53 protein-coding genes and 3 pseudogenes (2 of these 56 cut by a window edge) are annotated in these 57,671 nt (G+C 65.1%); 32 read left to right on the top strand and 24 right to left on the bottom strand.

Going from position 1 to position 57,671, the window contains the following annotated elements; all coding sequences use genetic code 11:
• The 5 genes from IPK20_07045 to argH form a co-directional block, all read right to left on the bottom strand.
• On the bottom strand, positions 1–47 hold the 5' portion of the coding sequence (locus IPK20_07045; protein MBK8016496.1) for a branched-chain amino acid ABC transporter permease. It extends 892 nt beyond the left edge of the window; the window shows 47 of its 939 coding nt (coding positions 1–47); its start codon is at positions 45–47; the stop codon falls past the left edge of the window.
• The gene (locus IPK20_07040; GenBank protein MBK8016495.1) at positions 44–955 is read right to left on the bottom strand and encodes a branched-chain amino acid ABC transporter permease; all 912 of its coding nucleotides are present in this window, start codon (positions 953–955) and stop codon (positions 44–46) included. Before IPK20_07040 ends, IPK20_07045 begins: the two co-directional genes overlap by 4 nt.
• Before the next feature lie 9 nt (positions 956–964).
• Positions 965–2,254: an ABC transporter substrate-binding protein gene (locus IPK20_07035; protein MBK8016494.1), complete on the bottom strand. Its 1,290-nt coding sequence runs from the start codon at positions 2,252–2,254 to the stop codon at positions 965–967.
• A gap of 109 nt (positions 2,255–2,363) precedes the next feature.
• Positions 2,364–3,134 carry an SDR family oxidoreductase gene (locus IPK20_07030; protein MBK8016493.1) on the bottom strand — a complete coding sequence of 257 codons (771 nt, stop codon included), beginning with the start codon at positions 3,132–3,134 and terminating at the stop codon, positions 2,364–2,366.
• On the bottom strand, positions 3,131–4,567 hold the full coding sequence (gene argH, locus IPK20_07025) for an argininosuccinate lyase (protein ID MBK8016492.1): 1,437 nt from the start codon (positions 4,565–4,567) through the stop codon (positions 3,131–3,133). Before argH ends, IPK20_07030 begins: the two co-directional genes overlap by 4 nt.
• A gap of 23 nt (positions 4,568–4,590) precedes the next feature.
• Between argH and IPK20_07020 the strand changes: the two genes are divergently transcribed.
• Both IPK20_07020 and IPK20_07015 read left to right on the top strand, forming a co-directional pair.
• On the top strand, positions 4,591–5,625 hold the full coding sequence (locus tag IPK20_07020) for a histidine kinase (protein MBK8016491.1): 1,035 nt from the start codon (positions 4,591–4,593) through the stop codon (positions 5,623–5,625).
• A gap of 26 nt (positions 5,626–5,651) precedes the next feature.
• Positions 5,652–6,392: a response regulator transcription factor gene (locus IPK20_07015; GenBank protein ID MBK8016490.1), complete on the top strand. Its 741-nt coding sequence runs from the start codon at positions 5,652–5,654 to the stop codon at positions 6,390–6,392.
• A gap of 519 nt (positions 6,393–6,911) precedes the next feature.
• On the opposite strand, the pseudogene IPK20_07010 reads toward IPK20_07015, so the two are convergent.
• Positions 6,912–7,654: pseudogene (locus IPK20_07010) on the bottom strand (glutathione peroxidase).
• A gap of 197 nt (positions 7,655–7,851) precedes the next feature.
• Here IPK20_07010 and IPK20_07005 point away from each other — a divergent pair.
• The 7 genes from IPK20_07005 to IPK20_06975 all read left to right on the top strand — a co-directional run bounded on the left by IPK20_07005 (position 7,852) and on the right by IPK20_06975 (position 16,652).
• On the top strand, positions 7,852–8,760 hold the full coding sequence (locus IPK20_07005) for a hydrogen peroxide-inducible genes activator (GenBank protein MBK8016489.1): 909 nt from the start codon (positions 7,852–7,854) through the stop codon (positions 8,758–8,760).
• Between the two features lie 64 nt (positions 8,761–8,824).
• Positions 8,825–9,784: a hydroxymethylbilane synthase gene (gene hemC, locus IPK20_07000; protein ID MBK8016488.1), complete on the top strand. Its 960-nt coding sequence runs from the start codon at positions 8,825–8,827 to the stop codon at positions 9,782–9,784.
• Positions 9,781–10,584 carry a uroporphyrinogen-III synthase gene (locus IPK20_06995; protein MBK8016487.1) on the top strand — a complete coding sequence of 268 codons (804 nt, stop codon included), beginning with the start codon at positions 9,781–9,783 and terminating at the stop codon, positions 10,582–10,584. Before hemC ends, IPK20_06995 begins: the two co-directional genes overlap by 4 nt.
• A 98-nt stretch (positions 10,585–10,682) precedes the next feature.
• Positions 10,683–11,678 (top strand): uroporphyrinogen-III C-methyltransferase, encoded by a 996-nt coding sequence (locus IPK20_06990; protein MBK8016486.1) that lies wholly within the window; start codon positions 10,683–10,685, stop codon positions 11,676–11,678.
• Between the two features lie 275 nt (positions 11,679–11,953).
• Positions 11,954–12,895: a heme biosynthesis protein HemY gene (locus IPK20_06985; protein MBK8016485.1), complete on the top strand. Its 942-nt coding sequence runs from the start codon at positions 11,954–11,956 to the stop codon at positions 12,893–12,895.
• Positions 12,896–12,999: 104 nt separating this feature from the next.
• A complete protein-coding gene (gene ppc / locus IPK20_06980; GenBank protein MBK8016484.1) occupies positions 13,000–15,774 on the top strand; it encodes a phosphoenolpyruvate carboxylase in 2,775 nt (924 codons plus the stop codon).
• A 140-nt stretch (positions 15,775–15,914) separates the two neighbouring features.
• The gene (locus IPK20_06975) at positions 15,915–16,652 is read left to right on the top strand and encodes a hypothetical protein (GenBank protein MBK8016483.1); all 738 of its coding nucleotides are present in this window, start codon (positions 15,915–15,917) and stop codon (positions 16,650–16,652) included.
• A 102-nt stretch (positions 16,653–16,754) separates the two neighbouring features.
• Here the strand turns inward: IPK20_06975 and IPK20_06970 are convergent, their stop codons facing one another.
• The 14 genes from IPK20_06970 to gspG form a co-directional block, all read right to left on the bottom strand.
• The gene (locus tag IPK20_06970; protein ID MBK8016482.1) at positions 16,755–18,395 is read right to left on the bottom strand and encodes a hypothetical protein; all 1,641 of its coding nucleotides are present in this window, start codon (positions 18,393–18,395) and stop codon (positions 16,755–16,757) included.
• Between the two features lie 155 nt (positions 18,396–18,550).
• Positions 18,551–18,907, bottom strand: coding sequence for a cytochrome c (locus IPK20_06965; GenBank protein ID MBK8016481.1), 357 nt, complete (start codon positions 18,905–18,907; stop codon positions 18,551–18,553).
• Between the two features lie 273 nt (positions 18,908–19,180).
• Entirely contained in the window at positions 19,181–20,389 is a 1,209-nt protein-coding gene (gene gspF, locus IPK20_06960; protein MBK8016480.1) for a type II secretion system inner membrane protein GspF, read from the bottom strand.
• 8 nt (positions 20,390–20,397) lie between these two features.
• A complete protein-coding gene (gspE, locus tag IPK20_06955) occupies positions 20,398–21,822 on the bottom strand; it encodes a type II secretion system ATPase GspE (GenBank protein MBK8016479.1) in 1,425 nt (474 codons plus the stop codon).
• Between the two features lie 175 nt (positions 21,823–21,997).
• Positions 21,998–23,503: a type II secretion system secretin GspD gene (gene gspD, locus IPK20_06950; protein MBK8016478.1), complete on the bottom strand. Its 1,506-nt coding sequence runs from the start codon at positions 23,501–23,503 to the stop codon at positions 21,998–22,000.
• Positions 23,504–23,867: 364 nt separating this feature from the next.
• Entirely contained in the window at positions 23,868–24,593 is a 726-nt protein-coding gene (gene gspN / locus IPK20_06945) for a type II secretion system protein N (protein ID MBK8016477.1), read from the bottom strand.
• 33 nt (positions 24,594–24,626) lie between these two features.
• Entirely contained in the window at positions 24,627–25,106 is a 480-nt protein-coding gene (locus IPK20_06940; protein MBK8016476.1) for a type II secretion system protein M, read from the bottom strand.
• The gene (locus tag IPK20_06935; GenBank protein MBK8016475.1) at positions 25,103–25,468 is read right to left on the bottom strand and encodes a hypothetical protein; all 366 of its coding nucleotides are present in this window, start codon (positions 25,466–25,468) and stop codon (positions 25,103–25,105) included. Before IPK20_06935 ends, IPK20_06940 begins: the two co-directional genes overlap by 4 nt.
• Positions 25,429–26,253: a hypothetical protein gene (locus IPK20_06930; GenBank protein ID MBK8016474.1), complete on the bottom strand. Its 825-nt coding sequence runs from the start codon at positions 26,251–26,253 to the stop codon at positions 25,429–25,431. The genes IPK20_06935 and IPK20_06930 overlap by 40 nt, the downstream gene beginning before the upstream one ends.
• Complete coding sequence (gene gspK / locus IPK20_06925) at positions 26,250–27,209, bottom strand: type II secretion system minor pseudopilin GspK (GenBank protein ID MBK8016473.1); 960 nt, start codon at positions 27,207–27,209, stop codon at positions 26,250–26,252. Before gspK ends, IPK20_06930 begins: the two co-directional genes overlap by 4 nt.
• Positions 27,206–27,781, bottom strand: a complete 576-nt coding sequence (locus IPK20_06920; protein ID MBK8016472.1) for a prepilin-type N-terminal cleavage/methylation domain-containing protein — start codon at positions 27,779–27,781, stop codon at positions 27,206–27,208. Before IPK20_06920 ends, gspK begins: the two co-directional genes overlap by 4 nt.
• Positions 27,782–27,795: 14 nt before the next feature.
• Positions 27,796–28,200 (bottom strand): type II secretion system minor pseudopilin GspI, encoded by a 405-nt coding sequence (gene gspI, locus IPK20_06915; GenBank protein ID MBK8016471.1) that lies wholly within the window; start codon positions 28,198–28,200, stop codon positions 27,796–27,798.
• A 9-nt stretch (positions 28,201–28,209) separates the two neighbouring features.
• Positions 28,210–28,671 carry a prepilin-type N-terminal cleavage/methylation domain-containing protein gene (locus IPK20_06910; GenBank protein MBK8016470.1) on the bottom strand — a complete coding sequence of 154 codons (462 nt, stop codon included), beginning with the start codon at positions 28,669–28,671 and terminating at the stop codon, positions 28,210–28,212.
• Entirely contained in the window at positions 28,668–29,090 is a 423-nt protein-coding gene (gspG, locus tag IPK20_06905) for a type II secretion system major pseudopilin GspG (GenBank protein ID MBK8016469.1), read from the bottom strand. The genes IPK20_06910 and gspG overlap by 4 nt, the downstream gene beginning before the upstream one ends.
• Before the next feature lie 192 nt (positions 29,091–29,282).
• Between gspG and IPK20_06900 the strand changes: the two genes are divergently transcribed.
• Positions 29,283–29,735: a hypothetical protein gene (locus tag IPK20_06900; protein ID MBK8016468.1), complete on the top strand. Its 453-nt coding sequence runs from the start codon at positions 29,283–29,285 to the stop codon at positions 29,733–29,735.
• A 6-nt stretch (positions 29,736–29,741) separates the two neighbouring features.
• On the opposite strand, the gene IPK20_06895 is transcribed toward IPK20_06900, so the two are convergent.
• The 3 genes from IPK20_06895 to IPK20_06885 form a co-directional block, all read right to left on the bottom strand.
• Entirely contained in the window at positions 29,742–32,972 is a 3,231-nt protein-coding gene (locus IPK20_06895) for a hypothetical protein (GenBank protein ID MBK8016467.1), read from the bottom strand.
• Positions 32,973–33,057: 85 nt separating this feature from the next.
• On the bottom strand, positions 33,058–34,029 hold the full coding sequence (locus IPK20_06890; GenBank protein MBK8016466.1) for a hypothetical protein: 972 nt from the start codon (positions 34,027–34,029) through the stop codon (positions 33,058–33,060).
• Positions 34,030–34,163: 134 nt separating this feature from the next.
• Complete coding sequence (locus IPK20_06885) at positions 34,164–35,198, bottom strand: CDP-6-deoxy-delta-3,4-glucoseen reductase (GenBank protein MBK8016465.1); 1,035 nt, start codon at positions 35,196–35,198, stop codon at positions 34,164–34,166.
• 60 nt (positions 35,199–35,258) lie between these two features.
• Between IPK20_06885 and IPK20_06880 the strand changes: the two genes are divergently transcribed.
• The 22 genes and pseudogenes from IPK20_06880 (at position 35,259) to IPK20_06775 (ending at position 56,853) form a co-directional block, all read left to right on the top strand.
• Complete coding sequence (locus IPK20_06880) at positions 35,259–36,134, top strand: NAD-dependent epimerase/dehydratase family protein (GenBank protein MBK8016464.1); 876 nt, start codon at positions 35,259–35,261, stop codon at positions 36,132–36,134.
• Positions 36,135–36,147: 13 nt separating this feature from the next.
• Positions 36,148–36,477 (top strand): divalent-cation tolerance protein CutA, encoded by a 330-nt coding sequence (locus IPK20_06875; protein ID MBK8016463.1) that lies wholly within the window; start codon positions 36,148–36,150, stop codon positions 36,475–36,477.
• A complete protein-coding gene (locus IPK20_06870; GenBank protein MBK8016462.1) occupies positions 36,470–37,009 on the top strand; it encodes a protein-disulfide reductase DsbD N-terminal domain-containing protein in 540 nt (179 codons plus the stop codon). Before IPK20_06875 ends, IPK20_06870 begins: the two co-directional genes overlap by 8 nt.
• Positions 37,010–37,017: 8 nt before the next feature.
• A pseudogene (locus IPK20_06865) lies at positions 37,018–37,257 on the top strand (redoxin domain-containing protein).
• A gap of 40 nt (positions 37,258–37,297) precedes the next feature.
• Positions 37,298–37,543 carry a hypothetical protein gene (locus IPK20_06860; GenBank protein ID MBK8016461.1) on the top strand — a complete coding sequence of 82 codons (246 nt, stop codon included), beginning with the start codon at positions 37,298–37,300 and terminating at the stop codon, positions 37,541–37,543.
• 111 nt (positions 37,544–37,654) lie between these two features.
• The gene (gene aroQ, locus IPK20_06855; GenBank protein MBK8016460.1) at positions 37,655–38,092 is read left to right on the top strand and encodes a type II 3-dehydroquinate dehydratase; all 438 of its coding nucleotides are present in this window, start codon (positions 37,655–37,657) and stop codon (positions 38,090–38,092) included.
• 15 nt (positions 38,093–38,107) lie between these two features.
• Complete coding sequence (locus tag IPK20_06850; protein ID MBK8016459.1) at positions 38,108–38,596, top strand: acetyl-CoA carboxylase biotin carboxyl carrier protein; 489 nt, start codon at positions 38,108–38,110, stop codon at positions 38,594–38,596.
• A gap of 60 nt (positions 38,597–38,656) precedes the next feature.
• Entirely contained in the window at positions 38,657–40,012 is a 1,356-nt protein-coding gene (gene accC, locus IPK20_06845; GenBank protein ID MBK8016458.1) for an acetyl-CoA carboxylase biotin carboxylase subunit, read from the top strand.
• Between the two features lie 16 nt (positions 40,013–40,028).
• Positions 40,029–40,922: pseudogene (prmA, locus tag IPK20_06840) on the top strand (50S ribosomal protein L11 methyltransferase).
• Positions 40,923–40,957: 35 nt separating this feature from the next.
• Positions 40,958–42,010 carry a DUF3426 domain-containing protein gene (locus IPK20_06835; GenBank protein MBK8016457.1) on the top strand — a complete coding sequence of 351 codons (1,053 nt, stop codon included), beginning with the start codon at positions 40,958–40,960 and terminating at the stop codon, positions 42,008–42,010.
• Between the two features lie 254 nt (positions 42,011–42,264).
• Entirely contained in the window at positions 42,265–42,765 is a 501-nt protein-coding gene (gene tpx, locus IPK20_06830) for a thiol peroxidase (GenBank protein ID MBK8016456.1), read from the top strand.
• Between the two features lie 82 nt (positions 42,766–42,847).
• On the top strand, positions 42,848–43,138 hold the full coding sequence (locus IPK20_06825; GenBank protein MBK8016455.1) for a DUF1330 domain-containing protein: 291 nt from the start codon (positions 42,848–42,850) through the stop codon (positions 43,136–43,138).
• 176 nt (positions 43,139–43,314) lie between these two features.
• Positions 43,315–45,861, top strand: a complete 2,547-nt coding sequence (locus IPK20_06820) for a CHASE2 domain-containing protein (protein ID MBK8016454.1) — start codon at positions 43,315–43,317, stop codon at positions 45,859–45,861.
• A 4-nt stretch (positions 45,862–45,865) separates the two neighbouring features.
• Positions 45,866–46,690 (top strand): Stp1/IreP family PP2C-type Ser/Thr phosphatase, encoded by an 825-nt coding sequence (locus tag IPK20_06815; GenBank protein MBK8016453.1) that lies wholly within the window; start codon positions 45,866–45,868, stop codon positions 46,688–46,690.
• A 17-nt stretch (positions 46,691–46,707) separates the two neighbouring features.
• A complete protein-coding gene (locus IPK20_06810; GenBank protein ID MBK8016452.1) occupies positions 46,708–47,541 on the top strand; it encodes an FHA domain-containing protein in 834 nt (277 codons plus the stop codon).
• Positions 47,542–47,710: 169 nt separating this feature from the next.
• Complete coding sequence (locus tag IPK20_06805) at positions 47,711–49,882, top strand: adenylate/guanylate cyclase domain-containing protein (GenBank protein ID MBK8016451.1); 2,172 nt, start codon at positions 47,711–47,713, stop codon at positions 49,880–49,882.
• A gap of 11 nt (positions 49,883–49,893) precedes the next feature.
• Positions 49,894–50,658 carry a 3',5'-cyclic-nucleotide phosphodiesterase gene (locus tag IPK20_06800; protein ID MBK8016450.1) on the top strand — a complete coding sequence of 255 codons (765 nt, stop codon included), beginning with the start codon at positions 49,894–49,896 and terminating at the stop codon, positions 50,656–50,658.
• Between the two features lie 87 nt (positions 50,659–50,745).
• Positions 50,746–53,133 (top strand): Flp pilus assembly complex ATPase component TadA, encoded by a 2,388-nt coding sequence (gene tadA, locus IPK20_06795; GenBank protein MBK8016449.1) that lies wholly within the window; start codon positions 50,746–50,748, stop codon positions 53,131–53,133.
• A gap of 28 nt (positions 53,134–53,161) precedes the next feature.
• Positions 53,162–54,829 carry a GAF domain-containing protein gene (locus IPK20_06790; GenBank protein MBK8016448.1) on the top strand — a complete coding sequence of 556 codons (1,668 nt, stop codon included), beginning with the start codon at positions 53,162–53,164 and terminating at the stop codon, positions 54,827–54,829.
• 289 nt (positions 54,830–55,118) lie between these two features.
• Complete coding sequence (locus tag IPK20_06785) at positions 55,119–55,565, top strand: pilin (GenBank protein MBK8016447.1); 447 nt, start codon at positions 55,119–55,121, stop codon at positions 55,563–55,565.
• A gap of 88 nt (positions 55,566–55,653) precedes the next feature.
• Positions 55,654–56,175, top strand: coding sequence for a methyltransferase domain-containing protein (locus IPK20_06780; protein ID MBK8016446.1), 522 nt, complete (start codon positions 55,654–55,656; stop codon positions 56,173–56,175).
• Between the two features lie 228 nt (positions 56,176–56,403).
• Positions 56,404–56,853 carry a pilin gene (locus IPK20_06775; GenBank protein ID MBK8016445.1) on the top strand — a complete coding sequence of 150 codons (450 nt, stop codon included), beginning with the start codon at positions 56,404–56,406 and terminating at the stop codon, positions 56,851–56,853.
• Positions 56,854–56,932: 79 nt separating this feature from the next.
• Here the strand turns inward: IPK20_06775 and IPK20_06770 are convergent, their stop codons facing one another.
• Positions 56,933–57,671, bottom strand: the 3' end of a protein-coding gene (locus tag IPK20_06770; GenBank protein ID MBK8016444.1) for a tetratricopeptide repeat protein. Its footprint extends 1,973 nt past the window's final position; only the last 739 of its 2,712 coding nucleotides appear in the window; its start codon lies beyond the right edge, outside the window — the gene reads right to left on this strand; it ends in the stop codon at positions 56,933–56,935.

Genomic DNA, 57,671 nt, shown 5'->3' with positions numbered 1-57,671 from the left:
ACGGCTGCCAGGACGAAAAGGGCCAGAACGGTGCGATCGAACTTCATATCTTGCGCACCTCCGCGCCACTGAACAGTCCCTTGGGCCGCAGGATCAGCACGACGGCCATGACGAAATAGACGCTGAAGAGTTCGACTTCCGGCTGATAGTGAACCGCAGCCGCTCGGACAAGGCCCACGATGAGCGCTCCCAGAGCCGCGCCCTGCAGACTGCCCAGCCCTCCGATGACCACGACGGCGAATGCCATGACGATGACTTCGGCGCCCATGCCGGTGACCACGGAAACGGTGGGGGCGGTGAGCGCACCGCCCACAGCCGCCAGAAACGCGCCGATCGTGAACGTCACGAAATAAGTGCGGCTCACGTTGATGCCGAGCGCACCGCTCACTTCGCGATCGTGGATCACGGCCAGAAGGAGCTTGCCGGACCGCGTCTTGTTGAGCGCCCAAGCCAGCGAGAGGCCCGACACGACAGCCACACCCAGCAGCAGCAGGTTATAGACGGGATAGGTCAATCCGGCAATTTCGAAGTTGCCGAGCAGGCCATACGGGGTCTCGCCATTGGGGCCCTGGACGAACAGCGGGTCGACACCCCAGACGAGCTTGATGAAGTCCTCGAGGATGAGGAACAGCGCGTACGTCACCAGCACCAGCACGACTTCGTCCTTGCCGTACAGGAACTGCAGCAGGCCGCGCTCGATGACGGGGCCGGCGATCAATCCGACCGCCACGGCGGCCAGCGCGAGCATCGCGAAGCTCCCCATCGGCGCATAGCCGTGCGAGAACCATGCGCCGGCCATCGACACTGCCGCGAAGGCGCCCAGGGCATAAAGGCTCCCATGGGCGATGTTGAGGATCTTCATCACGCCATAGATCAACGTGAGGCCGACCGCGATGATGAAAAGCCACGAGGAATAGACGATCCCGTCGACCAGGACCGCGACGATCTGACTCATGCGGGAACGTTACTTGGTTTTCTTGAATCCGGACTTGATCCAGTCCAGCGAAGACACGCCTTCCGGGGGCTGCACCTGCTCGGCGGGGTAGTACTTGATGTTGCCGACCTTGACCACGCCGTTCTCCGTGCGGGTAGTCCCGTACGCGGTTCCCTGCACGGCCTGATGGCCCTTGCCCAGCGCCATGGAGACCTTGCCGAACGGCGAGTCGAAGGTGATGCCCTCGAGCGCGGCGATGATCTCGTCCTGCGAAGGAGCGCCTCCGCCCTTCTTCTGCTGGGCCTTTTCATAAGCGGCCTTCACCCCCAGGACCGCCTGCGCGACGCTGTAGGCGGGATAGTTGGGAATGATGCCGGCCTTGGCCTTGTAGATGTCCTTGAGCCACGTGTTGAGGGTCGAAGGCTGGGCGAACAGGCCATGCGGGCCGCGGGCGCCGACGATGGTCCCATCCGGCACGTTGCCCACCATGCGATGCAGGTTCGGTTCGCCCGCGACGAGAATGAGCTGCGACTTCTTGAAGAGATCCCGGGGGGTGGCCTGGAGCATGAACGCCTCCAGATCGCCGCCCCACAGGCTCGAGTGGATCACATCCGAGTTGGAGTTGATCAGCGCCGAGATCTCCGCGCCATACTGCCCGGCGCCGAACTTGGGCATCTGCGAGGTGCCGATCTGCACCTCGGGCTTCATGGTCTTGATCGTGTTCTCGAAGTCGTTCCAGGAATCCTGGCCCCAGGCATAGTTCTGGTTGATTCCGGAGAAACGCTTCGCGGCGGGACGGTTGTCGAACAGGTAGCGGGCGGCCGCCACGGCGTCCATCGTGGCGTGGGCGCGCGTGCGGAACACGTACTTGTAGCTGGCTTCCTCGAAGATACGCGGGGTGCCGCAGTCGAAAAGCACGGTGAGTTTCTTCAACTCCTCCGCCACAGGCGCGATGGCGAGACAGTCGCCGCTGCCGATGTAGCCGATGACCAGATCGACGTCCTGCCGCTGGACCAGGGTGCGGAACTCGCTCACCTGCTTGGTCGCACCGCCTGCCTCGTCGATGATCACCAACTCGAGCGGCGAACCGCCGTAGCCTTTCTGCTGGTAGGGCGCAGGCACCTTGCCGGCGTTGAGCGATTCGACGATCGCCTCGGCCGCCATCTTGGCCGGAACGCCGAACGGACCGGCCGCGGGGCCGGACAGGAACGTCACGAATCCGATCTTGATGGAATCCGTCTGTTGGGCATGAGCCCCGGACACTGCAAGCGCCGTCAGTGCGACGGCGCCGAGGACCGACCGGAAAACGGATGTCTTCATGATCGTGTTACCTCCCCTCGATTCAATGTGCCGCATCCAGGACGGCATGCCTCCGTGCCAGTGCCGGACGCATCGTAACCGCCGGAATCTAGCAGCTTGCCCTTGTTTGTCAACCGGCCGAGAAGCCCCCGTCCACGAACAGAACCTGGCCCGTGATGTAGTCCGAAGCACGAGATGCGAGGAAGACGGTCGCCCCGCGAAGATCCTCCAGTGCGCCGTTGCGGCCGATCATGGTCCGGGCCGCCATCGACTTCGCACGTTCCGGATCGCTGAAGACGGCGCGCGTGATCGGGGTGGGAAAGAACCCGGGCGCGATCGCGTTGCAGTTCACGCCCCGGGGCGACCACGCCTCGGCCAGGGTTCGCGTGAGATGGGCGATGCCCGCCTTGCTCACGCCGTAGGCGCCGCTGTTGTTGAAGGAGCGCACGGACTGCAGCGATGCCAGATTGATGATGCGCCCCCATCCGCGCTCCGCCATCGACGGGGCGAAGGCACGGGCCAGCAGAAAGGGCGCATCGAGGTTGATCCGCATGGTCCGGTCCCAGACGTCCGCATCGAGGACCGTCATGGAAGGCCTTTCGTTGATTCCGGCCGCGCAGACCAGGATGTCCGGGGCTCCCAGGCCCTTCGACACCGCCTCCACGACACGGGCGAGGTCGGCCCTGTCCGCCAGGTTGCCCGGAACGCATTGTGATCGTCGGCCATGACTGCGAACCTCCACCCCGGCCGCTTCGAGCCGCTCCGGGTCCCTGCCCACCAGCGCCACGTCCGCGCCGGCCTCGGCGAGCGCCAGCGCCATCGTCCGGCCGATCCCGGAGTTGCCTCCGGTGACACAGGCGACCCGTCCGTCCAGCCGGAAGAGATCCGAGATCGAAGTCATGGCCTTGCGCCCAGTTCTTCCCGCGCCCGCCTGACGGCAGCGCGAACCTGCGCCGGTGAAGTTCCGCCTCGGTGATCGCGGGCGGCGAGCGACCCTTCGAGGGTCAGCACGCCGTAGATGTCCTCGTCCACCACCGGAGCGAATTCCCGGAACTGCTCGAGCGTCAATCCACCCAGATCGACGCCCCGTTCGGCAGCGAGCCGCACCGCCCGGGCCACCGCTTCGTGCGCCTCCCGGAACGGCGTGCCCTTCCGTACGAGGTAGTCCGCCAGATCGGTCGCCGTCGCGAAACCCTCGGAGGCCGCCTGGCGCATCCGGTCGGGCTTCACGATGATGCCGCGCATCATCTCCGCGTAGATCACCAGCGTGTCGATCAATGTGTCGACGGTATCGAACAGTGGCTCCTTGTCTTCCTGATTGTCCTTGTTGTAGGCAAGCGGCTGGCCTTTCATCAGGGTGAGCAGCCCCACGAGATGCCCGTTGACCCGCCCCACCTTGCCCCGCACGAGTTCCGGCACGTCAGGGTTCTTCTTCTGCGGCAGCATGGAGGATCCCGTGCAGAAACGGTCGGGCAGGTCGATGAATCCGAAGCGGGGACTCATCCAGAGGATCAGTTCCTCCGAGAGTCTGGAGAGATGGGTCATCACGAGGGAGGCCGCCGCCGTGAACTCGATCGCGAAGTCGCGATCCGACACGGCGTCCAGGGAGTTCTCGCAGAGCCCCTCGAAACCCAGTTCCTTCGCCACCTGCTCCCGGTCGATGGGGAACGTCGTTCCGGCAAGCGCTCCCGATCCCAGGGGAAGCCTGTTGACGCGCCGGCGGCAGTCCTGCAGCCGGCCGGCGTCGCGCTTGAGCATCTCGTAATAGGCCATGAGATGGTGGCCAAACGTGACGGGCTGGGCCACCTGGAGATGCGTGAAGCCGGGCATCACGAGATCCGCGTGGATCTCGGCCAGGTCGATCAGCACCGTTTGCAGTCCCGCCAGGTGCTCCAAGATGCGATCGATGGCGTCCCGCAGATACAGCCGGATATCGGTGGCGACCTGGTCATTGCGCGACCGTCCGGTGTGCAGACGCTTGCCCGCATCCCCCACCAGCAGGGTCAGCCGCCGTTCGATGTTGAGGTGCACGTCCTCGAGATCCAGCGACCACTGGAACGTTCCTGCCTCCACCTCGCTGCGGATCTGCTGCATGCCGCGGCGAATGTCCGCGAGATCCTGCTGCGAGATCACCCCTGTGGCAGCCAGCATGGCCGCATGGGCCAGCGAACCCTGGATGTCGAACAATGCGAGGCGGTTGTCGAAGAAGACGGAGCCTGTGTAACGCTTGACCCGTTCGTCCACCGGCTCGCTGAAGCGGCCGGACCACGTGTGAGCGGACGATGCGGGGGTTGCCACGGCTTGCGCGGGCTGGGTGGGTTGTTCAGAATTCATGGACCGATGGGAGTCGAACTGCGATGCCGAGTATAAATCAGCAGCATCGGCCGCCCGACCGGTTGCCGGATTTCCTGAACATCGGCGTCTGGTTGCGCGCCGTGCTGCTGGTCACCGCCCTGGCACTTGGGGCCACCTTGCTGCTCACGCCGCGATGGAGCGATCTGCCGGAGGAATTCTCCATCCTCTCCCTTCACGTGCATCCGGCCGCGCTGCTCACGCTGGCGCTGTGCTCGCTTCTCGGCCGTTTTCTCTCGAGGCTGAGATATGCCGCCGGCGTGGCGGCAGTTCTGGCGCTTGCGGCCGCATCCGCATTGGCATCGGAAGCACTCCTGCACAGGTTCTTCGGCATCGATGCCACGCTTCCCGAGCGGCAGATCGTGTTCGCACTTCTGGCCGCGGGCACCGCGGTCTTGTACTTTCACCTGCGTGAACGCGCCCTTTCGCCCGCCCTCACGGAGGCTCGGCTGCAGGCGCTCCAGGCACGCATACGGCCGCACTTCCTGTTCAACAGCATCAATGCGGTCCTGTCCCTGGTCCGCAGCGAACCGCGCCGCGCGGAGGCGGCGCTGGAGGACATGGCCGATCTCTTCCGGGTGCTGATGGCGGACAACCGCGAGCTGGCTCCGCTCGAGAACGAGGTGGCACTGTGCAGGCAGTATCTCGATCTGGAGCAGCTGCGCCTGGGCGAGCGGCTCCGCATCGAGTGGCACGTGGACAGGATGCCCCGCGACGCGCTGGTTCCGCCCCTCGTTCTCCAGCCCCTGCTGGAGAACGCCGTCTACCACGGCATCGAGCCTTCTCCCGAACCCGGCACCGTCACGATCAACATCTTCCAGCTGCGTGGCGAAGTCCACATGGTCCTCAAGAATCCCTATCATCCCGACGCCCGGGGCACCGGAGGCAACCGCATGGCCCTCGCGAACATCCGCGAGCGGCTCGCGCTTCACTTCGACGAGGAAGGCCGGCTGGAGTCGCAGGTGCGCGACAACCTCTATCAGGTGCATATCCGGATTCCTTACCGCACCGAGTCGGCCGTCGGAGGAAAACCAGCGTGACCGCCGGATCGCGCGCCCTGAGGGTGATGATCGCCGACGACGAGGCCCCGGCCCGCAATCGCCTCAAGGATCTGCTGAACGACTGCGTGGCCCATGGTCCGCTCTCGCTGGTCGCCGAGGTCGCCAGCGGACCCGCGCTGCTCGAGGCGGTGCAGGAGATGGAAGCGGATCTCGTCTTTCTCGACATCCGCATGCCCGGCATGGACGGGCTCGAGACGGCACGGCATCTGCAGAAGCTCGCGAACCCGCCCCGGGTGGTATTCACGACGGCCTACGACCGCTACGCGGTGGAAGCCTTCGAACTGCACGCGATCGACTATCTGCTGAAGCCCGTGCGCGGACGCCGCCTGGAGGAATCGCTCGCGCGGGTCCGGGCCGCGATGCCTGCGGCCGAAGTGCTGGAGAACCTGGCGCGTGAACCGCGGACGCACTTTTCGATCCAGGAACGCGGGCGCGTCCACCTCGTGCCGGTCAAGGATGTCCTGTACCTCAGAGCGGAACTCAAGTACGTGACGGTACGGACGGCAGACCGGGAATTTCTCGTGGAAGAGTCGCTCACGCGCCTGGAAGAGGAATTCCACCGCGCATTCGTGCGCATCCATCGGGGCTGCCTCGTGGCCATCGCCCACCTCAAGGGATTCGAGAAGTCGGGCGATGCCAGCCCGGAAGCCCACTGGCTGGCGGTCATCGAAGGGCTCGAGGATCGATTGCCCGTCTCCAGGCGGCAGGCCCACGTGGTACGGGAATTCGGCAAGTCCGGAGCGTGACGGGGAGCCGCGAGGTCCCGCCGGGTTCACTACGGTGTCCTGCAACGTTCAGCTTGGACCGGGCATCTCGCAGGGCCGTCCTCAAGCCCTCTTCCACCCCCGGGTGGTGGAAGGGCATCTCCGGCATGCGCGCCACCGACATGCCCGACTGGACGCCTCACGCGATGAGATGCGCGAGATGTTCCTCGTCCGGTCCCCTCGGTTCCGCACCGAGGACCGTCCCGTCGATCGCATCGGCATGGAGCCGAAGAAGGCCGCGATCGCGGAGCATGACCCGCGATCGCCGCTGGTTCCCGAACGAGACTGCGCCCGTCACGGTCGCCCCGGGATCCCGTTCCGCATAGCGTCGGCCGACCGCTGCGAGCGGCGGCTCGGGGAACACGGCCGCCAATGGCGTTCTCCGCAGTCCGGGCTTCGCATCCGGACGACGAGACGACGTCGTGACGGCCTCGTATTCCTGTTTCGGGGGCGGCCGCCCGGGGGTACTCTCCCGGCGGCCCCCTTTCCATCGCATCCCGCTCAGGCGGCGCGCTGCTTGCGGCTCCACTGCTCCAGTTCCTCGGCACCGCCGACGTACTCGCCGTTCACGAAGATCTGAGGCACCGTCTGCTTGCCGGTCACCGCACCAATCACGCGGCTGCGATTCGTATGGGCCAGCGGAATCTCCACGTACTCGTAGCCGAGTTGGGCAAGGAGCGTCTTCGCGCGGGCGCAGTGCTGGCATCCCTCGCGCGTGAAGATGGCCACCTGGTCGGGTTTCCTCGCTTCCGGATTGATGTAGTCCAGCATCGTGTCGGCATCGGAAACCTCGAAGGGATCGCCCGCCTTCTCCGGCTCGATGAACTGCTTCACCACCACGCCGTCCTTCACCAGCATCGAGTACCGCCACGAGCGCTTGCCGAAACCGAGGTCGGCCTTGTCCACGAGCAGTCCCATGCCTTCGGTGAACTCGCCATTGCCGTCGGGAACCAGCGTCACGTTCTTCGACTCCTGGTCCTTCGCCTATTCGTTCATCACGAAGGTGTCGTTGACCGACACGCAAACGATGGCATCGACGCCGTTGGCGCGGAACGCCGGCGCGAGTTCGTTGTATCGGGGCAGATGAGAGGAGGAGCAGGTGGGCGGAACGCGCCTGGAAGCGAGAACACGACCACGGTCTTGCCGGCGAAGAGGTCGTCGGTCGTCACACTCTTCCACTCGTTGCCTTCACGGACACGGAAGGTGACCTGGGGAACGCGCTTGCCTTCGTGATTGGGAAACATGTGAACTCTCCTGAAAGTCGAGGGGTTGCAGATTCTTCCGGCCTTCGTCTCGTTGGCCTGTCTGATCAAAGTGTGCGCGGGCGCCGCCCGAGGCGGCCAATACCTTGTTACGATGCAGCCGATAGGTATTTCCTATCAAGCTGCCCGACCGCGACCCGGCGGGGTTGGCATGAGTGATCGGCAAGAGGAGAACCCGCATGACGCTGACCGAGCTCAAGTACATCGTGGCCGTGGCGGACGAACGCAACTTCCGGCGAGCGGCCGAACGCTGCTTCGTGAGCCAGCCCAGTCTCTCGGCATCGGTCAAGAAACTGGAGGAGGAACTCGGCGTTCCGCTGTTCGAGCGCGGCGGCGGGGAGATCCTGCTCACCGAAGCCGGCGAGCAGGTGATCGCCCAGGCCCGCCGGGTGCTGGAAGAGGCGGCCAGAGTGAAGATCGTCGCCAGGGAAAAGGGCAACCCGCTCGAAGGGGTCCTGCGGCTGGGCGTCATCCACACGGTCGCACCGTACCTGCTGCCCGGGCTGGTCCTCGGACTGCGTACGGTGGCACCGCGCATGCCCCTGGATATCGAGGAGAACCAGACGGCAGTCCTCGAGCAGATGCTGCGGGCGGGGCAGATCGACGTCGCGATCGTCGCCCTGCCGTTCGCGCCCCCGGGAGTCGACACGATGATCCTCTATGACGAGCAGTTCCAGGCGATCGTTCCCGCCAGGCATCCGTGGGCCAGGCGAAAGAGCGTCTCTGCCGACGAACTGCCCGGCGAGAACCTGCTCCTGCTCAGCATCGGGCATTGCTTTCGCGACCAGGTGCTGGATGCCTGCCACGAGTTCTCCCGCCCCGTGCCCCTGGGAAAGCAGGGCAATTCCCTCGAAACGCTGCGCAGCATGGTCGCGTCCGGCCTTGGTGTATCGGTGCTGCCGGCGACCGCGCTGACCGCCCGGAACGACAATCCGCTGGTACGTGCGGTGCCTTTCGCCCCGCCCGCGCCCACCCGCCGCATCGTCGCCGCGTGCCGCAGCGGCTTTCCCCGCATGGCGGCGCTGCGTGCCATCCGCAAGGTGATCTCGAGCCTGGATCTTCCCATCTCGCCGGCACCCGCATCCTGATCACCCGGATATGCCGGACGGGATGGCGGGCGACGCCCGCTGGTAGAATCCCCGCGACTCTCTGATGCCTTCCTCCCCCGTGCGTCTCTCGCCAGCAAGACTGATCATCGCCACGCGCGAAAGCGCCCTCGCTCTATGGCATGCAGAGCACGTTAAGGCCCGCCTGCAGCAGGCCCACCCGCGAACGGAGATTTCCTTGCTCGGCATGACGACCGAAGGCGACCGCAAGCTCGGGACGACGCTCGCCAAGATCGGCGGCAAGGGACTTTTCGTCAAGGAACTGGAGGAGGCATTGCTGGACGGCCGGGCCGACCTGGCCGTGCATTCCATGAAGGACGTCCCGGTCAATCTCCCGCCTGGATTCGTGATCGCTGCGATCGCACAGCGGGAAGACCCGCGGGATGCCTTCGTGTCGAACCGTTTTGCTTCCGTCGATGAGCTGCCCCGTGGGTCGCGCGTGGGCACCTCCAGCCTGCGCCGCGAATCGCAGCTGCGCGCGCGACGCCCGGATCTGGACGTGCAGCCGGTCCGGGGGAACGTGCAGACGAGGTTGCGCAAGCTGGACGAGGGCGGCTTTGACGCCATCCTGCTCGCCGCTGCCGGACTCAAGCGGCTGGGACTCGAGGCGCGCATCCGCAGCCTGCTCACGCCGGAAGAGAGTCTGCCTGCCGTAGGTCAGGGAGCACTCGGCATCGAATGCCGGAGCGACCGCTCCGACGTGATCGCGGCGGTCAGCGTGCTGAACGACCCGCAGACCGCCTGGTGCGTCCGGGCCGAACGCGCGATGAGCCGGACGCTGGCCGGCAGTTGCACCGTTCCGCTGGGTGGCTTCGCGGAGGTAGCGGAGGGGCGGGCAACGCTCTCGGGTTTTGTCTCGCTGCCGGACGGCACCCGTCTCGAAAGAGCCTCGGGGCAGGCCGATATGCACGATACGGACGCGGAGGCTCTGGGCCGGCGCGTGGCGGATGAGCTGATCGCCGCCGGAGCGCTCGAGATTCTCGGCGCGGCAGAGGGAAACCCGTGATGGCCCGGGCTGCGGGACCGCTGTCCGGCATGGCGATCCTGGTCACGCGCCCGGAAGAACAGGCAGGTGCTCTTTGCAGACTCATCCAGGATGAGGGAGGTGAAGCCGTGGAATTTCCTACGATCCTCATTCAGCCGCCACGCCACGAGCAGCCCCTGGCCGCAGCCGTCCTGGACCTCGCCACGGCCGATCTCGCCATCTTCGCGAGCGCCAACGCCGTCCGGTTCGCTATGGCGGCCGTAAGGTCCCGGAACGAATGGCCGGCGGAGCTGCCCGCGTTCGCCGTCGGCCCGGCCACGGCCGAGGCTCTCCGTGCGCAGGGAGTCGCGCGAGTGAGCGCGCCGGAGTCCGGCGCGGACAGCGAGTCCCTGCTTCGGCTACCCGCGTTCGATCGCGTGAACGGGATGCGGGTGCTCATCTTCGCCGGCGAAGGCGGGCGTACGCTGCTGCGCGACGAACTCGTGGCGCGGGGCGCGACGGTTGTCGTGATCCCGTGCTATCGCCGTCTGCCGGTCACGGCGGTACCGGATGCCGTCAGGCAAAGCATCGCCGACCGGCGGCTCGCCGCCGTGACCCTGACGAGCAGCGAAGGTGCACGCAATCTCTATGGCGCGCTGGCGGGGCAGCTTGGCGATGCTGTCCGGGTGCTCCCTCATTTCGTGGTCCACGAGAGGATCGCTGCGGAAGCACGGCTTCACGGGGCGACCGACATCGTTCTTGCGCCCGGAGGCGACGTGGCGCTGGCAGCCGCCCTGGTGAGGCGCCTTTCCGGAACCGGCGTGCGGGAGACGTTGCATTGATGACCGACGAATCCGCTTCCCCGCCCGCCGCCCCGACCGAGGCACCCAACGCGCCCCCGGCCGCGCCTGCCCCTGCGCCGGCGCCCGCCGCTGCTCCGATGTGGTCCAGGGTCGCCACGGGATTGAACCCTGCCATGGTCGTCGCCCTTGCGGCGCTCGCGCTGGCCATCTGGCAATGGACCACGACGCAACGGGATTCGGTGAAGCTGCAGACGGAACTTGCCCGCAGGCTCGCCGACATGGAGGCGTCCGGCAAGGAAGTGCGGCTCTCCAGCGATCGGGTGCGCAACGACGTCCGGGACATCGAGAGCCGGATCGGCGTGATGGAAGCGAAGCTCATCGAGTCCCAGAACCAGCGCATCGCGCTCGAGTCGCTCTATCAGGAGCTTGCCCGCAATCGGGACGAATGGGTGCTGGCCGAGATCGAACAGATGCTGATCGCGGCGAACCAGCAGTTGCAGCTGGCGGGCAACGTCAAGTCCGCCTTGCTTGCGCTGGAGGCGGCGGACAAGCGCCTGGCCCAGGCGGACCGCCCCGGTCTTCTGAGCCTGCGCCGCGTGATCGCCCGGGACGTGGAACGGTTGAAGACCGCTCCCATACTCGACGTGCCGGGACTCGCTCTGAAACTCGACAATCTCATCGCAGCGGTTGACGAGCTGCCGCTGGCGGCGGATCAGCGCCCGGCGACACCCGTGTCGCCGCGGCCCGTGGCCGACGACGCGTGGCAGCGCTTCCTGAAGGAAGTCTGGTTCGATCTGAAGGAGATGCTCCGCATCCGGGTGGCCGACTCCCGCGAAGTCCCGCTGATGTCCCCGGACCAGGCGTACTTCGTGAAGGAGAACCTCAAGCTCAAGCTGCTTTCCGCGCGCCTCGCCCTGCTCTCCCGCAACGAGCCCGGCTTCCGCGCCGACTCGCGCACGGCGGAGCAATGGCTCAGGCAGCACTTCGATCCGGGCGCGAAGTCGGTCGCGAATGCCCAGGCGTTGCTGCGGCAGTTCGGGGCATCGGACCTTTCCGTCCAGTTGCCCGACATCGGCGAGAGCCTGCAGGCCGTGCGTGCCCAGTCCGCGGGACACCGCAGTGGCCTGCGCTGACGGCGCCCCGGAATGAAGACATTCTTCTGGGTGCTGGGGCTGTTCGCGCTAGCCGTAGGGCTGGTGGTGGCGGCCCGCTACAACTCCGCCTACGTGCTCATCGTCCTGTCCCATCACCGCATCGAGCTCTCGCTCAATTTTGCCGTTGCGCTGCTCGGCGGCATCTTCATCGCCCTGTATCTGGCGGTGCGCCCATCGTCGCGGCGCTGCGCCTGCCTACCGAAGTCAAGCGGTTCCACGAACGGAAGCGGCACGAACGCGGGAGTGCCGCCTTCATGGAAGGGGTGCAGGCCTATCTCGAGGGGCGCTATGGACGAGCGGAGCGGGCAGCCGCGCAGGCCTTCGCGCTGGATCACGCCAAGGCCTTGTCCGCCGTCATCGCCGCGCGTTGCGCGCACGAGATGCGCGCTTTCGACGCCCGCGACCGCCACCTTGCCGGCATGGACGAAGAGGCTTCGACGGAGTACCTGCGCCGGATCACCCAGGCCGAATTGCTGCTCGACGAGCGTCGCTATCTCGACGCGCTTGCGGTACTGGAGCAGATCAAGGACAAGCACACTGCGGCGCTGCGGCTGGAACTCAAGGCTCACCAGCTCGCGCGGAACTGGGACCGCGTCGAGGCGCTGCTGCCTCAACTGGACCGGCGCAACGTCTATGACCCCGTGGCCTTGGCACAACTGCGGCGGACCGCCACGGCGGAAGTGCTGAAGCGCCGGGCGCTCGACATGCAGCAGCTGCGCGAGGCCTGGCAGAAGGTGCCGGCCGAGCTCAAGTCCGACGGGTTGGTGGCCCGGGCCGCTGCGGAAAGCTTCATTCAGCTGGGCGCCGGCGCGGAGGCGCACCGGATCATCGAGAACTCCCTGGAGTCCCACTGGGACTCCCAGCTTGTCCCCCTGTATGCCGAGGGACTCGACGAGAACACCGTGGAGCAGATCCAGAAGGCGGAGGCATGGCTGCCCTCCCATACCCGCGATGCGGCGCTCCTGCTGACCCTGGGCCGTCTGTGTGCTCACGAGTCGCTGTGGGGCAAGGCGAAAAGCTATTTCGAAGCGAGCCTGGCCGTCGAGTCCTCCCATTCGGCGCACCTGGAGCTTGCACGTCTCGCGCGGTCGACCGGCAAGGAAGACGACGCGGGACGCCACTCCGAGGCTGCGATGCATCTGGCGCTCGCGCAACTCGAGGAAGTCACTGGAGGTCGTCGGCGACGTCTGCTCTAGGAAGGCCTGACCGGATGCCTCACCAGGCATTCCGGCCGGACCTTCCTTGACGGACAGTGAATTTCCATCGCTGCAGGAGCGGTCCGAAGGGGCCGGCTACGACCATGAACGACACAACGCGGAACGGCACCGTCAACGACTCGGAGCGCGTGCTGCGCGAGGACATCCGGCTCTTGGGCCGGATTCTCGGCGACACGCTGCGCGAGCAGCAGGGCAGCCAGGATTTCGACCTCATCGAGCGGATCCGTCAGACCGCGATCCGCTTCCGCCGGGACCGCGACCCGCAGGCAAAGCAGGAACTGGAAGAGATGCTCGATCCGCTCGATGCGACCCGCTCGAGTGCGGTGGTACGGGCCTTCACCTTCTTCTCGCTGCTCGCCAATATCGCTGAGGATCAGCACAACACCCGCCAGGAGCGCAATCGGCGCTCGGCGCAGCTGCCCGCACCACGTGGATCCGTGGCCGCGGCGCTCGATGAAGCCGCCGCCGCAGGCTTGAGCGGCAGACAGGTGGCCGCATTCTTCGACACGGCGCTCGTCTCGCCGGTCCTGACGGCGCATCCCACCGAAGTCCAGCGCAAGAGCACGCTGGATTGCCAGCTCGAGATCGCCCGGCTGCTGTCCGATCGCGACCGCTCCCGTCTCACGCCGGACGAGGAATCGGCCATGGACGAGTCGCTTCGCAGAGTCGTGCTGACGCTGTGGCAGACGCGGATGCTGCGCGAGCTGAAGCTCACGGTCGCCGACGAGATCGAGAACGGTCTGTCCTACTACCGCAACACCTTCTTGCGCGAGATCCCGAAGCTCTACGCGCATGTCGAGGACGAGATCCGGCGCCGCTGGCCCGAAGCCTCGCCCGGCGCGCACGCCTACCTGCGCGTCGGCAGCTGGATCGGCGGCGACCGGGACGGCAATCCATTCGTCACCGCAGACGTCATGCGGATGGCGGTGGTCCGGCAGAGCGCCGTCGCGATGGACCACTACCTCGAGCAGGTGCACCTGCTGGGCAGCGAGCTTTCGCAGTCGATCCGGTTCGTGGGCGTAACCGACGCGCTGGCCGACCTCGCGGACCGCGTGTCGGATGTTTCCGGCCACCGCCGCGACGAGCCGTACCGGCGTGCACTGATCGGCGTCTACAGCCGCCTTGCCGCCACGGCGCTCCGGCTGGATCTCAATGCCCCCCAGCGGCGAGCCGTCACCTCCGGGGAACCGTACGCGGACGCCCAGGAGTTCCGCCACGAACTGCAGACCATCCACGATTCGCTGGTCGCCAACGGATCCGCGCGCGTCGCCGGCGGACGGCTTCGCATGCTGCGCATGGCGGCACGACTCTTCGGTTTCCATCTGAGTCCCCTGGACATGCGTCAGCACGGCACGGTCCACGAGCAGGTGGTCGCCGAACTGTTCCGCCTCGGCGCCCGCCGGGGCGGCTATGCGGCGCTGGACGAGGAGGAACGCCGCCGTTGGCTGCTGGCGGAACTGGAGATCCCGCGTCTGCTTCGCTCGCCCTACCTCCAGTACGGCGAGACCACGGCGAGCGAACTGGCATTGCTGGATGCCGCTTCAGGGATCCACGCCCGCTTCGGGCGGGACACGCTTCCCACGTACATCATCTCCGGCGCGAACGCCGTGAGCGATGTGCTGGAAGTGGCGCTGCTCGCCAAGGAAGCGGGAATGCTCGAGCCGGGCAATGCGGCGCGCCTGCACTTCAACATCGTGCCGCTGTTCGAGACCATCGCGGATCTCCGCGGCTGCGGCGAGATCATGGACGAGCTTTTTTCCGTGCCCTACTACCGCCGGCTGCTGCACAGCCGCGGCGACGTCCAGGAGGTGATGCTTGGGTATTCCGACAGCAACAAGGACGGCGGATTCCTGACCTCCAACTGGGAGCTCTACCGCGCCGAACTCGCCCTGGTGGAGGTATTCGCCCGCCATGGCATCCGGCTGCGCCTTTTCCATGGCCGCGGCGGTTCCGTGGGCCGCGGCGGCGGTCCGAGCTATCAGGCGATCCTGGCGCAGCCGCCCGGTTCGGTAGCTGGCCAGATCCGGATCACCGAGCAGGGCGAGGTGATCGCATCGAAGTACTCGGATCCGGAAACGGGAAGGCGCAATCTCGAGACTCTGCTGGCCGCGACGCTGGAGGCGACGGTGCTGGGCCCGCGCGAGCTGCCGGCCGCTCATGCAAGCTGGCACGAGGCTCTCGAGATCATGAGCGAGGCCGCGTTCGCTTCCTATCGCGCCCTCGTGTACGAAACGCCCGGATTCGTCCGGTTCTTCCGTCTGGCCACGCCGATCTCCGAGATCGCGGAAATGAACATCGGCAGCCGGCCGGCAGCGCGCAAGAAGTCCGACCGCATCGAGGATCTGCGCGCCATCCCCTGGGTCTTCTCCTGGTCCCTGTCCCGCATCATGCTGCCCGGCTGGTATGGATTCGGCGCGGGAGTTCGAGCACTGCAGGACCGACTGGGCGGACGTGGAATGGAATTGCTGCGGGAGATGAACCGCGACTGGCCCTTCTTCCGCGCGCTGCTCTCCAACATGGACATGGTGCTGGCGAAGAGCGACCTCGCCATTGGCTCGCGCTACGCGGAACTGGTGGAGGACGAGCCCCTCCGGACGGCGGTGTTCGAACGCATCCGCAGCGAATGGCACGACACCGTGGCGTGCCTGCTCGAGATCACCGGGCAGAGCGAACTGCTCGAATCGTCTCCGGCGCTGTCGCTCAGCGTGCGAAACCGCATTCCGTACATCGATCCGTTGAACCACCTCCAGGTGGAACTCCTGCGGCGCTGGCGCGAAGGCGAGACGGATGAACGTTCCAAGCGCGCCCTGCTGCTCTCGATCAATGGCATCGCCGCGGGACTGCGCAACAGCGGATGACCGCGCGAGAACCGCCGCCGTGCGTGAAAGAACGCCGATGGCATTGTGCTAGCATCGAACGACCCTGATGCCCCGGTGTGCAAGTCAGGCATCCGCTGACCGGCGACTCGAGCGCCAAGACAAGAATAGGGAAACGACCCATGAAACAATCCGGCGAACTTGACGATCCTCGGCGCCGCCTGCTGGTACAGGCCTTGTCGGCAGGTTTCTTCTCGGCCGGCTGGACCTCCCAGGCGATGGCCGACATCTTCGGCTCCACGCCCGCGCAGCTGCCTCCGGGACAGTCGGTCTACCGGGTCTCGGGTGTCGCCACGGTGAACGGCGCGCCGGCCACCCTCAAGACCCGGATCGGCCCGAAGGATACGGTGGAAACGGGCAGGGACGGCGAGATCGTCTTCGTCGTCGGCAGCAGCTCGTTCATCCTGCGCAACAGCAGCCGGCTCGTGCTCGATGGCCGCCAGGAAGGCGACAACGCGATCACCAGCGCGTTACGGCTCGTCACCGGCAAGCTCCTGTCCGTGTTCGGCAAGTCCGACCGCCAGATCCGCATGCAGTCGACGACCGCCACCATCGGCATCCGCGGGACGGGTGTCTACATGGAGTCCGAACCCGACCAGACCTACTTCTGCACGTGCTACGGCATCGCCGACATCAGCGCTGCCGACGACCCGGAGAGCAAGGACACGGTGGCGGCTTCGCATCACGACCGGCCCCTGTACATCATGAACGATGCCAAGGCAAAGGGCCGCAACATCCGCCGCGCACCCTTCAAGAATCACAGCGATCCCGAGCTGATGCTGATCGAGACGCTGGTGGGCCGATCAGCGCCTTTCGTGTTTCCAGGAAGCGAGTACGACGCGCCGCGCCGCGATTACTGAGGACTGGGAAAGGAGAAAGGATACGGCCGTCGCCGGCCGTATCCAGGTCTGCCGCAGGTGCCGCTCCGGGCAGACCCGGAGCGGGCAGCGGCGATGGGCGGCTTACTGCTTGGTGATTGCCCAGACGACACCCGACCTGGGCGTCACGTAGAACGGCGGCGACATCGTGAAGTCCGTGTACAGCTCGCCGTAGTCCACCACGTACATGGTCTTGCCGTCGTTGCTGAACACCACGTCGTTCGTCCGCTCCAGGCCCCCGCGGTTCTCCGCCTTCTGATAGGCATTGGGCCCCATGTCGACGTTGCGGGCGAAGTAGGACCACTTCACGCCCGCGGGCTCCATGAAATCGATCTTGACGATCGCCGGCCACGTCGGCACCAGGCTGTCCGGCCCATTGTCGATGATTCCGTAGATCGCAGCGAAGATCGTTTCCTTGCCGGCCCCGTACTGCGGGGGCGCCCAGGCGATGCCGTCCATGGGATTGTTCGTGTCCCATTCCATCACCGGATTGATGTAGCCGTTCGGATTCGGATTGGCGGCGATCAACGGCACTCCGCGAACCCCGTCGACGTGCACGGGGAAGTGGTACGGCGGCATCTTGGGAACGTAGGGCTGATCGCCGATGTACAGCTGGGGATACGGCCGCTCGATCTTCGATCCGGTCCAGCGGAAGAGGCTCGAGCGCTTGTTGGTGACGAAGCCGAAGCCATCCTTGTCGGGGTAGCCTGCGTCCTGCCCCTTCTCGGTGACGATCCACAGCCGCTCCGGGCTGTTCGCGATGCGGCGATGTCCCAGATCGTTCGCCCCGTTGTCGGAGACCGCCAGGGCATTCTCGAACCTCGTGCCCTTGGGACCGAACGCCACGCCCGACTGATTGCGGAAGCCCATGGCGTAGACCTCCATGCTGGAATGCGCATAGATGCCGTCGGAACCCTTCTGGTCGATCCTCACGCGCATGATCGAACCGCCGCAAGGTACCTGCGCCTTGATGATCTGCCCGGGTTTGGCGGGAACGCCCACGGGCAGATAGGCACCGGTCATCCGGCCATCCGCCGACTTGACGTTGAGACCCGTATGCACGATGTCACGGCAGGCAGGGTCGTGGGGCGTCGGAGGGAACCCGTCCGGATGCGCGACCCAGAAGGGATCGCGCGGAATGTCCGGCCAGCCGTGGTTGTCCGGATCGGCAAAACCGACGTTGCTGGGCAGTCCCAGGGCGAAGTACAGGTATCCGTCCTTGCAGGTGATGCCACCGTTGCGGTGGTCGCCGATGAACAGGTCCTTCACGATCAGCTTCAGTTCGCCATTGACCCCGTCCATCTCCCAGATCTTCTCGCCGTACTCGGGGATGTAGATCTTCTTGTTGTCGGGACAGTAGCCGATCTCGTTCATCACTGTGGTGAAGGTGCCCTTGCCGATTTCCTTGATCAGCTTGCCGTTCTTGTCGAACACCTTGATGTGCGCGGGCTCGGTCCCCTGCATGAACAGCGGGCCGGAAATGGCTACCCACACGTTGCCATCTCCATCGACCGTGGCGGCGGAGGGCGTGTCCAGTCCGGCCGCGAAGACACTCACCTTGTAGCCGTCGGGAACCAGGATCTTCGACGGATCGGGCTTCACCGGAATGCGTTTCTCCCAATTGCCTGCGCGACCCGTTCCTTGCTGATCCGCGAACACGGGGTTCGCCATCAGCGGCAGTGCCGCCGCGATTGCGGCGGTGGCCAACGATCTCGAAAGTTTCATCACCTGCTCCTCCTTATTGGACGTTCGGATCTGCGGACGTGGGAGACAGACAAGGCGCGCAGCCCGACGGCCTCCCGTCGGCGGACTGCGCTGGCACACTGGTTCTCGTTCGTGGTCCGGCCCGTGCGGATCGGTGCCGGAGAATCCGCCGAACGTCAGGGATTGCTGTGAAGGGGCAACGAGCGGACGTGGGCGATGATGTCCATGATCTGCTGGTCCGAAAGCGTCTCCCCCCAGGCCGGCATGTAGCTGCTCTTGCCGATGGCCAGTCCGCCCTTGGCGATGGCGATGTAGAGATAGCTGTCGGGCAACAGGTCGATGTAGCCCTTGCGCGTCAGGTTGTCGACGTGCGGCATGAAGACGAGTGCATCGCCTTGCCCGTCGGCGCCGTGACATCCGCGGCAGTAACGCAGGTAGTAGGTTTCACCGCGACTGCTGTCGCCCTTGGGAAGCGGATCTTCCGCGGCACCACTGGCGCCCCAGAGACTCCATCCCATTGCGAAAGCTGCCACGGCGAGTGGGATCCTCGGTAGGGTCATGCTCGCCTCGTCGTTTCGTCGTCTCCGTCGGAGACGTTGTTATGTTCTGCACCGATGTTTGCCCGGCGCTTCCGCCGCATCAATAGATGCCGCAGGGAACATGGAAACAAATGAGGATCTCCGTGTCTAGTACGGAGAAAATCCCAGTATTGTCCGGGCGACCTCCCGGGAAAGAGCCCTGTCAATCAGGACATGGGCATGATGCGCGGGCACTGCGCGTGAATGACCCGGCAATTCGGCCAGGGGTCAGCGCACCAGCTGGTTCACCTCGATGATGGGTAGCATCACGGCCACCACGATCGCAAGGACGAAGGCGCCCATCAGCAGGATGAGGATAGGCTCGAGGAGCGCAGCGGCACCGCTGGTGCGGCGTTCGACTTCGGCGGAGAGATTGCGCGCGGCGTGTCCCAGCATGTCGGGAAGCCGGCCCGTCGTTTCTCCCACTTCCACGAGACGCACCAGAACGGGCGGAAACATCCTGCTGCGCGCGAGCGCCCGCGCGAGAGACTGACCTTCGCTCACGCTGTCCATGGTGTCCCGAGCCGCTTCGCGCATGACGGAACTGGCCATGGTCGCCTCTGCCGCCGCCAACGCACGAAGCATGGGAACGCCCGCATCGGTCAGCATGGACAGCGTCGCCGCGTAGCGTGCGGTGTCCATTCCGCGCAAGAGCTTTCCGACCACCGGCAACTGGAGCAGCCAGATGTCCTGCGCCTTGCGCACCGCGGCATTGCGCAAGGCGGCACGCCAGAGCGCCACCGCCGCGGCCGCCAGGACGAGCATTGGCAGTCCGAAGAGCCGCAGCGCGTCCGAAAAGATCAGCAACGCCCGGGTGGGCAGCGGCAGATGCTGGTGGCTGTTCTCGAAGACCTGCACGACCTGGGGCACGACGTAGGTCATCAGGAACAGGACGATCGCGATGGCGATGACCGTGACGATCGCGGGGTACAGCGCTGCCGCGAACACCTTGCCCCGCAATGCCTCGCGATCCTCCAGGTACCCGGCCAATCGCTCGAGGACGAGACCGAAACGCCCTGCCTGTTCGCCTGCGCGCACCGTGGCGCAATACAGCCTGGAGAACGAGCCGGGGAACGTTTCCATTGCATCGGCCAATGTGCGGCCCGCGAGAACTTCGGCGCGCACGCCCCGCCAGAGTTCACGCTGACGCTCGTCGTCGCACTGCTCCACGAGCGTGGAAAGCGCGGCATCCAGCGGCAGCCCTGCCGACACGAGGCTCGCGAGCTGCCGTGTCGCGAGGGCGAGAGCCGCATTCGAGAACGAGCGTGCGAAGAAGCGGCCGGACCGGCCCGGGGCGCCGGTCGCCGGCTGCACGGTGAGAGCGACGAGACCCCTTTCGCGCAAGCGGGCGCGCACGTGACGAACGCCGTCGGCATCCATTTCTCCGCGTTCGATGGACCCGTCGTCGCGTGCGGCTTCGAACCGGAACGCGCCCATGCTGCCGTTCAGGCCTCGCGCGTGACGCGCAACAGCTCAGCGGCGCTCGTGACACCCCGGCTTGCGAGCCGCTGACCCGTCTCGGTCATCGACCGGAATCCTGAACGGTGCGCGAGAGCGCGCAGTTCGTGCTCTCCGCGCCGGTCGTGGATCGCTTCACGCAGGGCGTCGTCGATCACGAGCAGTTCGTGGATGCCCGTACGGCCTGCATACCCCGATCCCGAGCAGGACGGGCAACCCGGCGCCGTCCACTGACCGGCAGGATGCTCGATACTGCAATGGGGACACAGTTTGCGTACCAGACGCTGGGCAAGGATGCCCAGCAGCGATGAAGACAGCAGAAAGGGTTCTATGCCCATGTCCGTGAGCCGGGTCACCGAAGACGCCGCATCGTTCGTGTGCAGGGTCGCAAGCACCAGGTGGCCTGTGAGAGACGCCTGCACGGCGATCTGGGCGGTCTCGAGATCGCGGATCTCGCCGATCATGATGACATCGGGGTCCTGGCGCAGGATGGCCCGCAACGCGCGCGCGAAAGTCATGCCGATCCGCGCGTTCACCTGTGTCTGCCCGATGCCCGGAAGGTCGTACTCGATCGGATCCTCCACCGTCATGATGTTCATCGCGCCTGCATCGAGACAGGAGAGCATCGCGTACAGCGTCGTCGTCTTGCCGCTGCCGGTGGGCCCCGTGACGAGCACGATTCCATGACTCTGCTTCACCAGCGACTCCAGAGCCCCGAGCGTGTCGGGCTCCATTCCGAGCGCCTGCGGCGAGAGCCGGCCCTTCTCCTTGTCGAGCAGGCGCAGCACGACCCGCTCGCCGTGGCCGGCCGGCAACGTCGACACGCGGACATCGACGGGCCGCCCCCCGAGCTTCAGCATGATCCGGCCATCCTGGGGAAGCCGCTTCTCGGCGATGTCCAGATGGGCCATGATCTTGATCCGTGACACCAACGCCGCGTGCACGCCTCGCGCCGGATGCACGATATCCCGGAGTATCCCGTCCACGCGGTACCGCACGACCGAGCTGCTTTCGTACGGTTCGATGTGAATGTCGGAGGCCCCGTCCCGCAGCGCCTGGGAGAAGAGTGCATTCAGCATGCGGATGACCGGAGCGTCGTCTCTTGCCTCCAGGATGTCCTGGATCTCCGGGATGTCCTGCATGAGACGCTCCAGGTCCGCATCGCCTTCGAGCGCTCCCACGATCGCCGCTGCCTCGCCCTGTCCCTCGCGGTAGGCCGCCTGAAGCGCCTCGTCGAAACGCTCCCCCGGCACCAGCACGGGCAGCACCGACCTCTGGAGGGAGCGGCGGACTTCCGCGATCGCCGCAAGCGGAGTGGCTTCGGTCACCCATAGAACCAGCCTCCCCGCGTCTTCCCCGGCCGCGAGCACGCGTTGCGAGCGGGCGAAACCGAACGGGATCGCCATCGTCATCTCGGGGCCTCCGAGGGGGGTGCAGCCGGCCTGTCCGAAGGAGCCGAAGGCCTGGCCGCGGTCGGAGCAGGAAGGCCAGGCACGACCGGCCCCTCCAGCGTGGGCAGCGCGAAGTGCCGCGATGTCGGTGTCGTCGATTGCTGGGCCTTCTGCATGTAGTCGTAGCGGTCGACGGTCAACACGCGGGATCCGCTTTCGTCGCGGATGACATAGGGGCGCATGAAGAGCATGAGATTGGTCTTCTGCAACCGCCGCGTGTCGTAGCGGAAGAGCGCGCCCAGCCACGGTATGTCGCCCAGGCCCGGCACTTTCTGCACGGTGCTGTCGAGCTGATCGCGGACCAGTCCCCGAGTACCACGATGTTGCCGTCGTCCACGACCACGCTGGTGTCGAGCGAGCGCTTGTTCGTGATGATGCCGGCCGCGGACGTGGTGTCCTGCACGCTCGACACTTCCTGGTACAACGTGAGGCGCACGGTGCCCCCTTCGCTGATCTGGGGCTTCACCTTGAGCGTCAGCCCGACGTCCCGGCGCTCGATGGTCTGGAACGGATTCACGGTCGTCCCGGCCGAAGCCTGATTCAGGAACTGGCCCGTGATGAACGGTACGTTCTGCCCGACGACGATCTTCGCTTCCTCGTTGTCCAGCGTGAGGATGTTGGGAGTGGACAGGATGTTGGCCTTGCTGTTCGATTCGAGCGCACGGGCGAGCGCGGAGAGGTTCGTGACGGCACCCAGCCCCGGCACCGTGACCTGTCCCTTCACGATGCCGATATTGAGGCCGGGGCCGAGCGCGCCCAGGTTGCGGGCTCCGCTCACGATGTTCTGCGTCGCATTGCCGAAGTTGGTTCCGCCCGCGAGCGCGGCGCCCGTGCCGGAGATCCTGTCGAGCCCCCCCAGCCACTGGATGCCGAACTCGGCTGCCTGGTCGCTGGACACTTCCACGATGAGGCATTCGATGAAGACCTGCGCCCGCCTGACGTCGAGGCGGTCGATGACGCCTCGCAACGTGCGGTAGGCGTTCTCCGTGCCTGTGATGATGAGTGAATTCGAGGCATTGTCCGATACGACCGTCGTGCCGCCGCCGGAGTCGACGGCGGCAATCGGTCCGGCCGCGCCCGAAAGCCCCGCCTGAGGACCGCGCACGCCTCCGGCGCCCGGATCCGGCACGCGGATGCTGGACAGCGTCTTGGCGAGCACTGCCGCCTCGGCATTCCTGAGGGGCACCACGTAGACGCCGTTGCTCCGCATGGACGGCGTGTCGAATCCCGCGACCATGCTGCGCAGCTGGCGGGTACGCTCGGCACTGCCGGACTGAACGACGATGCTGTTGGTGAGAGGGTCTGCCAGGACGGTGACCTTGTGCAACGGATCCGTCGCCGGAGCGGTGACTTCGTTCAACCGGGACATGAGGGCCGCCACGTCCGTGGCAATGGCGTGCTTGAGCGGCACGACCTCCACGTTGGGGGCCGGCGGCACATCGATCGCGGCGATGACCTTCTCGATGCGGCGCAGATTCTCGGCGTAGTCCGTCACGACAAGCACGTTTCCGCCGGAGTGGGCGGTGACGGGATTGCCCGCAGGCACGAGCGGACGCACCACCGGCAGCACGTTGGCGGCTGTCTCGTACTGGAGCCTGAACACCTGGGTGATGAGCTGGTCACCGTCCGGTGTCGGCGGCACCTGCCCGGTTCCGACACGCCCCCCTGGAACTTCGCATCGGCCTCGGGGACGACCCGCATCACTCCTCCGGCCTCCACCAATGCAAAGCCCTGCAAGCGCAAGGCGGCCGTCAGGGCGGCCATCGCCTGCGCGCGAGACAGCGACCGTTCCGTGCTGAGCGTGAGCGTGCCTTTCACCCTGGGGTCGATCACGAAGGTCCGGCCCGTGTACTGGCCGACCGCCCGCACCACCGTGTCCAGATCCGCGTTGACGAACTTGAGCGCGACGCGGTCGCGTCCCCAAGCGGGGGACACGCACAGCGCAAGCGCCACGACACACGACCGCCAGCCGGGCCAGTGCGGTCCCATTCCGCTCTTCGCGTGCTTCACCGTCGCATCTCCCATTCGAGCAGCACGTCATCTCCTTTTCGCTTGCCGAGCACGCCCAGGAGGGCGCCGAGGCTTTCGTTGGCCGACTGGGCCGCGCGCGCGCGCCCCTCGAATCTCATGGAGCGCCGATCCATGGTGCCGCGGCCATCCAGCAGGAGGACACCCCCGACGGTGGTCAGCGTGGCATCTCCTCCGGCATCCGCGGCATGCGCGCTGAGAACGTAGTCGCCCAGGGGGGCGACCGGAGACAAGGCGGAACGGGCGTCATTCCACCGCACCTGCAGTTGACCACGCGGACCTTCGTTCGAGATTCGCACGTCGCTCCATCGAAGAACAAGATTGCCCCCCGGGCGTACCGTGTTGAACGGCGCACCCAGGGCCTCCAGGATCGAAGCCGGCACCCGTCCGGAACCGGCGGCAATGCGCAAGGCACCGGGCGCCACGAACACCCGCAACGCTCCGTCCACGCCCGCGTGTCGCAGTTCAAGCGCGATAGGCTCTCGCCAGTGGTCTCCTGCCGTGAAGCGCCAGTCGATCCGGCCGGGCAGCAGGTGCACCTCATACCCTTGCGCCAGTGCAAGCGCCGCGGATCCTTCCCACACCGTGCCCTGAACGAACAGCAGGCGGATCACCGACGACGCCGCGATGCAGTCGGCGACCCAGACCGCTGGCGCGAACGCGGCCACGCACGCGGTCGCCGTGAAGACCGTGAGGGTCATCATGAGCGCCACCTGTCGCCCCCGGGTCGTCACAGGTCAGGGAATCGAGAACTGCAGTTCCGCATCCACACGCCCTTCCGCCGCGGCTCGTGCGATCCGCGCACGCACCACGCGCAGGCGGGTCGTGCGCGTCGTGTCTTCGGCCCAGTGCCACCATTGACCGGCGGGCACATCCCGGGCTTTCACGGAGAGCACGCCCGGAGACGGGGCATCGACGGTCGCCTGCAATCCGGCGGCGGCGAGCGAGCGCTCGAGCGTTGCGCGAACCGCGGGTCCTGGTGATCCCGGACCGCCGGAGTCCCGCAGCGCCTTGGCCTCCGCCGCCAGCGCCTCCACCTCGACCAGCTGCGCGTACAACCGCGGCAGGTCCGCGCGGATGCGCGAGCGATCCTCCCACGCAGGCTCCACGAGCAGCGCATACAGGAGTGCCAGGGACACGACGGCCGTGCCCGTCACCACCGCGCGCCGCTCCCGCCGGTCGAGCCCCTGCCAACGATGATGCAAACCCGAGTTCATGGTTCTGCCTGCCGGCGTGCGATGCGCACGACGCCATCCTGGAGACGGGTGTCGAAGCCACGGTCCGCCGACGCTGCCGCTGCCTGCACGAAACTGGCATCCGCCTCTCTGGAACGTCCTCGTAGCGTCGCAGTGAGCACTCCGCCGGAGTACTGAAGATCCTGGATGGAATCGGTCGCGGAAAGTCGCGCCAGCTCGGCCGCCAAGGGGATGAGCGCGTCGGCGTTCCGGTCCGGCCGCATCTCCATCACCAGGGCACGCATCTGGGCCGGCGCATCCAGCACCACCGGCACCTGCGGGAACGCGGTCCGCACCAGCGAACTCATGCGCTCCCGCACGGACCGTTCTTCGGCGCGCAGCATCCAGGCATCCAGGCATAGCCCCCGATGACGATCGTCGTCAGGGCCAGGGAGAGCGCGGCGGTGATCCGCCAGCGTCCCGGTTCTTCCAGCCCTGGCGCAAACCGGTGCTGCAGCAGATTGAGGATCACATCCGGCGCGCGCGCCGGCGCGGCGACCCGTGCGACGGGAACGCCCAGCGCATCGGTCCATCCGTCTATCGCGCCCGTGCCTTCCACGTCGATGGAAGGGGGCGGCGGGCTCTGGGACAGCATCAGCCTCAGTTCAGGAGGCACCGATGAACCATCCGCTTCGAACGCGGTGGCCATCCCATGGCTTGCCCGCAAGGCGCACACCTGTCCGTCCCAACGGACATGCCATCCGAGCGGGGCCACCGGCAGAGCCAGAGGTCCGGGCACGGCCGCGCGCACGCGGTGCCCGGACCGCGCGAAAAGCTCGAGCGTTCGCGAAAGCAACGCCCGGTCGGTCGCTGCGGCGATGACCTTTCCCCGGGGGTCCCGGGGTGAACACGCCACATGCAGCTTCTCGATGTCGTCCAGCACGCGTTCTTCGATCATTCCCGGAAGTGCCTGAGCGAGCCGGGAAACGTTCAGGTCGGGCACGGTCAGTTCCCAGAGCACGGTATCGAGCGCATGCAGTGCCAGCTCCACAGGTCGGCCTGGAGGCAGATCGCTCAGCAGGCCCTCGGACCTGCGCTGGACGTCGCGGTCCGGCGCCAGCAGTTCATAGGCATACACCGTATCGGCCTGAAGCGATGCCATGCGGGGCAGCCACACTCGCACGGTCATGAAGGATTCCTTCCCGCCGCCCCTCCGGCAGAGGGCAGCGTCCAGGCTGCGTCGGGGGCGTCTTCCCGTACCCACAGCAGATCGATTCTCGACCCTTCGCGGCGCACGAGCGCCGTAGACCGGAGATCGGCCCCCTTGTACTGGATGCGGCCGCGTACGTGAAAGAAGCGCGAACCGACCGCGATGCGATCCGTGCCGCCGTGGGGACGAACGCCCGGCAGACGTCCTTCGAAGTCCGCGAGATCCCGGAAATGACGCAGGTTTCGGCTTTCGACGAGTTGCCGTGCCTGCGCCAGGGGAAGATCGTCGAAACGCGCGGAGAGCACCTCGGCCGCGGCGGTATTCACATTGAGAGGGCTGGCCACGGGAAGAATCGTGGTGAACGGGCGGATCCGGGTGAAGGCGGAACGTTCGCCAGGATCGTCGAATTGCAGTTCGTCCAAGCTCGAGAGGGCCACCCATGCGTTGCCCACGGCTCTCGGCTGAAGCTGATACTGAATACGCAGCGCGATGCTCGCCGCGTAACGCGAGTCCGCACCGACGTTGTCCATGAGTCGGGAAAGCGCGGCGACCTCCGCCGTCACAGGCCCTTCGGGCCCCACCACATTGCGAAGGTTGAACCGCGCCTGGGCGTCCTCCACGCGCCCCGAAAGCCAGGCGGGCACGTCGCTCGCGGACTCGATCCTGGTGGGTGCAAGCGGCACGGCCCACGGTTCGCCCGCGTGATCGGCTGCCGTGGTCCGGGCGTCTTCTGCGAGGACTGCCCGTACCCAGTCGACTGCTCCGAGAAGTACCCACCGTGCCTGCGAGCGATTGCGCGCATGTTCGACCTCCGCGGCAAGCACGCTCTGCCTGACGAAGGCGCCCATGACAAGGAGTGCGGCCAGTGTGGCGACCAGCATCGCCATCAGGACCGCACTGCCGCCTTCCCGGTTCGGACTCCCGCGGGTCTTCACAGGGGCATCACCCGCACGTAGCGCTCGCCGGGGCCCCGCTCGATGGAGACCTCCAGCGCCACCACCGGAACCGTGCGGCCGGCCGAGTGCTGCAGCACAGCCGTTTCTCTGTAGCCGTCGGCCGACAACAGTCGCACGCGAAAGTCCCGCACTTCGGTCAGCAGGAGCGTACGCCGTGACAATGGCGGCTGCGTGGCCGCCGAGTCGGTGCGTTCGAGCCGCCCGTCTTCCACGCCGTAGCGCACCCAGAGCGAGCCGGATCCGTCCGGGCGGCGGCGCAGGATGCGCAGGGCCGCACTTCCCGAGACGCTCCGTTCGATTTCGAAGGACAGAGGCAAAGCCGTCACCGGACCCACGCGTCCCATGTGCTGCACGTCCGCAACATGCTCTTCGACGTCTTTCGAGATCTGTTCCAGGCTGCGGACGATCCGTTCGGTTTCCTCGATCCCCTCCGCGATCCGCTGGCGTTCCCGCGTCAGGGCGTCCAGGCCGCGCCACGCGAGGAGCCCCAGCATCCCCAGCACCGCGACGGCCACAAGCATTTCGATCAGCGTGAAGCCGTCTTCGCGCACGAAAGTACGCATCCTCATGCACCCGGCCCCGGGAGCAGGGCGAAGATCTCCGCGAGTGCCCGTTCCGGCTCGTCCTGGCGGACGACGCGGATGTCGACACGCCGGAATGCGGCATTGGGCGTCGAACTGATCTCCTGACGGCAGACGAGACTCAGCGTGCCCTGCGAACACGCCTCGCTCGTCACCCCCGTCGGCGGAAACGCGTGAACCGCGCGCAGATAGGCAATGCGGTTTTCAGCCGACAGCTGTGCCAGGAGGCGCCAGCGCAGTTCGGCATCCGCGCGGGCCATGACGCCCATCGCGCGAACGCCCGCGAGCAGCGAGACCGCGACGATCACCAGGGCGACCAGCACCTCCACGAGCGTGAAGCCCCCCGGCGAACGAGCACCGGTCGCGGCACCACGATCACCGGCTCTCATGCCAATTCCTCATCGCGCCGGCGTCGAAGACGAAGCGGCCATCGGCACCGGGGTGACGGCGCCGAATGCATCCACTGCGACACGCACTGCGCGCGCGGGTGTCGTGACGGTGATCTCCACGGCATCGAGAAGGGGCTCGCGCCCGAAGTCGATCGCGGCGGGATGCACGGCAAGGACGGGGAAGGACCAGGGACGGCGGCGCAATGCATCGTCCAGATTCTCCTGTCCGGCGGGACCGGCCACGACGAATCCGTAGCCCGATGCATCGGCCTGCCAGCGCACCGGCCGGCCGGTTGCCCGCGCCGTGTCCTGGGCGAGCCTGAACAACGCTCCGAGGCGGGCGATCTCCTCGTCGGTGCGCCGATCGGTCACCGGTGCGACGGAAATCGCGATGGAAACGGCAACGAGTCCCGCAATGGCCAGCGCGACGAGCAGTTCGAGCAACGCGAACCCGCGCCGCCGGAGCTTCACAGGTCCCAGGAACCCACGTCTGCATCGGCACCCGTCCCGCCCGGCTGACCGTCGGCGCCCAGCGAGAACACATCGATCTCGCCACGAGCTCCGGGAATCAGATAGGCATACGGACGGCCCCAGGGATCCTTGGGAATCTTCTCGAGGTAGGACTTCCAGTTTGCCGGCACCGGCTCGGCCTGCGGCCGCGCCACCAACGCCTGCAACCCCTGTTCCGCCGTCGGATACCGGCTGTTGTCCAGGCGGTAGAGCTTGAGCGACTGAAGGATCGTGGCGATGTCCTGCCTTGCAGCAGTGGCCCGGGCATCATCCGTGCGGCCGACCACACGCGGCACGACCAGCGCCGCAAGAACGCCGAGAATCACGATGACCACCATCACCTCGATCAGCGTGAATCCTGCCGAAGAACGCTGTCGCATTCCGGCCCGGCAACGAGGTGACTTACACTGATACTGAACGCTGCCGCCGCGCACCGGCTGACCGTGGCCCATCGTCCCTTCGCCTTTGGCTTTCATCGACATGTTCTTGCCAAACGAACCTTTCGTTCCCTCACGGCTGCCACGGCCCGGACTCCCTCGCGACAAGGCGGCACATCGATCCCCGTCAGACCCGTGACCATGACATCTGCCTTTCACAGGATGCTCAATGCCGCCCTGCTTCTCTCCTGCGTCGGCGCCGCCACTTACTGGAGTTTACAGCTGTCGTCGGGTCGTGAGACGCCCAAGCAACTGGTGCCGCCGCCGTCGCCAGCCCCCGTTGCCCGTTCGGTGCCTGTCGATGCCCGACCTCTGGCGGCACTCTTCGGAACGAACGCTCGGCCCGGCACCGAGACGATCCGTCTCGTCGGAATCGTGGCGTCGGGCGGAGGCGGCATCGCGGCTCTGCACATCGGCAGCGGTCCGCCGCAGCTCATCCGGGTCGGCGACCGTCTCGACGATGGACGGATCGTGGCGTCCGTCGAACCGACGCAGGTGACCCTGGAAGGGCCGAAAGGCCGCGAGTTCCTGGTGCTTGCGCCCCCTCCTCCGGCCCCCGGCATCGAGACCCGGCCGGCGCGGCCCTGACCTCGGTCAGTTGTTCGGCGCGCCACCCACGATCCAGTTGAGGAACACGTTGTAGTTCGAGAAGTCGCCGGTGTGGAATCCGGGCTGGGGGGCCATGGATCCTGCATTGCAGCCGAGCGACGGGCACTCCAGCAGCCGGCTGCCGGACGGATTGGTCGTGTTCGCACTCGAGGGATCGCTCACGAGCGCTCTCAGCAGGACCCGGTTGTAGAGTGAAGTGCCATTCGTGTCCACCGCGCTGTCCCAGTAGGGTTGACCTGCCCCCAGCGCCACGGCCGGCACCGGGCTGGACCCCCAGATGTGGCAAGACCCGCATTGGGCTCCGTCCTGCAGGAGTGTACGCACCGCGGTGAACGTGGATCCTGCCGGAACGCCCACCGTGATGGTCCTCGATGCGACGTCCGGACCCAGCCCGTTGTCGACCGACAGCTGCACGACATAGGTGCCCGTGCGATGGACGGTCAGTGTCGTCGTCTGCGAACTGGCACTGGCGACGGAAGCGGCGAACGTGCCGGTCGCGTTGGTCGGCTGAGAGACGATCGACCACGAATACGTGAGCGTGCCGGGACCGGAGCTGCCGCTGCCGTCGAGCGTCACCGTTCCCGCCGGAACACCCGCGAGTGCGTTGCCCAGCGGATTGGCAAAGCTCACGGCGACCGAGCCCGAACTGCCGGCGTCGGCCGTCACGTTGGGGCCGGCACTGGCGATGGTGATGCTGTTGGTGGCCGCGTTCACGTTCGTTCCATCCACGCCTGTGACGGTCAGGCGGACCTGGATCGTCGAACCGATGGCCGCAGAGGACACCGTCAGACTGGTGGACGAGCACGACGTCGGACTGCCCAGAGTCGCCGTCCCGCTCATCACCTGCCAGGCGCAGCTCGCCGGATTTCCCGTCGCCGTGCTTGTGAGCGTCGACGACCCTGTGAGGGGCGTACCGCTGAAGGATATCGTCGCGGTGCTTCCGCTCGACGGCGTGAAGCTCGCGGACATCGCGGTTTCGTTGACGGTGATCTGGCGAGTCGCCGTGGAGGTCGTGGTGCCGTCCGTGGCCGAGAGTTCCACCACGTACACGCCGACGTTCTGCACTCTCAGCGTCGCCGTGCCGGTGGATGCGTTGGCGCCTACGACGGACGCCCCGCCGGGCCCGGAGACGATGGACCAGGAGAAGGAAGTGGCGCCGATGCTCTGGCTGCCGTCGAGCGCAATATCGGCCGACGCCGGCGAGCCGGTGAAGTTGACTGTGTGCGAACTGGCTGCACCGGCGTTGGCGGCGACGCCCCCCACGGGCGCACCGTTCAGGATCCAGTAATAGAGCTTCGAATAGTTCGCCAGGCCCGCTGCGGTACCCAAGTCGAGCACGGTACCGCCGTTGTGGTGCTGGCCGGAGGGTTTGCGAAGGAGCGGGCTGGCCGTGATCTCCGTGAAGTTGATCCGGCCCAGGAGTTCCTTGTGGAACCAGGTGTCGTCGGTGGCATTGGTGACGGCATCCTGGTCCCGGTCGATGCTGCCGTAGAAGATGGGCGGCGGTGGGGAGTTGCTGGAAACGTGGCAGCTTACGCAGGTCTGGCTGCCGGAGTGGATCTGATTGCGGAGGATGTCCTTGACCGTGGCGAAGCGGATGGAAGCCGGATCGGGGAAAGCACTGCTCACGGTCACGACGATGGATCGGGAATCCGACTGGCCTGCGGACCCCACCGTGAGCCTCACCGTGTAGTTGCCTGCGACCGTTGCATGGAATGTCGCCGTCGCGGAGCTTGCGTTCGCGAGGGTCGCATCGCCCCCACCCGGCGATGCCGTCACGGCCCAGGCGTAGGTGGATGCGAACAGGCTGTTCGTCCCCGACAACGTCGCGTCGAATCCCGACGCGACCATTCGGCTGGGCCCGGGGTCTGCGACCGGGCGCCCCGGACGCAGCGGATTGCCGCTGGCGTCCGTCGCGCTCTGCGCGCCCAGCACCGTGTCGATGTATGCGGCGAGTGTGGCCACTGCCGTGGAATCGTTCCAGAAATCCTCGTAGACGAGCAGGGCGAGCGGCATGTTGCCGCGGTCGAACACGTGGGTCTTGATGCGGTCCGCGTACCCCTGGAACTTCGCCAGGGTGGAAAGATCGATCTCATCCTGTGCCGCGGTGCCTCGCATGAGGTGGCATGTCCGGCAGTATGGAACCACCACCGAGCGGTACAGATTCGCATTGCCTGACCATCCCGCGGGCACGTACGTGTCGTCGAACGTCGCGCCGGGCATGCCGTTTCCGCCATACCAGTCCTTGACCATCTGCGCCGCCGTGCCCTGCCATTCCGACGATGTCGCGGCACGCCGGCACGTGTCCTCTGCTCCCGCGGCTGCGCCGGCCCGCGGATAGGTGCACAGGATCCACTGGTTGAAGTCCTTCAGTTTCGCTTCCTCTTCCGCCCTGGTCCATCCGGGCGCCGCGGAGAACTCGAACGTGTTGACCCGGAACGGCTGCATCTTGCCGTCCATGTCACCGCGCTTCTTGCTGGCGGAGTAAGGCGTAAAGGCAAAGCGTGGCTGGCTGGCGCCGTCGGGGGGCGTAAGCGGATCGGCGCGGCCACCATGGCAGGAGATGCAAGGCCCCGGCATGGCTTTCATGCCCTTGCCGTCGAGATCGACCGCAAGCTGCCGTTCTCCCGTCGTGGGCGAGTAGTTGTAGAACTTGGCGAACTTCACCGTCGGGTCGCAGGCTGCGGGATCCTTCGCCGCATCGCAAGCGGATGCACTGTACTCGATGGCCTTGACGCCGATGTGCCACCGCTGGTCCCTGGCCACCGCGGCATCCGTATTGAGGGCCCCGTAGTTGCCGGTGACGGAGCTCACGTCGTAGTTCTCCACGAGGAAGGCGATCGTGCCATCGCCGTTCATGCGCCCTGTCATGCGCCGCCCGTAGCCGAGATCCTTCACGTCCCGGAAGACGACTGTGTGCTCCTGTCCTCCCGTGCCGAAACCGTTCGCCGCGCGGAACTTGGCCAGGGTATCCCGCCCATCCGCCGGATCGATCGCCCGGTAGTACGCCTGGGCATAGCCGTTATCCGCCGTCTCGAAACTGCCGCTGCTTTCGATGGGATTGGGAAACAGCAGGAACCGGTCGATGCCGGTGGGGATGCTGCTCACCGAAGACGCCGGCTGGTCGCCGGAATTGCCCTGCGAGCATGCCCCAAGGACGGCAGGAACGATGCAGCACGCGGCGAGCCGGACGAGTCGAAGTACAGGGCGCATCATGAGGCGGAGTCCTGGAGTGGGGCCGATCCCGGCGGGGCAGGTCTGAGCGATGCCAACGTCACCGCGTGCATTGATGAGACCTTTCCTAGAACCTGGCGAGGTATGCGAGATTGATCTGGTTGGCCACGTAACGGATGCCCTGCGTGCCGTAGTACGCAGGGACGTTGCTCGGTTCGGAACGGATCCAGCGATACGACAGATCGAGCGAATGGGCCGTGCCGAAAGGGAAGTTGTAACCCACGGTCGCAATCACGGTGGCTGCATGAAACCGGTAGGCGAAGCGCGTGCGGTCCATGAACACGTCGTCCTGCACGAGCGCGTTCGCCAGATTGATCATGGGAAGAGACGGAACACCGACCGACACCACGTCTCCTCGCCGGTACTCGCCGCCAGCGTAGAGCGTGTGACGGCCGAACAGGGTGTAGTCCAGGTTGAGCCGGCCGGACCAGTCGTTTCCATCGAAGACGATGCTCTTGCCGTCCCTGTGCGAAAACTGCACGGCGGCCTGTGCCTGGATGCGGTCCGTCAACGGCTTGCGTACCGAGAGGCCGACGGCCAAGCGGTACCCATCGCGCAGCGTGGAATCGAACCAATCGCCGGACCACCGCACGTAGAAGGCGTAAGTCGGTGCGAGGAATGCGCCGGAAGGCCGAAATTGCAGGCTGCTGCCAACGTTGATGCTCGCCCGGTCCAGCCCCGGATAGTCCAAGAACTTCTCGCCGGTGACGCCGGCATTCAGGGCAAGGCGAATGCGCTGCGAGAGACTGAAGTTCCGGCCGGCCGAAGCAGTGACGGCAAAGCTCTGGTCGGAAACAACATCCGAACTGTTCTGGCGCGCGCGGGTGACGTTGTCGTCGTACTGATAGCCGGCTTCCAGCCGCAATCCCAGGCCCTGTCCGTGTGCGGCGCATGCCCAGCACAGCAGGAGGGCACCGGGAGAAAGCCGTTTCGCTCTACGAATTCCGGATGCGGCTCCGGAGGCCTCGAATTCTGATCCGGCGCCGGGCGCGCGAACGGCGCCCCGGAGCTCGCGTGTCTTGGGGTTGTTCTCGTCCACGCCCGCCTTCCAGGGAAAGGTGCTGGCGCGGATGGTACGGATAGTCGACCGTCATTTCCAGCACCGCGCCAAGTGAGTGCCGGAAAATCGAACGGTCGGACACGCGGCGTTCGACGCCCGATGGTCGTGGCGGGTCAGGAGGCCGGCTTGGCGGGATCGATGGAAGGCGTGAATGCGTCCGAATAGAACTCCTCGTCCGGAAGCCCGCAACGGGTGGTGAAATCGCGATGGGCAGATTCGACGACGACAGGCGCGCCGCAGGCGTAGACCTGGTGGCCGGACAGATCGGGATGATCCTCGATGACGGCCGTGTGCACGAATCCGGCGCGGCCGGTCCACTCGTCCGAAGGTTCGGCATCCGAGATCACAGGCACGAAGCGGAAGTTCGAATGAGCGCTTTCCCAGCGCCGCGCGAGGTCGCTCATGTAGAGATCGGACGGACGCCTCCCCCCCCGGTACAGTTCCATGGGACGGGTGATGCCTGCGTGGAAGGCGTGCTCGATGATCGCCTTGATCGGCGCGAACCCGGTCCCGCTCGCCACGAAGATCATCGGCTTGTCGGAGTCCTCCCGCAGGAAGAACGTGCCCAGGGGGCCCTCGAAGCGCAGGATGTCCTTTTCCTTGAGGGCGTTGAAGACGTACTCGGTGAAGGCCCCGCCCTTCATGTTGCGCACGTGCAATTCGATGTGATCGTCGTCGTGCGGCGGATTGGCCATGGAGTACGCCCGGCGCTTGCCGTCCCGCATGATGATCTCGAGATACTGCCCGGCGAGGAACTGGAGCCGCTCGTTCGCCGGCAGCTTGAGCTTGAGCACGACCACGTCCCCGGCGGGTTTTTCGACGGACTGGACGCGGCAGGGGAGCTTCTTGACGGGAATGTCGCCGACACCACCGATCTCGCGGGCGTCGATCACGACGTCACCTTGGGGCCGGGCACAGCACAGCAAGGTGTATCCCGCCTGCTTCTCCCCGTCCGTGAGCGTGTAAGGCTGGTGATTGCCATGATCGACCGAGCCGCCGACGATCTTGCACTTGCAGGATCCGCAGGCACCGTTACGGCAGCCGTAGGGCAGCGTCAGGCCTGCAGCGAGTGCGGCCGCAAGAATGGTTTCCCCCTCGGCGACGTCGAACGAGTGGCCGGACTTCTGGATCGTGACTCTGGACATGATGGCGGATCGAGTGAATCGAAACGGATCGGCAGCGACTCCGATCAACTAGAATGACCGTGTATGAGAAGACTTCTGATCGTCGGGTGCGGAGACGTCGGGCTGCGACTGCTCGGACTGGTTGCAAAGCGCTACAGGGTCTATGCACTCTCGCGATCCGACGCTCGAGATCGTCAGTTGCGCCTGCACGGCGCGATTCCCGTGCGCGGCGATCTCGACGATGCGTCCACACTGACTCGATTGTCGGGAATCGCCGAGGACGTCGTTCACCTCGCACCGCCGCCGGCGAGCGGCGCTCGCGATATGCGCACCTCACATCTGATTTGCTCGCTGGCAAGCGCGTCGAGTCTACCACAGCGTCTCATCTACATGAGTACGACGGGCGTATATGGCGATTGCCGGGATGCATGGGTGGACGAGACACGGCGTACGCATCCGCAAACGGATCGCGCCAGGCGCCGTTGCGATGCCGAACGGCAGCTTCGCGCCTGGACGGGGGTATCGGGCATACGTCTATCCATACTGAGAGTGCCCGGCATATATGCCGCCGACAGATTGCCGCTGGAACGGCTGAGATCGGGGACCCCCGTGCTGACGGCCGATGCCGACCCGTACACCAATCACGTGCATGCCGACGATCTCGCCCGCGCAGTGGTCGCGGCGCTCGCCCGCGGGAGATCGGGCCGCGTCTATAACGCAGTGGATTTCACGGAGATGCGGATGGGGGAGTACTTCGACATGGTGGCGCAGGCATTCGGGCTCCAGGTCCCTCCCCGGGTCACGCTTCCCGAAGCTCGCCGGCGGCTCCCGCCCATGCTGCTTTCCTTCATGACCGAATCGCGGCGGCTGCATAATCGCCGCCTGGTCGAAGAACTGCGCTTCGGCTTCCGCTATCCCACGGCCCGGGACGGTGTCCTGGCCGCGCTCTCGCAATACTGACGCCTTCCCCTCGATGAGTTCAGACGTGCTTCTTGTCCTGACGACCACCCCGGATGCGGAGGTGGCAGACCGTATCGCCAAGGCGTTGGTCGAACATCGGCTGGCTGCCTGCGTGAACGTCATGCCGGAATGCCGATCCATCTATCGTTGGAAAGGGGCCGTGGAGGAGTCCCGGGAACATCTCCTGGTGATCAAATCCACCCGGGCGAACTTCGCCGGGCTCTGCGCGGCGGTGCGGGACATTCACCCGTATGAGGTCCCCGAACTGCTGTCGTTTCCGGCCGAGAATGGCCTGCCTGCCTACATGGACTGGATACGGGAGGAGACACTGCAAGATGGCTGACCGGCATACCCCGAGAATTCTCGGTGCGTGCGCACTGGCTGCCTGCATCGGCGCCGTGACCGGGAGCGCCGCCGTCCATGGCGCGACGCCCGAGCTGCTCGAGTCCTCGAAGGCATTCGCCGCGTCCGCGAGCCTGGGGGATCGCGCCATCGTCGTGCGCTATGCGATCGCGGACGGTTACTACCTGTACCGGAACAAGTTCAAATTCCGCCTCGATCCGCCTGGCGCCCAGGCCGCAGGAGCGGCACTGCCCAAGGGGGAGATCAGGCAGGACGAGTTCTTCGGCCGTGTGGAGATCTACCGGGGAACGGTTTCGCTGCGGATCCCCCTGCAACCCGGCACCGCAGCAGGCGCATTGACGGTTCGGGCGATATCCCAGGGGTGTGCCGATGCGGGCGTGTGCTACCCACCCCGTGAAGACGTGCTGGTTCTGGACCGCCGCACGGGCGAGTCCGTTCCCGCACAGGCAAAACCCGGTTCCGGCCGGTCGCTCGTCGAAGAACTTTCCGGAGGCTCGCCCTCTTCTCGCTGATTTCATTCATGACCAAGACACAAAAGGCCTTCCTCTTCATGGGCGTGGCGTTGATCGCGCTGGTTTCGGGGCTGTACTTCCGCGAAATGGGTACCGGGTCGCGACCTGTCGCCGTCGCCCCGTCGGTGTTCGAGACATCCCTGGCGACCCTGGAGGGAGGGAAGGCCACCTTGCGGCAATGGCACGGCAAGGTTCTGGTGGTGAATTTCTGGGCCACGTGGTGCGCGCCGTGCCGGAAAGAGATTCCCGACTTCATCCGCATGCAGGACGCCCTGGGTCCGAAGGGGAGTGCAATTTGTCGGGATCGCCATCGACGAGGTCGAAGCGGTGAGAAAGTTCGTCAAGGAGGTGGGACTGAATCACCCGACCCTTGTCGGGGAAATCGACGGTCTCGAGCTTGGAAGGCAACTGGGCAACGAACTCGGCGCGCTGCCTTTCACGGTGGTTTTCGATCGGGAAGGCAACGCGGTGCGAAGCGAGCTCGGGGGCACCAACGAAGCACGACTCAAACCCCTGCTGGAAGAGCTGCTGTAGCGTATCCCGCGCCAACTTGCGGGGATTTCTGGACAAACGCTCCCGAACTGCGGCAAACTCCTGCGCCTGACGTTGCTGCCGATACGGCCGCGACCTTCGGAGAAGCCGCCGATGATCAGTCGCCTGCTGGTGCTACACGGACCCAACCTGAACCTGCTCGGTCGCCGCGAGCCAGAGAAGTACGGAACCACGACCCTGGAGCAGATCAACGCGAAAATCCGCGAAAAAGCGGCGAACGCGAAGATTGACGTCGATATTCTGCAAAGTAACCAAGAGGCCGAACTGATTGGCCGGGTGCAGCGCCTGCTCGACGACCCGGTCGATTTCCTCATCATCAACCCGGCTGCGTTCACCCATACGAGCGTGGCCTTGCGCGATGCCATCGCCGCCGTCCGGGTTCCATTCGTCGAAGTTCACCTGAGCAATGTGTTCGCACGGGAACCGTTCCGGCATCACTCCTATTTCACCGATATCGCGGTCGGCATGATCTGCGGCCTCGGCCCCAAGGGCTATGAGCTGGCCGTGGACTACGCCCTCTCGCGCAACTGAAAGGACACCCATTCCATGGACCTCCGCAAGGTCAAAGCCTTGATCGATCTCGTAGAGAAATCCGGGATTTCGGAGCTCGAGATCACGGAAGGCGAGGAGAAGGTTCGCATTTCGCGTTCGACGGTCGCCGTGCCGATCGCAATGGCCATGGCTCCCCAGGCTCCGGCAAGCTATGGGGTGATGCCGGCAAGCGCCGCACCTTTGGCCGGGGCCTCCGCGCCGGGACCGGAATCCGAAGGCAAGGGGGTCGAGAGCGCCCCCGAACCGGAAGGCCACGCCGTGAAGTCGCCCATGGTCGGCACCTTCTACAGATCTTCTTCCCCGGGAGGCAAGCCGTTCGTGGAAGTCGGGCAGACCGTATCCGAGGGCGATACGCTGTGCATCATCGAGGCGATGAAGCTGTTGAACGAAATCGAAAGCGACAAGTCCGGCGTGGTGAAGGCCGTGCTGCTCGAGAATGGCCAGCCCGTCGAATACGGCGAGCCGCTGTTCATCATCGGCTGATCACGTCCGGACGCCTCGCGTCCGGGCCTGCCCGGCACCCCATCCGGTAACGACCTCCCTATGTTCGAAAAGATCCTGATCGCCAACCGAGGCGAGATCGCCCTGCGGATCCAGCGGGCCTGCCGCGAGTTGGGCGTCAAGACGGTCGCCGTGCATTCCGAAGCGGACGCCGACGCCAAGTATGTCCGTCTCGCGGACGAATCGGTCTGCATCGGCCCTGCCCCCTCGGGGCAGAGCTATCTCAACGTTCCTGCCATCATCAGCGCCGCGGAAGTGACGGACGCGGAAGCCATCCATCCCGGTTACGGGTTCCTGTCGGAGAACGCCGACTTCGCCGAACGGGTGGAGAAGAGCGGTTTCGTGTTCATCGGCCCCAGACCGGAAACGATCCGCCTGATGGGCGACAAGGTGAGCGCCAAGCAGGCCATGATGAAGGCCGGCGTCCCCGTCGTTCCTGGCGTGGAAGGCTCCCTGCCCGACAATCCGGCCGAGATCGTCAAGGCCGCGCGCACGGTGGGTTACCCGGTGATCATCAAGGCCGCCGGCGGAGGTGGTGGTCGTGGCATGCGTGTCGTGTATACGGAAGCCGCGTTGCTGAACGCAGTGAACACCACCCGGGCAGAAGCCCAGGCGGCGTTCGGCAACCCGATGGTCTACATGGAAAAGTTCCTCGAGAATCCGCGCCATATCGAGGTGCAGGTGCTGGCGGACGAGCATCGCGGGGCCGTTTCCCTGGGCACCCGCGACTGTTCCATGCAGCGTCGGCACCAGAAGATCATCGAGGAGGCGCCAGCACCGGGTCTGTCGCCCCGGGAACTGGTACGCATCGGCGACCGCTGTGCGGAGGCCTGCAAGAAGATCGCCTACCGGGGTGCCGGCACCTTCGAGTTCCTCTACGAGAAGAACGAGTTCTACTTCATCGAGATGAACACCCGGGTCCAGGTGGAACATCCGGTCACGGAAATGATCACCGGCATCGACATCGTGCAGACCCAACTGAGGATCGCCGCCGGAGAAAAGCTGCCGTTCCGCCAGCGCGACATCGAGTTCCGCGGGCATGCGATCGAGTGCCGCATCAATGCCGAACATCCTTACAAGTTCACACCATCTCCCGGCCGGATCACGTCCTGGCATGTGCCCGGCGGTCCTGGCATCCGCGTGGATTCCCACGCATTCGCGAACTATGTGGTCCCGCCGCACTACGATTCGCTGATCGGAAAACTCATCGCCTACGGGGCAACGCGCGAACAGGCGATCGCCCGCATGCGCGTGGCGCTGTCCGAGATGGTCGTCGAGGGGATCCAGACGAATCTGGCCCTGCACCAGGACATCATGCTGGACAGTGCGTTCCTGCGCAGCGGCACGAGCATCCACTATCTGGAGCAGAAACTCGCCCAGGGCAATCGGGGCGAGTGATTCGAACGTTCCGCCCATGGCCATGAACTGGCAGCGGGTTCGCGTCGTGGTGAGGGCCGATGAAGCGGATGCCCTGGGCGACGCGTTGCTGGAGGCTGGCGCACTGTCCGTCGACGCGGCCGACGCGGAAGCAGGGACTTCCCGGGAACGCCCGATCTTCGCCGAACCCGGCGCCGATCCTGCGACTTGGGCCCGGACCGAGATCTCGGCGCTCTTCTCCGCCGGCTTCCCCGCCAAGGAAGCGTTGGCGGAATGCTGTGCGAACGAAGGAATCGAGCCTGCCTCCACTGTGATCGAGGACGTCCCCGAACAGGATTGGGTACGGCTCACCCAGAGCCAGTTCGAACCCGTGCACGTGTCCGACCGCCTGTGGATCGTGCCGACATGGTGCGAGCCTCCGGAGTCCGACGCGGTCGTCCTGCGGCTCGATCCGGGCCTCGCGTTCGGTACCGGCACCCATCCGACGACTCGTCTTTGCCTCATGTGGCTCGACCGGAACCTCCGCGCCGGGGAGACGGTGCTCGACTACGGCTGCGGCTCCGGGATCCTTGCCATCGCCGCGAAGTTGCTCGGTGCGGCGCGTGTGATGGGTGTCGACGTGGATCCGAACGCCGTGCGGGCAAGCAATGAGAACGCGCGCCTGAATCGGATCGAGGCGAGATTCGTGGAGCCGGATGCCGACGCCGGTCCTCCGGCGGACGTGGTGGTGGCCAACATTCTCGCCAATCCGCTGCGCGTACTCGCGCCGCTGATCGCGGGTCACTGCCGCCCCGGCGGACGAATCGTTCTATCGGGCATACTCGAACCGCAGGAAGACGCCGTGGCCGACGCCTACTCTGCCTGGGTCGATTTCGAAGCCCCCTCCGCGAGGACGGGTGGGTCTGCCTGTCCGGCCGCCGGCGCTGATCGGCAGCCATGTTCACCCGGTGCACCCACTGCAACTCGGTGTTCCGAGTCACCTTGCCGCAATTGCAGAGCTCGGGTGGCCAGGTGCGCTGCGGACAGTGTGGCGGCGTCTTCGACGCCTTCGTGCATCTGACCGCGATCGAGCCCACTTCCACGCCGGAAGGATTGCAGGCGACCCGGGACGCCCCTCCGACGGACCCGATATCGATCGAAACCGCCGAGGGCTCGGACACTGCGGTCATCGAGTCCGAGCCGGAGGGATCGTTTCACTGGCCCGGCCCTTCGGATGGTCCGGCGCCCGGGTCCGGTGAGCCTTCCCCTGAACCGGCAACCGACACCGGGATCGGGGAAGACTCCGCGCCGCAGACGGCGGCTGGGGCCGCCGATCCGTCGATATCGCCGGAATCGGCACCTCCCGAGCCTGCGTTTCTCGACGAAGAAGACGGGGATCTGGATTTCGTTCAAGCGTCGGGGGAGCCGCGCCAGACCGAGTCATCCCCTGACCCGGAAGCAGGCATCGACGAACCGGAAACTCCGTCGGCGGATTTCGAACTCCCGGATCTGGTGGAGCAGCACCCCGATCTGGTTCCGCCCATGGCGACCCGGCCGCGCACCGCGCAGCGGCTGGCTGTTGCCGCCGTCATCCTGCTTGCCCTCGCCCTCCCGGTCCAGCTCTTTGCCTACTTCCACAGCGACCTCGCGATCCTGTGGCCGGCCTCGCGGCCGTTCGTGGAGGCCATTTGCCGGCTGACAGGCTGCCGCGTCGAGCTTCCGCGCCTGACCGACCGTCTGGTCATCGAAACCTCGGATCTGCAGGCACTGGATCCTGCTCGCCCCAATCGCGTGGTGCTGATGGCCACCCTGCGCAACGCCGCCCCGGTCGTGCAGGCGTTCCCATCCCTGGAACTGACCTTGACCGACTCGCGGGATCAGGTGGCCGCCCGACGGATGATCCACCCCGAGGAGTATCTCGAGCATCCCGGGCGAATGCGCCGCGGCATGGCCGCGAATGCGGAGATCGACATTCGCCTCCAGCTTGAAACCGGTGCCGTCGAGGCCTCCGGCTATCGGATCTACCTGTTCCACCGCTGAGCCGGTTGCTGCTTCGCACTCACAGGTCGAAACAGACAGTGAGCCGAGCCCCCCCCCCGGACGCACCTGCCGGCCCGCGACAAGTTAGGTGCCCGGCCGGCCGTCGAATGCAAGTCTTGTCGCTCCAGGACAGGGTGTGCATACTGCTTCGCATTCGCGGCGCCCGTCTCTTGCGGAAAGCGTTCCACCCTTCTCATCGGGCGCCGCCTCCCTGCACGCGTGCGAATGTCATACACCACCTGAACCGGAGAACCATGGCTACAGTCACATTGAAGGGCAATCCCGTCACCGTCGGCGGCCATCTGCCGAAAGCCGGCGACACGGCCCCGGATTTCCTCCTGACCGGCAAGGATCTCGCCGATGTCGCCCTCACCTCGTGGAACGGCAAGCGAAAGGTCTTGAACATCGTTCCGAGTCTGGACACTCCCACCTGCCAGAAGTCGACTCGCGTCTTCAACGAGAAGGCTTCCGCGATGGACAATGCCGTCGTGCTGGTGATCGCCGCCGACCTGCCGTTCGCCATGTCGCGCTTCTGCGGCGCCGAGGGACAGTCGAACGTGGTCACCCTTTCCACATTTCGCGGCAGGGACTTCCACCAGAAGTACGGTGTGGACATCGCCGACGGCCCGTTGCGAGGCCTGACTGCCCGGGCCGTCGTCGTACTGGACGAGAACAATCGTGTCCTGCATTCCCAGCTGGTCCCCGAGATCGCGACCGAACCCGACTACGACGCGGCGTTGAAGGCACTCGGCTGAGCAGGCCGATCGCAGTGGGTCGCGGGCCGGCCGCGATCATGCAAGTGAACGCTGTGCAACTTCGCCTCGCGGGGTCCGTTCCATGTCTGCCTTCATCTTCGCCAATGTCGACGTCACGGATCCTGCGGGCTTCGCGACCTACCGCGAGCTCGTGGCCCCCACGATCACGGAGGCAGGTGGCCGTTACCGCGTACGCGGCGGCAGCGTGCAAGTCCTGGAAGGGGCCTTCGTCCCCAAACGGGCTGTTCTCCTCGAATTCGACTCCATGGACGCAGCACTGGCGTGGTATCACTCCGACGCCTATGCGGCGGCGCGGGCGCTCCGGCAACGGAGCGCCGTCACCGATGTGGTCCTGATGGAAGGCGTCGACTGACCGTCGGACATAGCTGGCACGGTCGCCGCTTGTAACCTGCCCTCAACCCTGGGCATCGCGAACGCCAAGGTGTTTTGGAAAAAAATCATAGACTTTCGGCACAAATGTCGTAAGATGTTCAAATGACGCGACTAACTGCCGATAACACAATGAATTAAGGCCCCGCGATCGCGACGATGAGCAAGTTCTCGATCTGGAAATCAGACTGGTTCCTGGCGATCGCGATCGCCGTGGTCATGCTCATTCTGTCGCGGGGCGAAATGCTCCAGGGGCTGGAGCGTCAGGCCTACGACATGGGTCTTCGGGCGACCGGGCACAGCGCAAGCGACAAGGTCGCCGTCATTGCCATAGACGACGTCTCGATCGCCAACATCGGCCGCTGGCCGTGGTCGCGCGACGTGCACGCCAAGATGCTCGAGAAGCTCGCCGAAGCCAAGGCAAAGGTCGTCGCGCACACCGTATTCTTCTCCGAACCCCAGATCGATCCGGGCCTCGCCTACATCAACAAGTTGATCGAGGCGTATCAGGTGATTCCCGATACCACAAGGGAACAGCTGCTGCCCATCGAGACGCTGCTGGCTGAAGCGGAAGGCGCCCTCAATACGGACCGCAAACTGGCCAATGCCGTCGCCGGAGCCGGCAACGTCGTGCTGCCGCTGGTCTTCGAACTTGGTGAACCCCGAGGCAATCCCGATGCGGCACTGCCGGAGTTCGTGCAGAAGAACAATCTGCCAGCCATAGAAGACAACGTCGGCGCTGCCGCCAATAGTCTCTACCCTCTGCCTGCCACCCACGTGCTCGTGCCGCTGGAAACCCTCGGGGCAGGGGCGGCGGGAGTAGGACACCTCAACGTGGCGCCCGACGTCGACGGCAGCATCCGTCAGGAACCGCTCGTCATCCGCTACTACGACAGTTTCTTCCCCTCGCTGTCTCTCGCAGTCGCCGCTCGCAGCCTGAATCTCTCGCCAAAGGACATCAAGGTGCAGTTGGGCGAAGGCGTGAAAGTGGGCAATCTGCAGATCCGCACCGATCCGCAGCTGCAGATGTACACGTACTTCTACAAGGACCGGGAAGGGAGATCCGCGTTCCAGGTCGATTCTTTCTACGACGTGATGAGCGGCAAGATTCCCGCGGACAAGTATCGCGACAAGATCGTGCTCATCGGGGCGACCGCGGCCGGGGTCGGAAGCACGCAGGTGACTCCGATCTCGCCGACCATGCCGCCCGTGCTGACCCTGGCGCATTCTGTCTCGAGCATCCTCCAGGAAGACTTCTTCGTGGCGCCTTCCTGGGGGCAATGGGTCGAGATCGCCGCATTCCTCCTGGTCGTCGCCTATCTGGCTTTGGCCCTGCCCAGACTCAAGGCGGGCGCTGCCGCAGGGCTGACGGTCGCCCTCGTCGTGGCGCTCATCGGCGCGCACTTCGTCCTCATGACGAGCCAGCTCGTCTGGATTCCCCTCATGGCGCCCGTGGTCCTGCTGATCGTCGGCCACCTGGCGCTCACGACCAAGCGCTTCCTCGCCACGGAGCGCGGAAAGATCAAGTCCGACGTCGAATCGGCGGAGTCGAACCGGATGCTGGGGCTCGCCTTCCAGGGCCAGGGCCAGCTCGACATGGCCTTCGACAAGTTCAAGAAGTGCCCCCTCAACGACACGCTGCTGGACAACCTCTACAACCTGGCCCTCGACTTCGAGCGCAAGCGGCAGTTCAACAAGGCACATGCCGTGTACGAGTACATGGCCACCTACAACCCGAAGTTCCGCGACCTCGAAACGAAGCTGGCCCGCGCAAAGCAGATGTCCGAGACCGTCATCCTCGGGGGATCTTCCGGCCGCACCAACGCATCCACCTTGATGCTCGATGGCGGTCAGGTGGAAAAGCCGATGCTCGGCCGCTACCAGGTGGAGAAGGAACTCGGCAAGGGTGCGATGGGCGTGGTGTATTACGGCCGCGATCCGAAGATCGGCCGCGTGGTGGCCATCAAGACGATGGCCCTGTCGCAGGAGTTCGAGCCTGACGAATTGCAGGACGTGAAGGAACGCTTCTTCCGTGAAGCCGAAACGGCCGGCCGCCTGAACCACGCGAACATCGTCACCATCTACGACGCGGGCGAGGAACACGACCTCGCCTACATCGCGATGGAATTCCTGACCGGACGCGATCTGACCCCGTTCACGAAACCCGGCACCCTTCTGCCGCTGCCGAAGACCATGAGCATCGTTGCACGCGTGGCCGAGGCGCTCGAATACGCCCACAAGCAGAACGTGGTGCATCGGGACATCAAGCCGGCGAACATCATGTACGACCCGGCCACCGACTCGGTCAAGGTCACCGACTTCGGAATTGCCCGCATCACCGACTCCTCCAAGACCAAGACGGGCATGGTGCTGGGAACGCCATCGTTCATGTCGCCGGAGCAACTTGCAGGGAGAAAGATCGACGGCCAGTCCGATCTCTTCTCGCTGGGCGTGACGCTCTACCAGTTGGCGAGCGGCGCGCTGCCGTTCCAGGGCGAGACCATGACGCAGCTCATGTACAAGATTGCGAACGAGCCGCCCGTCGACATCCTGAGCATCAACCCTGCACTGCCCGACTGCCTGGTGGCCATCATCGACCGCTGCCTCGCCAAGAACAAGGAAGACCGCTTCGGCTCGGGTGATGAGCTGGCAGCCGCCCTCCGAGCCTGCGCCGCGGGATACGCGGAAATCGACGTCAGCCTCTAGCCACATGAATCTTGCAAAGGCACTGGAGATCGCCAGCGCGACACATACCGGGATGGTCCGTTCGCACAACGAGGACGCCATCGCGACGGACGGATCCATCGGCCTCGTGGTCCTCGCCGATGGCATGGGGGGATACAATGCCGGGGAAGTCGCGAGCGGTATCGCAGTGGCGTTGATCACTTCGGAGATGCGGCAGGCGGTCGCGAAGACGAGTCTGCACGCGCTGAGCCAGGATGACGGCGACAATCAGGCGACGCGCCTGCTTCGTGGCATCATCAACAAGACGAACACCTCGATCTACGAGTCGGCCAACAGCCAGCCGCAGTACGCCGGCATGGGTACGACGCTGGTCGTGGCGCTTTACCGGGACAACCGGATGTCGGTGGCCCACATAGGCGACTCCCGACTGTACCGGCTGCGAAACGAGAAGCTGGAACAGGTCACCCGGGATCATTCGTTGCTGCAGGAACAGATCGACAGCGGCATGCTGACCAAGGAGGCCGCTCGCCGTTCGCAGAACAAGAACCTCGTCACGCGAGCGCTTGGAATCGAACCGGAGGTGGAGGCCGAAATCCACACCTACGACGTGCAGCCGGGCGACATCTATCTTTTGTGTTCAGACGGGCTCAACGACATGGTGGAGGACGATGACATCGAACTCACCCTCAATGCGATGGGCTCCAATCTGCCGCTTGCGGCGAACCAGTTGGTCCAGATGGCCAACGACAACGGTGGCCGCGACAACGTATCCGTGGTGCTCGTGAAGGTGAGCCGGGACTTCCCGGCGGCCGACACCTGGCTCTCCCGGGTCCTGTCGTGGTTCAAGTGAAGACGGGGACAGACTCTATGGCCAAGTTGATTCTCACGCTCGACGGTGTAGTGCTCAAGGAGTACGCGCTCACGAAGGAGCGGACCACCATCGGCAGAAAGGCCCACAACGACGTGCAGATCGACAATCTCGCCGTGAGCGGGGAGCACGCTGCGATCGTCACGATTCTCAACGATTCCTTCCTCGAAGACCTCGGCAGCACCAACGGTACGCTCGTGAACGGCCAGCCGATCAAGAAGCACTTCCTGCAGAACGGGGACGTCGTCGAGATCGGCAAGTACAAGGTCAAGTACGTGAACGAGCAGACCAGTACCACGACCGCCGCCGATTTCGAGAAGACGATGGTGCTGCGTTCGACACCGCGTACCGCGGAGCCGCGCACGGGCGATACCCAGACCGGGACGGGCACCCGGACCGACATCCGCCGGCCGATGACGGACACACAGACGAACGTTCCGCACACCGCGACCGGCCACCCGATGCCCTCCCCCATGTCGACCCATCCCGGATCGAACCCCATGGCTTCGGTGCCCGGGACGCTCGCCTCCATACCCGGCATGTCTCCTGCCCCTGCGGCCGCCACGCAAGGCGTCATCCAGATCCTTTCCGGTCCGAATGCCGGCCGGGAACTTCCTCTGATCAAGGCCTTGACGACTCTGGGCAAACCGGGCGTGCAGGTGGCGGTGATCGCCAAGCGCCCGCAGGGTTTCTTCATCACCCACGTCGAGGGCGCACAGTTCCCGATCGTGAACGGCAAGGTGCAGGATGCCCAGGCCCACCTGCTGCACGACCATGACATCATCGAGTTGGCAGGCGTCAAGATGGAGTTCTTCTTCAAGCCCGCCGCCTGAGCGTATCCGACTGTGCGGCACGCCTGAGCGGCGCAATTCCGAGTCCTTGCGCGGGCGGCGAGAGGCGTTGCCCTGACGATCCTTCCAAGCCGGCGCAGGGGGCGCCACTGCTCACGTGAAGAAGTACGCGATCCGCATCCTGCTGGGCCTCCTCGTCGTCCTCGCGTTCATGCTCCTGGCGGCGCGGTTCTACGAAGTGCCCATCGTGACAACGCTCGAGTCGATCACCTACGATACCCGGCTCCGGCTCACCATGCCGTCCACCCAGGACTCACGTATCGTGATCGTCGACATCGACGAAAAGAGTCTTGCGGAGGAAGGCCGGTGGCCCTGGCGCCGCGATCGTGTCGCCGCACTGGTCGACAAGCTGTTCGACCGCTACGCCGTGGCCGTCATCGGATTCGACGTCGTGTTCCCGGAAAAGGACGAGAGTTCGGGCCTGCAGGTCCTGCGCGAACTCTCGCAGAGCGAGTTCAAGGATGTCCCCCAGTTCCAGAACCTGCTCGAAACGGTCGCCCCGCGGCTCGAGTTCGACCGCGTCCTGGCCGATCATCTGCGGAACAGGCCGGTGGTTCTGGGCTATTACTTCTCCAATCAGAAGCAGGACGGCAGGGGACTCGCCCTGGGCTCCATTCCCGCGCCCGTACTGCCAGCAGGTACGTTCACGGGGCGGAACATCGATTTCTCGTCCTTCGAAGGCTATGGCGGCAACCTGCCCGAACTGCAGCAAGCCGCTGCGTCCGGCGGACACTTCACCCCTGCGACGGATCACGATGGCGTTCACCGCAGGGTGCCCATCCTGGCTCAGTACAAGGGCGCGTATTACGAACCTCTAGCGCTGGCGATCGTCCGGCTGCTGCTCAAGTCGCCGAAAGTCGTGCCGGGATATCCGTCGGACAGCCTGATGAATCGCAGCTACCCCGGGCTCGAGTGGGTCGAAGCGGCGCCCGTCCGCATTCCGGTGGACGAGCAGGCCAACGCCCTGGTGCCGTACCGGGGCCCGCAAGGCAGCTTCGTATACGTCTCGGCCACCGACGTCCTGCGCGATCGCACTGCAGTCGAGCAACTCAAGGACAAGATCGTTCTCGTCGGCACCACCGCTCCGGGTCTGCAGGATCTGCGGTCGACACCCGTCGCGCCGCTGTTCCCCGGGGTGGAGATCCACGCCAACCTGATTGCGGGCATGCTCGACGGGACGATCAAGCAGCGTCCGCCTTATGTGCTCGGAGCGGAGGTGGTCCTGCTGGGGCTTGCCGGCCTGAGCCTGGCCTTCGCGCTGCCTTTTCTGAGCCCCATCCGCTCGACCGTGGCCACGGTCGTGACGCTCGCCGGCATTGCGGCCGTGAATGTCGCGATCTGGCACTACGGCAATCTTGTGCTGCCTTTGGCATCGGGCTTGCTAATGGTGTTTCTGCTCTACGCCGTGAACATGAGCTACGGGTATTTCGTCGAGTCGCGCTCCAAGCAGCGGATCGCCGGCCTGTTCGGACAGTACGTGCCTCCGGAACTCGTGGACGAGATGAGCCGCAACCCGGACGAGTTCTCGATGGAGAGCGAAAGCCGGGAAATGACGGTCCTCTTCTCCGACGTTCGCGGCTTCACGACGATTTCGGAAGGTCTGGAACCGAAGGCGTTGTCGCAGCTGATGAACGACTACCTGACACCGATGACGCGCGTCATTCACCGTCAGAGAGGAACCATCGACAAGTACATGGGCGACGCCATCATGGCTTTCTGGGGCGCGCCGGTGGAGGACGCGGAGCACGCGCGTCATGCGGTCTTGGCCGGGCTGGAGATGGAACGTACGCTGGAAGAGATGGCGGCAGAGTTCAAGGCGAAAGGCTGGCCGCCGCTCAGGATCGGCATCGGCGTGAACACGGGCAAGATGAGCGTGGGTAACATGGGCTCGGAAATCCGTGTCGCCTACACCGTGATGAGCGACAGCGTGAACCTGGCTTCGCGCCTGGAAGGGCTGACGAAACGCTACGGCGTGACGATGTTGGTGGGAGAGGACACGCGAGCCGCCGTTCCGGACGTCGTATTCCGTGAACTGGATCGTGTGCGGGTGAAGGGAAAGGACGAGCCGGTCACCATTTACGAGCCCGTTGGCATGCAGGGCGAAGTGCCCAAGGAGAAGCTGGACAGGATGAAGCTGTTTCACCAGGCCCTGAAGTTCTATCGCGCTCAGGATTGGGACAAGGCCGAGCTGCAGTTGCTCAATCTCCAGCGTGCCGATGCCAAGGACGGGCTATATTCCGCTTTCCTGGACCGGGTCGCCTATCTTCGCAGCCACCCACCCGGCCCGGCGTGGGACGGCGTCTTCGACTTCGACACCAAGTAATCCATCGTCAAATGCTAGTACGCGTACTTGGATGCAGTGGCGGTATCGGCGGCAATCTGCGGACGACCGCCATGCTGGTCGACCAGGACATCCTCATCGACGCCGGGACCGGCGTGGGCGACTTGAGCCTGACCGAGCTCCAGCTCATCGATCACGTCTTTCTCACTCACTCGCATCTCGACCACGTCGCCATGCTACCGTTCCTGGTGGACACGGTGGGTGGCATGAGGGACCGGCCGATCGTCGTGCACGCCACGGCGGAGACGCTGAAGATCCTGCGGGACCACATCTTCAACTGGAAGATCTGGCCCGACTTCTCGCGCATCCCCGACGAGAAGAAGCCGTTCCTGCGCTTTTCCGAGGTCGCGCTGGGCCAGTGCGTCGACCTCGACGGCCGCCTGATCACGCCGGTCCCCGCGAACCACACGGTTCCGGCCGTGGGCTACTGCATCGACAGCGGTCAGGCCAGCATGATCTTCACGGGCGACACCACCGAATGCGATGAGTTGTGGCAGGTGGCCAACCGCATCGAGAACCTGCGGTACCTCATCATTGAAACGGCATTCCACAATGGCGAGCGTCAGCTGGCGGTCGCATCGAAACACCTGTGGCCCTCGAAGCTCGCCGAAGAACTTGGCCGGCTGGAACGACGGGCTCGTATCTACATCACTCATCTGAAACCTGGGGAAGGCGCCATCACGATGGCAGAGATCGAAGAGTGCGCGGAACCGTTCAATCCGCGCATGCTGGCCAACGGCCACGTCTTCAAGCTCTGAGGGAGTGAGGCCCGGAACCTCCGTACAACATTGCTTCTGGCGCACGGCGCCCCGCGGGTGGCGCATCGCCGGACGGGGTGAAGCGTCATGAGCACCGTCATCGATTCCAAACCGCAGTCCGGCCAGAATGTGGCCGAGATCAGCCGCAAGCTAGAGTTCCAGCGAAAGCTGCAGGCGGTCACCAACAAGATCCACGCCACGGCCAACGTGGACGAGATCATGCTCGAGGTCTCGCAGGAGATCTGCGACCTCTTCGACGCCGACCGCCTGACGATCTACACGATCGCTGACGACAAGACCTCCATCGTCTCCAAGGTGAAGACCGGGCTCGCCTCGTTCAAGGACCTGAAGCTTCCCATCAACGAGCAGAGCATCGCGGGCTTCGTCGCGATGCACAAGCGGCTGGTGAACATCCGCGATGTCTACGACGAGGAGGAACTGCGCAATCTGAGCGCCCAGCTCCGGTTCCTGAAGGAAGTGGACCGCCGCACGGGATACCGTACGAAGCAGATGCTGGTCGTGCCCATCCTCGAAGCGGGCGGCAACGAGCTAGTCGGTGTGGTCCAGATCATCAATTCCAAGGCGGGCGACACGTTCGGCCCCCCGTCCGAGGAAGGCGCGGTCAATCTCTGCGAGACGCTGGCCATTGCGCTCAAGCAGCGGCAGAAGGCGCCGCAGACGCTTCGGGGCAAGTACGACGCCCTGGTGACCAACGCCGTGCTCTCTTCCGAAGAGATCGAGCTGGCGACCCGCTCCGCGCGGCGAAAGGGGTTGGACATCGAGGACGTTCTCATCGATGAATTCCAGGTGAAGCCCCAGGCGATCGGCGACGCCGTGTCCGCCTTCTTCGGCGTCCCGTACGAAGGGTTCCGCGCCGACCGGATCAAGCCGGTAGACCTGCTGAAGAATCTCAAGCGGGAGTTCGTCGAAAGCAACGCGTGGCTGCCGCTGGAAGAAGGAAAGGACGGTGTCCTGGTGATGACCACGGACCCGGAGCGGCTGCGGGCATCGCGCATGGTGAACAACATCTTCCCTCGCGCGAAGGTCGTCTACGCAGTGACGACTCTCAAGGAGCTGCGCTCGACCATCGACCACTTCTTCGGAGGAGGCATGTCCTCCGAGGACCTGGTGACCGACGTGGGCGAGCTCCTGGACAAGCTCGACGACGAGACGGAGGTCGAAGCGGCAAGTGGCGACGACGTCACGCTCGCCCAGGACAACGAGCTCGTGAAGCTCGTCAACAAGATCATCGTCGATGCCTATCACCAGGGCGCATCCGACATTCACATCGAGCCGTTTCCCGGAAAGGGCAAGACCGAGGTGCGCTTCCGCAAGGACGGGACGCTCGTCAACTACATCTCGATTCCGGCGTCCTACCGGAACGCCCTCGCGGCGCGTATCAAGATCATGTGCGACCTCGACATCTCCGAGCGCCGCAAGCCGCAGGACGGCAAGATCAAGTTCAAGAAATACGGCCCGCTGGATATCGAACTGCGAGTCGCGACCATCCCGTCCCAGGGTGGAGTCGAAGACATCGTGATGCGGATTCTCGCCGCCGGCGAGCCGATTCCGCTCGACAAGCTGGGCCTGTCCGGGCGCAACGTGAAGTCCGTCAAGGAAACCATCGCCAAGCCGTACGGCCTCTTCTTCGTATGCGGGCCGACCGGCTCGGGCAAGACCACCACACTGCACTCGATCCTGGGCTACATCAACACGCCGGAAACGAAGATCTGGACAGCCGAAGACCCGGTGGAAATCACCCAGAAGGGCTTGCGCCAGGTGCAGATGAATCCCAAGGCGGGAGTTACGTTCGCGACGGCGATGCGGGCCTTTCTCCGCGCCGATCCGGACGTCATCATGGTGGGCGAAATGCGCGACAAGGAGACCACCTCCATCGGCATCGAGGCGTCTCTCACCGGTCACCTGGTCTTCGCGACGCTCCATACGAACAGCGCGCCCGAATCGATCATCCGCCTGCTGGACATGGGGATGGACCCGTTCAACTTCGCGGATGCGCTGCTGGGGGTGCTTGCCCAACGGCTGGCGAAGAGGCTCTGTGCCAAGTGCAAGCAGCCGCATGTCGCCACACCCGAGGAGATCAAGGCCCTGCTGGAAGAGTACGCGTCCGAACTGCGCAACACCGAGCAGTGGAAGACGGACGCGAAGGGCGCGATGGAAGCGCTCCATCACGAATGGACGCAGAGTTTCGCCAACGACAAGGGCCAATTCACCCTGTACACGCCGGTGGGTTGCGATGTGTGCAGCGGCACAGGCTACAAGGGGCGTGTCGGCCTGCACGAACTGCTGCTGGGCAGCGATACCGTGAAGCGCCATATCCAGGAACACGCCCGCGTGGCGGAGATTCTTGCGACCGCCCTGCACGAAGGCATGCGCACCCTGAAGCAGGACGGCATGGAAAAGGTCCTCCAGGGCGTCACGGACATGAAACAGGTTCGCGCAGTCTGTATCAAGTAGTTTGGCAGTCGACTCGGGGGACGACGACATGACCGCTGCTGCAAAGACAAACGGGCCGGACATCGCCGTCGGCGACCTGCTGCGGCGCCTCGAGGAACTGAACGACATAGGGATTGCGCTCTCCCGGGAGCGCGACATCTCCAGGCTGCTCGAGACCATCCTCCTGGCGGCCAAGAAGATCACCAACGCGGAAGGCGGAACGTTGTACCGGCGCCACCCGGAAGACGAGAACCTTCTTCACTTCGAGATCCTGCGAAACGAAGGGCTGGGCATCGCGATGGGCGGCACGACCGGCAAAGCGATCCCTTTCGATCCGATCGCGCTGCGCGATCAGGAGGGCCGCGAGAACACCTCCATGGTCGTGGCCTTCAGCGTGCTGCGCGACAAGACGGTCAACATCGCGGACGCGTACACCGAGGAAGGATTCGATTTCTCCGGAACCAAGAACTTCGATGGCCGGACAGGCTATCGCTCGAAGTCCTTCCTCACCGTCCCCATGAAGAACCACGAGAACGAGATCATCGGGGTGCTTCAGCTCATCAATGCGAAGGATCGCGACACGGGTGACATCGTGCCCTTCAGCGACGCGGACCAGAGGCTCGCGGAATCGCTCGCATCCCAGGCGGCGGTGGCACTCACGAACCGGCTCCTGATCTCGCAGCTCGAGGAACTGTTCGAGTCGTTCATCAACCTCATCAACGAGGCAATCGACGACAAGTCGCCCTATACCGGCGGACACTGCGAACGCGTCCCGGTGCTCACGATGATGCTGGCCGAGGCGGCGCACGAGACACGCACAGGCCCTCTCGCCGGATGGTCCATGACCGACAAGGACCGCTACGAACTCAAGATCGCGGGTCTTCTGCACGACTGCGGAAAGGTCACCACCCCCGTCCACGTGGTCGACAAGGCAACCAAGCTTCAGACCATTTTCGACCGGATCGATCTGATCGACACCCGCTTCGAGGTGATCAAGCGTGACGCGGAGATCGCCATGCTCCGTGCGAAACTTTCTTCCAGATTTGGCGAGCGCGGGGCCGACGGGGCAGGACTGGAGCAATCGTTGCGGGACCGGATCCGTCAGATCGAGAGCGACCGCGAGTTCATCCGCGAGGCCAATGTCGGTTCCGAAGCGATGAGCCCGGAAGATCAGCAGCGCGTGGCGAACATCTCCGGCCAGTACCGTTGGGAGACTCCCGCCGGCGTCGAGTCGGATTTCCTGTCTCCCGACGAACTGGAAAATCTGACCATCCGTGCCGGAACGCTGACCGCGAAGGAACGGCGGGTCATCAATCACCACATCGAGGTGACCATCAAGATGCTCGAGGCGCTGCCCTGGCCCCGGCATCTGGAGAAGGTGCCCGAGTACGCGGGCGGCCATCACGAGCGGATGGACGGCAAGGGCTACCCTCGAGGACTCTCCCGCGACGAAATGTCGGTGCAGGCAAGGATCATGGGAATCGCCGACATCTTCGAAGCGCTCACGGCGAAGGACAGGCCCTACAAGAAGGGAAAGACGCTCACCGAATCCCTCCACATCCTGGGAAAGTTCAGGCAGAACGGCCACATCGATCCGGACCTGTTCGACATCTTCGTCCGGGAACGCGTCTACTTGCGATACGCCAAGGAATTCCTCGACCCGGAGCAGATCGACGCGGTCGACGAGGCACGGATCCCCGGTTACTCCACGGACTGACACATTTCGTCACGTAGGACATGCCGCAGGCGGGCGGCCCAATGCGGCACGCGGCGCAGCAATCTGCGACCGGCGGATGCCGCGCGAAAAATCCGGCCTTTTTTGCCGAATCTCACAATTCCTCAAGGATTGAAGGGATCAAACCGATACATTTCCTTGCCGGGAAAATGCACGTATCGGCACCCGCACCCCCGCGCCGCGCCTCCACTTTTCTGGCATGCGGCTTGCGTTTGTGAAAAACGCACAAGCCCGATTGTGTTTCGATCCAACCGCCACAGGAGCTTTCTAGATGAAGCGTATTCAACAGGGTTTCACCCTTATCGAACTGATGATCGTGGTCGCGATCATCGGTATTCTCGCGGCCGTCGCGCTGCCTGCCTATCAGGACTACACGGTTCGGGCCAAGATTCAGGAAGCCGTGAGCTTGTCCGAGCCGGCACGTCTGGCCATCGGCCAGGCTTGCTCCGAGGCCACCCTCGGCGTCACTGGCACGGGCGTGACCGATAACGCCAGCGCCGGCATGCCCGCCGCAACCAGCGTTTCCGGCAATTACGTGACGAGCGTCACGCTCGCCGCGGGCTCCAGCTCGCAGGGCACGGTCACTGTCGCGCTCAAGGCGATCGGTACATCGGTTGCCGCCGCCCAGACGGTGGTCTGGACCTCGACCTGCAGCGCCTCCGGCAACGCCTGGTCGGTGAGCGGCTCGGTGCCGTCCAAGTACTATCCGAAGTCCTGATCGATCCTTCGATCTCTGCTTCTGGAAGGGAGGCTTCGGCCTCCCTTCTTTCTTTGCATCGCCCGATCCGGATTCACACACCACGACCATGCGCAAGCTTCACATCGGCGGTCAACGTCCTCATCCCGAATGGGAGATTCTCGATGCGATCCCGGCACCCCACGTCAACCACGTGGGCAACGCGCTGGATCTCTCCCGGTTTCCCACCGGCACCTTCGAGGCCCTCTACGCGTCTCACGTCGCGGAGCACTTCGGCTACCAGAATGACCTGCTCGCGGCGCTCAAGGAATGGAATCGCGTGCTGGCCCCGGGCGGTACGCTCTACGTCAGCGTGCCGGATCTGGATACGCTCTGCGAACTCTTCCTGTTGCGAGAGTCCATCGGCGTCCAGCAGCGCTTTGCCATCATGCGGATGATGTTCGGCGGACAGCTGAACCCGCACGATTTCCACTACGTCGGACTGAATGAGGAATTCCTTCGCGATTTCCTGCGAGGCGCCGGCTTCGTGGAGCCGCGCCGGGTCGAAAGCTTCGATCTGTTCGACGACACCAGCCAGGTGGCGTTCAACGGCGTGCCGATCAGCTGCAACATGATCGCTCGCAAACCCTGACGCTCTGCGCGTCCACGCGCGGGGAGCGCGCGGTCCCCGATGAGATCTCCATCCGCGCACTGAAAAGGTTCTATCCCCACAGGATCCTGAGAAGCGGTCATCGGAGCGTCGACGGTTCGCAATCATCAGCCAGAAAATCGATGGACTACGAAATTTGGCATATGGCTTGCGACACCGATTGCGCACACCCGATTGTGTAGTGTTCCAACCGCCACAGGAGCTTTCTAGATGAAGCGCAGTATCCAGCAGGGTTTCACCCTGATCGAATTGATGATCGTCGTCGCGATCATCGGCATTCTGGCAGCCGTCGCATTGCCGGCCTACCAGGACTACACGGTTCGTGCAAAAGTGCAGGAAGCAGTGAGCCTCTCCGAACCGGCACGTCTGGCCGTTGGCCAGGCTTGCTCGGAAGCTGAGCTCGGTGTCACCGGCACGGGTGTCACGGACAACGCCAGCGCCGGCATGCCCGCAGCGACAAGCATTTCCGGCAACTACGTCACGAGCGTGACGCTCGCCGCCGGCTCCAGCTCGCAAGGCACGGTGACGGTCGCCATGAAGGCCATCGGTACATCCGTGGCCGCCGCGCAGACGATCGTGTGGACGTCCACCTGCAGCGCCTCGGGCAATGCCTGGTCGGTAAGCGGCTCGGTGCCGTCCAAGTACTATCCGAAGTCCTGATCGGTCGTCTCGAACAGGCAAACGAAAGGGAGGCTTCGGCCTCCCTTTTTCGTTCTGGTGCTTGGATCGCCCTGCCGCGTCAGTGACGGGGCTTCAGCATCTCCAGATACGCGTCCTCGAGCTGCCGGGTGAACCGCGCGTGGTTCGTCAGCGTCGATGCCCGCATGCGGTCCCGAAGTTCCTTTCTCCAGAAGGCGAGCCGTGCAGGATCGCGCGCCAGTCCCACCGCCTTCTCAACGTACTCATCCGGCGTGGACGCGACAAGCTCACCGGCGCCAATGGACTCGAGAAGACTCACCCCCACGCGGGAAGCGTGACGGTCTCCGGCAAGGCTGACGACCGGAACCCCCATCCACAGCGCTTCGCAGGTCGTGGTGGTGCCGTGATAGGGAAACGCATCGAGCGCCACGTCGGCCCTGCCGTAGGTGGCCAGATGATCTGCGAGCCGGGGAATGATCCCGGAAAAGCTCACCCGCGACAGATCGCAGCCGAGCCGCGCGAGCCTGTCCTGCGCCCGGCGCTGAACATTCGGATCCCGCAGGGCGATGGTCTTCATTGCCAGCCTGGCCGCCGGCAGCTCCCGGAGGATCCGTGCCCACAACATGAGGACGTCGTCGCTCACCTTGGAGAAATTGTTGTAGGCGCAGAAGGTCACGAAACCCTGCGTCTCGCTCGGAGGGACCGGAGCGACGTCCGGCGCTTCGGGTGGGGGACGATACGCGATGAAGACTTCAGGCATCCGGTACAACCTCTCCGTGTGGAGAGAATCGGCCTCGGGAGACGGATCCGCGTTGGCATCGGTGATCCGCCAGTCCATC

This window comes from Betaproteobacteria bacterium (genome assembly GCA_016713305.1).
In the GTDB taxonomy this organism is placed as follows: domain Bacteria; phylum Pseudomonadota; class Gammaproteobacteria; order Burkholderiales.
This window is presented reverse-complemented; position numbering and strand designations above follow the sequence as displayed.

What these genes read in the sequence shown, in the direction of transcription:
- IPK20_06935 (MBK8016475.1), bottom strand. Translation starts at nt 25,468, where the DNA reads ATGCTGCGCGCCGAAGAACGGTCCGTGCGGGAGCGCATGAGTTCGCTG.
- IPK20_06975 (MBK8016483.1), top strand. Translation starts at nt 15,915, where the DNA reads ATGAAACAATCCGGCGAACTTGACGATCCTCGGCGCCGCCTGCTGGTA.
- IPK20_06800 (MBK8016450.1), top strand. Translation starts at nt 49,894, where the DNA reads ATGCTAGTACGCGTACTTGGATGCAGTGGCGGTATCGGCGGCAATCTG.
- IPK20_06990 (MBK8016486.1), top strand. Translation starts at nt 10,683, where the DNA reads ATGTGGTCCAGGGTCGCCACGGGATTGAACCCTGCCATGGTCGTCGCC.
- IPK20_06805 (MBK8016451.1), top strand. Translation starts at nt 47,711, where the DNA reads ATGCTCCTGGCGGCGCGGTTCTACGAAGTGCCCATCGTGACAACGCTC.
- tadA (MBK8016449.1), top strand. Translation starts at nt 50,746, where the DNA reads ATGAGCACCGTCATCGATTCCAAACCGCAGTCCGGCCAGAATGTGGCC.
- IPK20_06810 (MBK8016452.1), top strand. Translation starts at nt 46,708, where the DNA reads ATGGCCAAGTTGATTCTCACGCTCGACGGTGTAGTGCTCAAGGAGTAC.
- argH (MBK8016492.1), bottom strand. Translation starts at nt 4,567, where the DNA reads ATGAATTCTGAACAACCCACCCAGCCCGCGCAAGCCGTGGCAACCCCC.
- IPK20_06970 (MBK8016482.1), bottom strand. Translation starts at nt 18,395, where the DNA reads ATGAAACTTTCGAGATCGTTGGCCACCGCCGCAATCGCGGCGGCACTG.
- IPK20_07040 (MBK8016495.1), bottom strand. Translation starts at nt 955, where the DNA reads ATGAGTCAGATCGTCGCGGTCCTGGTCGACGGGATCGTCTATTCCTCG.
- IPK20_07005 (MBK8016489.1), top strand. Translation starts at nt 7,852, where the DNA reads ATGACGCTGACCGAGCTCAAGTACATCGTGGCCGTGGCGGACGAACGC.
- IPK20_07030 (MBK8016493.1), bottom strand. Translation starts at nt 3,134, where the DNA reads ATGACTTCGATCTCGGATCTCTTCCGGCTGGACGGACGGGTCGCCTGT.
- ppc (MBK8016484.1), top strand. Translation starts at nt 13,000, where the DNA reads ATGAACGACACAACGCGGAACGGCACCGTCAACGACTCGGAGCGCGTG.
- gspG (MBK8016469.1), bottom strand. Translation starts at nt 29,090, where the DNA reads ATGCGACAGCGTTCTTCGGCAGGATTCACGCTGATCGAGGTGATGGTG.
- IPK20_07015 (MBK8016490.1), top strand. Translation starts at nt 5,652, where the DNA reads ATGATCGCCGACGACGAGGCCCCGGCCCGCAATCGCCTCAAGGATCTG.
- gspI (MBK8016471.1), bottom strand. Translation starts at nt 28,200, where the DNA reads ATGAGAGCCGGTGATCGTGGTGCCGCGACCGGTGCTCGTTCGCCGGGG.
- gspF (MBK8016480.1), bottom strand. Translation starts at nt 20,389, where the DNA reads ATGGGCGCGTTCCGGTTCGAAGCCGCACGCGACGACGGGTCCATCGAA.
- IPK20_06790 (MBK8016448.1), top strand. Translation starts at nt 53,162, where the DNA reads ATGACCGCTGCTGCAAAGACAAACGGGCCGGACATCGCCGTCGGCGAC.
- IPK20_06850 (MBK8016459.1), top strand. Translation starts at nt 38,108, where the DNA reads ATGGACCTCCGCAAGGTCAAAGCCTTGATCGATCTCGTAGAGAAATCC.
- tpx (MBK8016456.1), top strand. Translation starts at nt 42,265, where the DNA reads ATGGCTACAGTCACATTGAAGGGCAATCCCGTCACCGTCGGCGGCCAT.
- IPK20_06880 (MBK8016464.1), top strand. Translation starts at nt 35,259, where the DNA reads ATGAGAAGACTTCTGATCGTCGGGTGCGGAGACGTCGGGCTGCGACTG.
- IPK20_07020 (MBK8016491.1), top strand. Translation starts at nt 4,591, where the DNA reads ATGCCGAGTATAAATCAGCAGCATCGGCCGCCCGACCGGTTGCCGGAT.
- IPK20_06775 (MBK8016445.1), top strand. Translation starts at nt 56,404, where the DNA reads ATGAAGCGCAGTATCCAGCAGGGTTTCACCCTGATCGAATTGATGATC.
- IPK20_06780 (MBK8016446.1), top strand. Translation starts at nt 55,654, where the DNA reads ATGCGCAAGCTTCACATCGGCGGTCAACGTCCTCATCCCGAATGGGAG.
- IPK20_06985 (MBK8016485.1), top strand. Translation starts at nt 11,954, where the DNA reads ATGGAAGGGGTGCAGGCCTATCTCGAGGGGCGCTATGGACGAGCGGAG.
- IPK20_06870 (MBK8016462.1), top strand. Translation starts at nt 36,470, where the DNA reads ATGGCTGACCGGCATACCCCGAGAATTCTCGGTGCGTGCGCACTGGCT.
- hemC (MBK8016488.1), top strand. Translation starts at nt 8,825, where the DNA reads ATGCCTTCCTCCCCCGTGCGTCTCTCGCCAGCAAGACTGATCATCGCC.
- IPK20_06820 (MBK8016454.1), top strand. Translation starts at nt 43,315, where the DNA reads ATGAGCAAGTTCTCGATCTGGAAATCAGACTGGTTCCTGGCGATCGCG.
- IPK20_06895 (MBK8016467.1), bottom strand. Translation starts at nt 32,972, where the DNA reads ATGATGCGCCCTGTACTTCGACTCGTCCGGCTCGCCGCGTGCTGCATC.
- accC (MBK8016458.1), top strand. Translation starts at nt 38,657, where the DNA reads ATGTTCGAAAAGATCCTGATCGCCAACCGAGGCGAGATCGCCCTGCGG.
- IPK20_07035 (MBK8016494.1), bottom strand. Translation starts at nt 2,254, where the DNA reads ATGAAGACATCCGTTTTCCGGTCGGTCCTCGGCGCCGTCGCACTGACG.
- IPK20_06785 (MBK8016447.1), top strand. Translation starts at nt 55,119, where the DNA reads ATGAAGCGTATTCAACAGGGTTTCACCCTTATCGAACTGATGATCGTG.
- IPK20_06940 (MBK8016476.1), bottom strand. Translation starts at nt 25,106, where the DNA reads ATGAACTCGGGTTTGCATCATCGTTGGCAGGGGCTCGACCGGCGGGAG.
- IPK20_06825 (MBK8016455.1), top strand. Translation starts at nt 42,848, where the DNA reads ATGTCTGCCTTCATCTTCGCCAATGTCGACGTCACGGATCCTGCGGGC.
- aroQ (MBK8016460.1), top strand. Translation starts at nt 37,655, where the DNA reads ATGATCAGTCGCCTGCTGGTGCTACACGGACCCAACCTGAACCTGCTC.
- gspN (MBK8016477.1), bottom strand. Translation starts at nt 24,593, where the DNA reads ATGATGACCCTCACGGTCTTCACGGCGACCGCGTGCGTGGCCGCGTTC.
- IPK20_06930 (MBK8016474.1), bottom strand. Translation starts at nt 26,253, where the DNA reads ATGACCGTGCGAGTGTGGCTGCCCCGCATGGCATCGCTTCAGGCCGAT.
- IPK20_06815 (MBK8016453.1), top strand. Translation starts at nt 45,866, where the DNA reads ATGAATCTTGCAAAGGCACTGGAGATCGCCAGCGCGACACATACCGGG.
- IPK20_06875 (MBK8016463.1), top strand. Translation starts at nt 36,148, where the DNA reads ATGAGTTCAGACGTGCTTCTTGTCCTGACGACCACCCCGGATGCGGAG.
- gspE (MBK8016479.1), bottom strand. Translation starts at nt 21,822, where the DNA reads ATGACGATGGCGATCCCGTTCGGTTTCGCCCGCTCGCAACGCGTGCTC.